The sequence below is a fragment of the Methylopila sp. 73B genome (assembly GCF_000526315.1).
GTDB lineage: Bacteria > Pseudomonadota > Alphaproteobacteria > Rhizobiales > Methylopilaceae > Methylopila.
Genome location: NZ_JAFV01000001.1, coordinates 2,304,394 through 2,359,662, shown reverse-complemented (window position 1 = coordinate 2,359,662; position 55,269 = coordinate 2,304,394). Strand labels below are relative to the sequence as shown.

General features: G+C 69.7%; 57 protein-coding genes and 1 other RNA gene (2 of these 58 cut by a window edge). 37 read left to right on the top strand and 21 right to left on the bottom strand.

Features of this window, described 5'->3' with window-relative positions; translation table 11 throughout:
* On the bottom strand, positions 1-53 hold the beginning of the coding sequence (gene tkt, locus K244_RS0111420) for a transketolase (RefSeq protein WP_020186402.1). Its footprint begins 1,936 nt before the window's first position; the window shows 53 of its 1,989 coding nt (coding positions 1-53); it begins with the start codon at positions 51-53; its stop codon lies beyond the left edge, outside the window.
* Positions 54-397: 344 nt separating this feature from the next.
* Between tkt and K244_RS0111415 the strand changes: the two genes are divergently transcribed.
* The 11 genes from K244_RS0111415 (at position 398) to ruvA (ending at position 7,563) form a co-directional block, all read left to right on the top strand.
* Positions 398-670, top strand: coding sequence for a DUF4164 family protein (locus K244_RS0111415; protein ID WP_020186401.1), 273 nt, complete (start codon positions 398-400; stop codon positions 668-670).
* 5 nt (positions 671-675) lie between these two features.
* Positions 676-1,047, top strand: a complete 372-nt coding sequence (locus tag K244_RS0111410) for a cell division protein ZapA (RefSeq protein WP_020186400.1) — start codon at positions 676-678, stop codon at positions 1,045-1,047.
* Positions 1,048-1,097: 50 nt separating this feature from the next.
* Complete coding sequence (locus K244_RS23605) at positions 1,098-1,874, top strand: hypothetical protein (protein ID WP_155931704.1); 777 nt, start codon at positions 1,098-1,100, stop codon at positions 1,872-1,874.
* 41 nt (positions 1,875-1,915) lie between these two features.
* Positions 1,916-2,074, top strand: a non-coding RNA gene (gene ssrS, locus K244_RS23130) — 6S RNA.
* Positions 2,075-2,087: 13 nt separating this feature from the next.
* Complete coding sequence (locus tag K244_RS0111405) at positions 2,088-2,681, top strand: 5-formyltetrahydrofolate cyclo-ligase (protein ID WP_020186399.1); 594 nt, start codon at positions 2,088-2,090, stop codon at positions 2,679-2,681.
* Between the two features lie 93 nt (positions 2,682-2,774).
* Positions 2,775-2,900: a hypothetical protein gene (locus tag K244_RS23915; RefSeq protein ID WP_020186398.1), complete on the top strand. Its 126-nt coding sequence runs from the start codon at positions 2,775-2,777 to the stop codon at positions 2,898-2,900.
* A 108-nt stretch (positions 2,901-3,008) separates the two neighbouring features.
* Entirely contained in the window at positions 3,009-3,830 is an 822-nt protein-coding gene (locus K244_RS0111395) for a TIGR00282 family metallophosphoesterase (protein WP_020186397.1), read from the top strand.
* Between the two features lie 134 nt (positions 3,831-3,964).
* Complete coding sequence (locus K244_RS0111390) at positions 3,965-4,711, top strand: YebC/PmpR family DNA-binding transcriptional regulator (RefSeq protein ID WP_020186396.1); 747 nt, start codon at positions 3,965-3,967, stop codon at positions 4,709-4,711.
* Between the two features lie 183 nt (positions 4,712-4,894).
* Positions 4,895-6,154, top strand: coding sequence for an Hsp70 family protein (locus tag K244_RS0111385; protein ID WP_020186395.1), 1,260 nt, complete (start codon positions 4,895-4,897; stop codon positions 6,152-6,154).
* A 273-nt stretch (positions 6,155-6,427) separates the two neighbouring features.
* Positions 6,428-6,949, top strand: a complete 522-nt coding sequence (gene ruvC / locus K244_RS0111380) for a crossover junction endodeoxyribonuclease RuvC (RefSeq protein ID WP_020186394.1) — start codon at positions 6,428-6,430, stop codon at positions 6,947-6,949.
* Positions 6,946-7,563 (top strand): Holliday junction branch migration protein RuvA, encoded by a 618-nt coding sequence (ruvA, locus tag K244_RS0111375; protein ID WP_020186393.1) that lies wholly within the window; start codon positions 6,946-6,948, stop codon positions 7,561-7,563. Before ruvC ends, ruvA begins: the two co-directional genes overlap by 4 nt.
* A 4-nt stretch (positions 7,564-7,567) precedes the next feature.
* Here ruvA and K244_RS0111370 read toward each other — a convergent pair whose 3' ends face one another.
* Positions 7,568-8,155, bottom strand: coding sequence for a Uma2 family endonuclease (locus tag K244_RS0111370; RefSeq protein WP_020186392.1), 588 nt, complete (start codon positions 8,153-8,155; stop codon positions 7,568-7,570).
* Between the two features lie 125 nt (positions 8,156-8,280).
* Between K244_RS0111370 and ruvB the strand changes: the two genes are divergently transcribed.
* Positions 8,281-9,291 (top strand): Holliday junction branch migration DNA helicase RuvB, encoded by a 1,011-nt coding sequence (gene ruvB, locus K244_RS0111365; protein WP_020186391.1) that lies wholly within the window; start codon positions 8,281-8,283, stop codon positions 9,289-9,291.
* Positions 9,291-9,731, top strand: a complete 441-nt coding sequence (gene ybgC, locus K244_RS0111360; protein ID WP_020186390.1) for a tol-pal system-associated acyl-CoA thioesterase — start codon at positions 9,291-9,293, stop codon at positions 9,729-9,731. Before ruvB ends, ybgC begins: the two co-directional genes overlap by 1 nt.
* A 13-nt stretch (positions 9,732-9,744) precedes the next feature.
* Here ybgC and K244_RS0111355 read toward each other — a convergent pair whose 3' ends face one another.
* A complete protein-coding gene (locus K244_RS0111355) occupies positions 9,745-10,527 on the bottom strand; it encodes a S1 family peptidase (RefSeq protein WP_020186389.1) in 783 nt (260 codons plus the stop codon).
* 156 nt (positions 10,528-10,683) lie between these two features.
* The gene (locus K244_RS0111350) at positions 10,684-11,424 is read right to left on the bottom strand and encodes a trypsin-like serine protease (RefSeq protein ID WP_020186388.1); all 741 of its coding nucleotides are present in this window, start codon (positions 11,422-11,424) and stop codon (positions 10,684-10,686) included.
* Positions 11,425-11,684: 260 nt separating this feature from the next.
* Here K244_RS0111350 and tolQ point away from each other — a divergent pair, with 260 nt between their 5' ends.
* From tolQ to K244_RS0111305, 9 genes are all read left to right on the top strand, one after another.
* Complete coding sequence (gene tolQ, locus K244_RS0111345) at positions 11,685-12,362, top strand: protein TolQ (RefSeq protein WP_024816461.1); 678 nt, start codon at positions 11,685-11,687, stop codon at positions 12,360-12,362.
* 27 nt (positions 12,363-12,389) lie between these two features.
* Positions 12,390-12,839, top strand: coding sequence for a protein TolR (gene tolR / locus K244_RS0111340; protein WP_020186386.1), 450 nt, complete (start codon positions 12,390-12,392; stop codon positions 12,837-12,839).
* A gap of 9 nt (positions 12,840-12,848) precedes the next feature.
* Positions 12,849-14,156 carry a cell envelope integrity protein TolA gene (gene tolA / locus K244_RS0111335; RefSeq protein ID WP_020186385.1) on the top strand — a complete coding sequence of 436 codons (1,308 nt, stop codon included), beginning with the start codon at positions 12,849-12,851 and terminating at the stop codon, positions 14,154-14,156.
* 153 nt (positions 14,157-14,309) lie between these two features.
* A complete protein-coding gene (gene tolB, locus K244_RS0111330; RefSeq protein WP_020186384.1) occupies positions 14,310-15,629 on the top strand; it encodes a Tol-Pal system beta propeller repeat protein TolB in 1,320 nt (439 codons plus the stop codon).
* Between the two features lie 637 nt (positions 15,630-16,266).
* Positions 16,267-16,782, top strand: coding sequence for a peptidoglycan-associated lipoprotein Pal (pal, locus tag K244_RS0111325; protein WP_020186383.1), 516 nt, complete (start codon positions 16,267-16,269; stop codon positions 16,780-16,782).
* Positions 16,783-16,904: 122 nt separating this feature from the next.
* On the top strand, positions 16,905-17,966 hold the full coding sequence (gene ybgF, locus K244_RS0111320; protein ID WP_020186382.1) for a tol-pal system protein YbgF: 1,062 nt from the start codon (positions 16,905-16,907) through the stop codon (positions 17,964-17,966).
* Positions 17,967-18,050: 84 nt separating this feature from the next.
* Positions 18,051-19,067 (top strand): tRNA lysidine(34) synthetase TilS, encoded by a 1,017-nt coding sequence (gene tilS, locus K244_RS0111315; protein ID WP_020186381.1) that lies wholly within the window; start codon positions 18,051-18,053, stop codon positions 19,065-19,067.
* Between the two features lie 19 nt (positions 19,068-19,086).
* Positions 19,087-19,452, top strand: coding sequence for a hypothetical protein (locus K244_RS0111310; protein WP_020186380.1), 366 nt, complete (start codon positions 19,087-19,089; stop codon positions 19,450-19,452).
* Between the two features lie 62 nt (positions 19,453-19,514).
* Positions 19,515-20,009 (top strand): copper chaperone PCu(A)C, encoded by a 495-nt coding sequence (locus K244_RS0111305; protein ID WP_020186379.1) that lies wholly within the window; start codon positions 19,515-19,517, stop codon positions 20,007-20,009.
* Positions 20,010-20,033: 24 nt separating this feature from the next.
* On the opposite strand, the gene K244_RS0111300 is transcribed toward K244_RS0111305, so the two are convergent.
* The gene (locus tag K244_RS0111300; RefSeq protein ID WP_020186378.1) at positions 20,034-21,392 is read right to left on the bottom strand and encodes a PepSY domain-containing protein; all 1,359 of its coding nucleotides are present in this window, start codon (positions 21,390-21,392) and stop codon (positions 20,034-20,036) included.
* 325 nt (positions 21,393-21,717) lie between these two features.
* Here K244_RS0111300 and recQ point away from each other — a divergent pair, with 325 nt between their 5' ends.
* Positions 21,718-23,559 (top strand): DNA helicase RecQ, encoded by a 1,842-nt coding sequence (gene recQ / locus K244_RS0111295; protein WP_020186377.1) that lies wholly within the window; start codon positions 21,718-21,720, stop codon positions 23,557-23,559.
* Positions 23,560-23,790: 231 nt separating this feature from the next.
* On the opposite strand, the gene K244_RS0111290 is transcribed toward recQ, so the two are convergent.
* The 8 genes from K244_RS0111290 to K244_RS0111255 all read right to left on the bottom strand — a co-directional run bounded on the left by K244_RS0111290 (position 23,791) and on the right by K244_RS0111255 (position 30,876).
* Entirely contained in the window at positions 23,791-24,618 is an 828-nt protein-coding gene (locus K244_RS0111290) for an RNA methyltransferase (RefSeq protein ID WP_020186376.1), read from the bottom strand.
* A 188-nt stretch (positions 24,619-24,806) separates the two neighbouring features.
* Positions 24,807-26,621 (bottom strand): ABC-F family ATP-binding cassette domain-containing protein, encoded by a 1,815-nt coding sequence (locus K244_RS0111285; RefSeq protein WP_020186375.1) that lies wholly within the window; start codon positions 26,619-26,621, stop codon positions 24,807-24,809.
* 40 nt (positions 26,622-26,661) lie between these two features.
* The gene (locus K244_RS0111280; RefSeq protein ID WP_245259762.1) at positions 26,662-28,017 is read right to left on the bottom strand and encodes a sensor histidine kinase; all 1,356 of its coding nucleotides are present in this window, start codon (positions 28,015-28,017) and stop codon (positions 26,662-26,664) included.
* A gap of 51 nt (positions 28,018-28,068) precedes the next feature.
* Positions 28,069-28,632, bottom strand: a complete 564-nt coding sequence (locus K244_RS0111275) for a sigma-70 family RNA polymerase sigma factor (RefSeq protein ID WP_020186373.1) — start codon at positions 28,630-28,632, stop codon at positions 28,069-28,071.
* Complete coding sequence (locus K244_RS0111270) at positions 28,629-28,832, bottom strand: NepR family anti-sigma factor (protein WP_020186372.1); 204 nt, start codon at positions 28,830-28,832, stop codon at positions 28,629-28,631. The genes K244_RS0111275 and K244_RS0111270 overlap by 4 nt, the downstream gene beginning before the upstream one ends.
* A gap of 164 nt (positions 28,833-28,996) precedes the next feature.
* Positions 28,997-29,344: a hypothetical protein gene (locus tag K244_RS0111265; protein ID WP_020186371.1), complete on the bottom strand. Its 348-nt coding sequence runs from the start codon at positions 29,342-29,344 to the stop codon at positions 28,997-28,999.
* Between the two features lie 40 nt (positions 29,345-29,384).
* Positions 29,385-29,894, bottom strand: a complete 510-nt coding sequence (locus tag K244_RS0111260) for a DNA starvation/stationary phase protection protein (protein WP_020186370.1) — start codon at positions 29,892-29,894, stop codon at positions 29,385-29,387.
* A 187-nt stretch (positions 29,895-30,081) separates the two neighbouring features.
* Positions 30,082-30,876, bottom strand: coding sequence for a response regulator (locus K244_RS0111255; protein WP_020186369.1), 795 nt, complete (start codon positions 30,874-30,876; stop codon positions 30,082-30,084).
* Positions 30,877-31,151: 275 nt separating this feature from the next.
* On the opposite strand from K244_RS0111255, the gene K244_RS0111250 reads away from it, so the two are divergent.
* The 7 genes from K244_RS0111250 (at position 31,152) to K244_RS0111220 (ending at position 41,452) form a co-directional block, all read left to right on the top strand.
* Complete coding sequence (locus K244_RS0111250; RefSeq protein WP_020186368.1) at positions 31,152-31,880, top strand: Crp/Fnr family transcriptional regulator; 729 nt, start codon at positions 31,152-31,154, stop codon at positions 31,878-31,880.
* A 101-nt stretch (positions 31,881-31,981) separates the two neighbouring features.
* Positions 31,982-32,977, top strand: coding sequence for a UDP-glucose 4-epimerase GalE (galE, locus tag K244_RS0111245; protein ID WP_020186367.1), 996 nt, complete (start codon positions 31,982-31,984; stop codon positions 32,975-32,977).
* Entirely contained in the window at positions 32,974-34,425 is a 1,452-nt protein-coding gene (locus K244_RS0111240; RefSeq protein ID WP_036305696.1) for an MFS transporter, read from the top strand. Before galE ends, K244_RS0111240 begins: the two co-directional genes overlap by 4 nt.
* A gap of 76 nt (positions 34,426-34,501) precedes the next feature.
* Positions 34,502-35,677 (top strand): fumarylacetoacetate hydrolase family protein, encoded by a 1,176-nt coding sequence (locus tag K244_RS0111235; RefSeq protein WP_024816459.1) that lies wholly within the window; start codon positions 34,502-34,504, stop codon positions 35,675-35,677.
* Between the two features lie 176 nt (positions 35,678-35,853).
* Positions 35,854-37,095: an OpgC domain-containing protein gene (opgC, locus tag K244_RS0111230; RefSeq protein ID WP_020186364.1), complete on the top strand. Its 1,242-nt coding sequence runs from the start codon at positions 35,854-35,856 to the stop codon at positions 37,093-37,095.
* Positions 37,096-37,264: 169 nt separating this feature from the next.
* Positions 37,265-40,741, top strand: a complete 3,477-nt coding sequence (gene pyc, locus K244_RS0111225; RefSeq protein WP_020186363.1) for a pyruvate carboxylase — start codon at positions 37,265-37,267, stop codon at positions 40,739-40,741.
* 69 nt (positions 40,742-40,810) lie between these two features.
* Positions 40,811-41,452, top strand: a complete 642-nt coding sequence (locus K244_RS0111220) for a hypothetical protein (protein WP_020186362.1) — start codon at positions 40,811-40,813, stop codon at positions 41,450-41,452.
* A 7-nt stretch (positions 41,453-41,459) separates the two neighbouring features.
* Here the strand turns inward: K244_RS0111220 and K244_RS0111215 are convergent, their stop codons facing one another.
* Together K244_RS0111215 and K244_RS24320 are read right to left on the bottom strand one after the other, a co-directional pair.
* Entirely contained in the window at positions 41,460-42,341 is an 882-nt protein-coding gene (locus K244_RS0111215) for a metallophosphoesterase (RefSeq protein ID WP_020186361.1), read from the bottom strand.
* 123 nt (positions 42,342-42,464) lie between these two features.
* Complete coding sequence (locus K244_RS24320) at positions 42,465-42,590, bottom strand: hypothetical protein (RefSeq protein WP_280949665.1); 126 nt, start codon at positions 42,588-42,590, stop codon at positions 42,465-42,467.
* Positions 42,591-42,765: 175 nt separating this feature from the next.
* Here K244_RS24320 and K244_RS0111205 point away from each other — a divergent pair, with 175 nt between their 5' ends.
* On the top strand, positions 42,766-43,227 hold the full coding sequence (locus K244_RS0111205) for an NUDIX domain-containing protein (protein WP_020186359.1): 462 nt from the start codon (positions 42,766-42,768) through the stop codon (positions 43,225-43,227).
* Positions 43,228-43,238: 11 nt separating this feature from the next.
* On the opposite strand, the gene K244_RS0111200 is transcribed toward K244_RS0111205, so the two are convergent.
* Positions 43,239-44,219, bottom strand: coding sequence for a glutathione S-transferase family protein (locus K244_RS0111200; RefSeq protein ID WP_020186358.1), 981 nt, complete (start codon positions 44,217-44,219; stop codon positions 43,239-43,241).
* Between the two features lie 246 nt (positions 44,220-44,465).
* Here K244_RS0111200 and K244_RS0111195 point away from each other — a divergent pair, with 246 nt between their 5' ends.
* Positions 44,466-44,966 (top strand): N-acetyltransferase, encoded by a 501-nt coding sequence (locus tag K244_RS0111195; RefSeq protein WP_020186357.1) that lies wholly within the window; start codon positions 44,466-44,468, stop codon positions 44,964-44,966.
* Positions 44,967-44,970: 4 nt separating this feature from the next.
* Here K244_RS0111195 and K244_RS0111190 read toward each other — a convergent pair whose 3' ends face one another.
* From K244_RS0111190 to K244_RS0111180, 3 genes are read right to left on the bottom strand one after another with little or no spacing between them, the layout of a single operon-like run.
* On the bottom strand, positions 44,971-45,276 hold the full coding sequence (locus K244_RS0111190) for a hypothetical protein (protein WP_020186356.1): 306 nt from the start codon (positions 45,274-45,276) through the stop codon (positions 44,971-44,973).
* Positions 45,273-46,568 carry an ATP-binding protein gene (locus tag K244_RS0111185; RefSeq protein WP_020186355.1) on the bottom strand — a complete coding sequence of 432 codons (1,296 nt, stop codon included), beginning with the start codon at positions 46,566-46,568 and terminating at the stop codon, positions 45,273-45,275. The genes K244_RS0111190 and K244_RS0111185 overlap by 4 nt, the downstream gene beginning before the upstream one ends.
* Complete coding sequence (locus K244_RS0111180; RefSeq protein ID WP_020186354.1) at positions 46,565-47,296, bottom strand: response regulator transcription factor; 732 nt, start codon at positions 47,294-47,296, stop codon at positions 46,565-46,567. The genes K244_RS0111185 and K244_RS0111180 overlap by 4 nt, the downstream gene beginning before the upstream one ends.
* 153 nt (positions 47,297-47,449) lie before the next feature.
* Here K244_RS0111180 and K244_RS22700 point away from each other — a divergent pair, with 153 nt between their 5' ends.
* The 3 genes from K244_RS22700 (at position 47,450) to K244_RS0111165 (ending at position 50,136) form a co-directional block, all read left to right on the top strand.
* Entirely contained in the window at positions 47,450-48,151 is a 702-nt protein-coding gene (locus K244_RS22700; RefSeq protein WP_155931702.1) for a Spy/CpxP family protein refolding chaperone, read from the top strand.
* Positions 48,152-48,457: 306 nt separating this feature from the next.
* Positions 48,458-49,504 (top strand): acetyl-CoA carboxylase, encoded by a 1,047-nt coding sequence (locus K244_RS0111170; RefSeq protein ID WP_024816458.1) that lies wholly within the window; start codon positions 48,458-48,460, stop codon positions 49,502-49,504.
* A gap of 221 nt (positions 49,505-49,725) precedes the next feature.
* Complete coding sequence (locus K244_RS0111165) at positions 49,726-50,136, top strand: response regulator (protein WP_020186351.1); 411 nt, start codon at positions 49,726-49,728, stop codon at positions 50,134-50,136.
* Between the two features lie 20 nt (positions 50,137-50,156).
* Here K244_RS0111165 and K244_RS0111160 read toward each other — a convergent pair whose 3' ends face one another.
* Positions 50,157-51,404, bottom strand: coding sequence for a histidine kinase dimerization/phosphoacceptor domain -containing protein (locus tag K244_RS0111160; protein ID WP_020186350.1), 1,248 nt, complete (start codon positions 51,402-51,404; stop codon positions 50,157-50,159).
* Between the two features lie 346 nt (positions 51,405-51,750).
* Between K244_RS0111160 and K244_RS22695 the strand changes: the two genes are divergently transcribed.
* Positions 51,751-53,748, top strand: a complete 1,998-nt coding sequence (locus K244_RS22695) for a calcium-binding protein (RefSeq protein WP_020186349.1) — start codon at positions 51,751-51,753, stop codon at positions 53,746-53,748.
* Positions 53,749-53,906: 158 nt separating this feature from the next.
* Entirely contained in the window at positions 53,907-54,734 is an 828-nt protein-coding gene (gene xth / locus K244_RS0111150) for an exodeoxyribonuclease III (protein WP_020186348.1), read from the top strand.
* 49 nt (positions 54,735-54,783) lie between these two features.
* Here the strand turns inward: xth and K244_RS0111145 are convergent, their stop codons facing one another.
* On the bottom strand, positions 54,784-55,269 hold the 3' portion of the coding sequence (locus K244_RS0111145) for a GntR family transcriptional regulator (protein ID WP_020186347.1). Its footprint extends 240 nt past the window's final position; only the last 486 of its 726 coding nucleotides appear in the window; the start codon falls outside the window, past its right edge — the gene reads right to left on this strand; the stop codon is at positions 54,784-54,786.

Below are 55,269 nucleotides of genomic sequence, written 5' to 3'. Positions count from 1 at the left end.
GAAAGGGCGCGGATGGCGTTCGCCAGCCGGCGGGTGTCGATCGCGTCGGTCATCGTGGGAGATCCGATCCTTGAGTTCTGTCTCGCGGAGAACGTTTCGCCGGACGAAGCGATCCCTACGAAAGACGGGTCGACCCGCCGCGCGGTCGTCGGGCGAGCGCCTGGGGGGAGACGCCTACGCCCTCGAAACTGCGGCGGACGCCGAGGGCGCCCGGACGTTTAAAGGGGCGCCCAAACATGTCAATACGCAGCGTCCGGCGTGGTTTCCGCGAAAGCCGTGGACGCCGGGGCTCGCGCGATTGACGCAACTTCGACGCAGCTCTTAAAATCAGGCGCGCAAGGTCTTGCCTGATCGACGCTTTCGCGTTTGGTCGCGACCGACGCCGGGGGAGCTAGGGGTGAGCGAGCTGGACGCCGCGCTGAAACGTCTCGACGCCGCGCTCGACGCGGCCGAGGCGGCGGTCGGCCGCGCGCTCGATGCGGCCGACGCCGCCCGCGCCCGCGAGGAGGAGCTCGGCGCCTTCGCCGACGATCGTCTGCGCCTTGCGGAACTGCTCGACCAGGCCGCCCAGCGCGCCGAGGCGGCGGGGGAGGGCGACCGCGAGCTCGCGACGCGCATCGACGCGGCCATGGACGCGGTGCGCGCCGCGCTCGCCGAGACGGAGGGCTGATCGCGGTGCCGCAGGTCAAGGTCACGATCGGCGGACGCGACTACCGCATGGCCTGCGGGGAGGGCGAGGAGGAGCACCTGCTCGCGCTCGGCCGGGAGGTCGACGGCAGGTTCTCCAACCTGCGCGGCACGTTCGGCGAGGTCGGCGACGTCCGCCTCTCGATCATGACCGCGATCATGGTGGCGGACGAGCTGAGCGAGGCCAAGAAGCGCCACGCGGCGCTCGAAGCCGAGATCGCCGGCCTCAAGGCCGCCCAGGCGGACGCCGGCGCCGCCGTCGACGGCCGCCACGCCAACGTCGCCAACGAGATCGCCGCCGCCGCCGAACGCTTGGAGCGGCTGGCGGAGGAACTGTCGGACGGGGTGCGGCGGGAGTAGGGCGGCTGCGACCACGTCTCGCTCAGTGCCTGCGATCGTTGATCTGTGCGATGGCCCTGATCGGATCGGCCCACGCCGAGGCGTCAGCCTGCGTCTGGAAGGGCGGCGGCTTCCGCTACGGTCAGATCCTCGCGGAGGGAGGCCAACTGCGGGAATACCGGCTTGGGTCGACCGATCCACGAGTCCAGTTCTCCCAAGGGCATCGGGGGCTCACATTCGTCTTGTGCCGAAGTTGCGCTCCTTATGGCGACGTTGTCCTGAGCGTGATGGTCACGGGCCGGAGCCAGGCGGGGGACAAGGATGTCGACGATCTTTGGCGACCGCTTGTTGCTGTGTCTGGCGGAGGGAGCGGTCTACATGATCAGATCGAGCCGACAGGCCGTTTGAAGACGTTCCGTTCGTCCCGGCTGGACGGCGCGTTGGCTGAATATCGTTTCACGGGGACCACTGCATTCCAGCGCGACACGACAGCAGCTTACTTCACGATTTCAGACGGCTGTGTCGCGGCCATCGGTTTCGTCGAGCAAGCTCTCATCCATTACGAAACGATTGATCGGCCCTATGAACCGCACGATTTCGATGGTGCGGCGCACATGCTCGAGACGCTCACCCTCAACGCCGTTCGCTTAGACTCGACCTCGTTTGACACGCGGGATCTTGTTCCTCCACCGAGGCGTCGCGTCGTGGGGGCGCTTCCGCCGCCGCCCGATCTCGTCCTTTCCATGCGGCCCCCGCGACCAAAACGTTTCGCGCCGGTCGGCGAACTCTCGTATCCGTCGATTCCGATCAACGAATTTCGGGCATCGCTCGGCCTGCCGCCGCGCTGAGGCCACTGGCGCTTCGCCCTTCGCTCGCCTACATTGGCGTTGCGGTGCTGCGGGGTGCGTCAGGAGACTTGAATCCCCGGGCCCTTACGATTCCGAACGGGAGCTGTCACTGGTCTCGACCGTGGTCTTGGTCACAACGGCGCCCACCTACTATGTAGGTGTCCCGGGATCTTACATCCAACGGCCTCTGCGGCTCCGCGCTTCTCATCTTTCATGACCCAGACGACGACCACCGACCCCGCCGCCCTCAAGGCGGCGCTACGGGCCGAGACGCTCGCGCGCCGGGCGGCGATCCCGCCCGACGAACGCGCGCAGGCGGCCGAGGCCGTCGCCGAGGTCGGAGCCGAGCTCGTGGCCAGGTTGCGGCCCCGGCGCGTGTCCGTCTTCGTCGCGATCCGCGGCGAGATCGAAACGGCGCCGCTGATGACGCGGCTCCACGCCATGGGCGTCCTGCTCTGCCTGCCCGTGATCGCGCGCAAGGACGCGCCGCTGATGTTCCGCGCCTGGGCGCCGGGCGAGCCGCTCGAGACCCGCCGCTTCGGCCTTCTGGAGCCGGGCGACGCCGCCGAGGAGGTCGAGCCCGACCTGCTGTTCGCCCCGCTCGCGGCCTTCGACGCCCACGGCTTCCGTCTCGGCTATGGCGGCGGCTTCTACGACCGGTCGCTCGAAAAGCTCAGGGCGTCGCGGCCCACCACCGCGGTCGGGCTCGCCTTCGCCGCGCAGGAGGTGGAGCGCGTGCCGACCGACGCTTACGACCAGCGGCTGGACGGCGTGCTGACGGAGTTCGGATACGCGCCTGCAGTTTAACGCGGGCGTGGCGAAACCATGGCGGCCTGTCGCGCGTTCATCTGCCGCCGGATCCCTTGAGGCCGGTTTGCTCGCTGTCCGGGAGTTCTGCACATGGCGCGTCGCCTCATCGCTTTCACCGTTCTCGTCGCCTTCTCCGTTTCGATGGCCGCCTGCGCAAACACCGTTCGCGGCGCGAAGCGCGACGTCACCGCCACCGGCCAGGCGATCGCCCGCTGATCACGGCCTGCGGCCCGCATTCCTGCGATGACGGCGCTGCAAAGCTCGGATAGTGAAGCGCGTCGGTCCTGAGGGCCGGCGCGCGTCACAGTCATCCGGGGTTCCCGCATGCGACTTCTGTTTCTCGGCGACGTGGTCGGCCGCGCCGGGCGCAATGTGGTGGCCGAACGGCTGCCGGCCTTGCGCGAGCGCTGGGGGCTCGACCTCGTCGTGATCAACGGCGAGAACGCCGCGGGCGGCTTCGGCATCACCGAAGCGATCTACAACGACCTGCTGGACGCCGGCTGCGACGCGGTCACCCTCGGCAACCACGCCTTCGATCAGCGCGAGGCGCTGGTGTTCGCCGAGCGCGCGGACCGGCTCGTGCGCCCGGTCAACTTCCCCAAGGGCACGCCCGGACGCGGCGCGCAGCTGATCGAGGCGCGCAACGGCGCCCGCGTGCTCGTGGTCAACGTCATGGGCAACGTCTTCATGGGGACATCGCTCGACGATCCCTTCCGCGCGATCGACGCCGAGCTCGAGGCCTGCCCGCTGGGCGAGGCGGCGGACGCCGTGGTGGTCGATTTCCACGCCGAAGCCACCAGCGAGAAGCAGGCCTTCGGCCACTTTCTCGACGGACGCGCCACGCTCGTGGTCGGCACCCACACCCACACGCCGACCTCCGATCACCGCATTCTTGCGGGCGGCACGGCTTACATGTCCGATGCCGGCATGTGCGGCGACTACGACAGCGTGCTCGGCATGAAGAAGGACGAGCCGATCCAGCGCTTCCTGCGCAAGCTGCCCTCCGGCCGTTTCGAGCCGGCGGAAGGCGAGGGCACGCTCTCCGGCCTCGCCGTCGAGGTCGACGGGCGCGGCCTCGCGACGCGGATCGCGCCGGTGCGCATCGGCGGGGCGCTCAGCGAAGCGCGGCCGGACTTCTGGGAGTAAGCCGGCCTTTCCTTCCCAAAAACGTGGTCTTATAACGCCGCGCACCTCAATCGCCGGACGCGATCCGCCGCGCGCGCCTGAAACATCGGCGACCGGACGCGTCCCCCAATAAGAAGACGACGTCGGAGCGGACCATGGCCGGTCATTCCCAGTTCAAGAACATCATGCACCGCAAGGGCCGCCAGGACGCGGTCCGGGCGAAGCTGTTCTCGAAGCTCGCCCGCGAGATCACGGTCGCGGCGAAGGCGGGCCTGCCCGACCCGAACATGAACGCGCGGCTGCGCCTCGCGATCAGCGCCGCCAAGTCGCAGTCCATGCCGAAGGACAACATCGAGCGCGCCATCAAGAAGGCCTCGGGCGCCGACGGCGAGAACTACGACGAGGTCCGCTACGAGGGCTACGGCCCCGGCGGCGTCGCCGTCATCGTCGAGGCGCTGACCGACAACCGCAACCGCACCGCCTCGGCCGTGCGCTCGTACTTCACCAAGGCCGGCGGCGCGCTGGGCGAGACCGGCTCGGTCGGCTTCATGTTCAACCGCGTGGGCGAGATCGTCTATCCGGCCAAGGCCGGCACCGCCGACGCCGTGCTCGAAGCGGCGATCGAGGCTGGCGCGGAGGACGTGGAGTCTGACGCCGAGAACCACGTCGTCACCTGCGCCTTCGAGGACCTGAACGAGGTGTCGAAGGCGCTCGAAGCGGCGCTCGGCGAAGCGGAAAGCACCAAGGTCGTGTGGCGACCCACCACGACCACGCCGCTCGACGAGGAGAAGGCGGCCTCGCTGCTCAAGCTGCTCGACGCCTTCGACGACGACGACGACGTCCAGAACGTCTTCGGCAACTACGAGATCTCCGACGAGATCATGGCGAAGATCAGCGGCTGAACGGTCCTCGGGCCGTCGCCCTCCGGCCAAGCCGGAGGACGACGCCTTACGATCTTCCGTCGCGGAACTTGATGCGAATGCCCGGTCGCCCTGCAGCTGCGGCCCTCCTCCGCTCCCCCGGCATGGACGCGGCCAGCCGACGCGGTTAGAAGACGCGCCCCCGTCCCAGCACCGGCGCATTCCATGACCGCCTGCGGCCTCGATTTCGGCACGTCCAACACCACGCTCGGCCTCGCGGGCGCGCAGGCCCGGCTTGCGCCGCTCGAAGGCGACGAGCTGACGATCCCGAGCGCCATCTTCTTCGCGCCCTCGGGCGAGTCCCGCGTCGGCCGGGCGGCGCTCGCCGCCTACCTCGCCGGCGAGCCTGGCCGGCTGATGCGCAGCCTCAAGTCCGTGCTCGGCACCGCGCTGATCGACGAGGCGACGGTGATCGGTCGGGAGCGGGTGAAGTTCCGCGACGTCGTCGCGCGCTACCTCGCCATCGTGAAGCGCCGCGCGGAGACGGCCTCGGGCCGCGCGCTCGACGCGGTCGTGCACGGCCGTCCCGTGCACTTCGTCGACGGCGACGCGGAGGGCGACGCCCGCGCCGAGGCGACGCTGCGCGAGATCGCGCTCTCGGTCGGCTTCAAGGACGTGTCGTTCCAGTACGAGCCGGTGGCCGCCGCGCTCGACTACGAGCGCGAGATCTCGCGCGAGGAGCTGGCGCTGATCGCCGACATCGGCGGCGGCACCTCGGACTTCTCGGTCATCCGGCTCTCGCCCGACCGGCACGGCCGCGCCGAGCGCGGCTCGGACATCCTCGCCAACGACGGCGTGCGGGTGGGCGGCGTCGACTTCGACCGCCGCTTGAGCCTCGGCGCGGTGATGCCGCTGCTCGGCCTCGGCTCGCCCATGAAGCGCAAGGAGCTCGAGGTCCCCTCGACCTATTTCCACGACCTCGCCACCTGGTCGAGCATCAACAAGCTCTACGACGGCCGCACCGCGCGGCAAATCCGCGAGGTCCGGCGCGAGGCGGCGAAGCCCGAGCTGCTGGACCGGCTGCTGACCGTGATCGAGGCCGAGGCCGGCCATGGTCTCGCGGCCGACGTCGAGGCGGGCAAGATCAGGCTCTCCGACGCCGAGCGCGCGACCTTGCCGCTGGACTTGGTGGAGAGGGACCTGACGGCGGAGCTGACGCGCGACGGCTTCATCGCCCACACCCGGCGCCAGTCGGAGAAGATCACGGCCTGCGTGGCGAGCTGCCTCGCGAAGGCCGGCGTCGGCGCCGGCGAGATCGACGCCGTGTTCCTCACCGGCGGCTCCACCCGCGTGCCGCACGTGCGCGCCGCGATCCTCGGCGGCCTGCCAGGCGTCCGTGTGGTGGAGGGCGACGTCTTCGGCGCGGTCGGCGCCGGCCTCACCCTCGAAGCCGCCCGCCGCTATGGGGCGATGGCCGCGGCGTAGACGGGCGCGAAGCTCGGCTCCATCACTTTCAAATGACCCGCAACGTCGTAGTCCCCCTCTCCCCTTGCGGGAGAGGGTAGGGGTGAGGGGTCGTCCGGGACGCCCTCCAACGTTTCAGGATGGCCCGGACGACCCCTCATCCGGCGCTTCGCGCCACCTTCTCCCGCAAGGGGAGAAGGGAAGGGAGGTTCGAGGCGGAATGGCTCCGGAATTTCCGCCGTGGCGGACGTTCTGCTTGTGTTCCGTAAACCTTCGGCCGTTACATCGGTCGTCATGAGCCTCGCACCGATTCGCATCCTCGGCGTCGACCCGGGCCTCCGCCGTACCGGCTGGGGGATCATCGTCGCCGAAGGGTCCCGCCTGTCCTTCGTCGCCGCGGGCGTGATCACGCCCGACGACACGCGCGATCTCGCCGACCGGTTGGCGGCCCTGCACGCCGGGCTCTCCGCCGTTCTCGCCGAGCACGCGCCGCACGAGGCGGCGGTCGAGGAGACCTTCGTCAACAACAACCCGTCGGCCACGCTCAAGCTCGGACAGGCCCGCGGCGTGGCGATGCTGGTGCCGGCGCTCGCGGGGCTCGCGGTCGCGGAATACGCGCCGAACCTCGTGAAGAAGACCGTGGTGGGCGCCGGCCACGCCGAGAAGCGGCAGATCCAGGCCATGATCGCCATCCTGCTGCCGAAGGCGACCTATAAGGGAGCCGACGCGGCCGACGCGCTCGCCGTCGCGATCTGCCACGCCCAGCACCGGGGCGCCCGCGCGCGCCTCGCGGCGGCGACGAGGATGAGCGCATGATCGGCAAGCTCACCGGCACGGTTGATTCCGTCGGGCCCGACTGGGTCATCCTCGACGTCGGCGGCGTCGGCTATGTCGTGCACTGCTCCGCCCGCACGTTGCAGCGGCTGCCGAAGGCCGGCGAGATCGCGCGGCTTTCGATCGAAACCCATGTGCGGGAGGACCGCATCCAGCTGTTCGGCTTCATGGCCGATCTGGAGCGCGAGTGGTTTCGGTTGCTGAACACGGTGCAGGGCGTCGGCACGAAGGTCGCCCTCGGCGTGCTGTCGGTGATGGACGCCTCGGACCTCGCGACCGCGATCGCCCTGCAGGACAAGGCGGCGATCTCCCGGGCGCCGGGCGTCGGCCCCAAGGTCGCGATGCGCATCGCCGCGGAGCTCAAGGACCGCGCGCCGCTGTTCGCCGACGTCGATCCGGCGCTCGCGCGCTTCGCCGGCGAGGTCGCTGAGGCCCGTGGGCCTCAGCCCGCGCGCGACGCGGTCTCCGCCCTCGTCAACCTCGGCTACGCCGCCCCGCAGGCGAGCGGCGCCATCGCGGCCGCGCTGAAGGCCGCGGGCGACGGCGCGACGACGGAGCAGCTGATCCGGGCCGGGCTGAAGGAGCTGGCGAAGTGAGGGGTCAGGCGGGGTTGAGAACGTCGCGGTAGATGTCGGCCAGGGGCACCTCGACGCCGATGCCGGGAAGCGGGAGGATCGCTTCGAGGCCGTCGATAACCTGAAGGCCGCGCCAGACCCCGTCGATCCGATCGAGGGTTTCGATATGAGCGCGATCCTGGACGACGAGCACGTAATGCATCAACGACGGAATGCGTTGATAGACATGCCATTTCGCCATGCGGTCGCGCGCTTCCGTGCCGTTCGACATCACCTCGACCAGTACGACCGGGGTCTGGACCGAGGTGGCGCCGGGCGGCAGCGGCCCGCAATGCACAAGCACGTCCGGAAGCAGCGAGGCGTTGAGCTCGCGCTCCTTGAGGTAAAACGTCTCAGTGAGCGTCCGGCACGGCGAGCCTGCAGCCCGCAGACGCTCCCGAATGCCGGAGGCGAGGTTTTGGATGATGTAGTTATGCTCCCAGCGCACGCTCACCGTCATCTTGACGACGCGACCGCCGATCAGCTCCCAGCGCTCGTTCTTCGGCTTGTCCGCGAGAAACTCTTCGAAGTCGTCGAACGACATGTAGTCGTAGTCGGCGGTCGCGCGGCTCATGGGGCTCTCCGGTCCGCACCAAATGTAGCGCGGTCGCGATCGACGTGCGAGACGTTCGGTGTGACCGACACAAACGCCTTCGCTGCGCCGCGATGACCGCCCAAAGCCCCGTCCGCGACCCGCATATGCGCGACGACGACCTCGACCTCGAGGCGTCGATCCGGCCGCAGACGCTTGCGGACTTCACCGGCCAGAAACAGGCGCGCGAAAACCTCTCGGTGTTCATCCAGGCCGCCAAAGCCCGCGGCGAGGCGCTGGACCATGTGCTGTTCGCCGGCCCTCCGGGGCTCGGCAAGACCACGCTCGCCCAGATCGTCGCGCGCGAGCTCGGCGTCGGCTTCCGCGCCACCTCCGGTCCGGTGATCGCCAAGGCCGGCGACCTCGCGGCGCTGTTGACCAACCTCGAGGAGCGCGACGTGCTCTTCATCGACGAGATCCATCGCCTCAACCCGGCGGTGGAGGAGATCCTCTACCCCGCGATGGAGGACTTCCAGCTCGACCTCATCATCGGCGAGGGGCCGGCGGCCCGATCGGTGCGGATCGACCTGTCGAAGTTCACGCTCGTCGGAGCGACGACCCGCGCGGGCCTGCTGACGACGCCGCTGCGCGACCGCTTTGGCATCCCGATCCGGCTGAACTTCTACGAAGTCGACGAACTGGAGCTGATCGTGCGGCGCGGCGCGCGGGTGCTGGGGCTGCCGATGCGGCCCGAAGCGGCGCGCGAGATCGCGCGGCGATCGCGCGGCACGCCGCGCATCGCGGGACGGCTGCTGCGCCGGGTGCGCGACTTCGCCGCGGTGTCGGGCGACGCGGAAGTGACGCGCGAAAGCGCCGACCGCGCGCTAAGATTGCTCGACGTGGACGACCTGGGCCTCGACGCCATGGACCGGCGCTATCTCTCGATGATCGCGACCCACTACAACGGCGGCCCCGTCGGCGTGGAGACGATCGCGGCCGCCCTGTCGGAGCCGCGCGACGCGGTGGAGGAGATCATCGAGCCCTATCTCATCCAGCAGGGCTTCATCCAGCGGACGCCGCGGGGGCGCATGCTCACCGCGCACGCCTTCCGGCACCTGGGGCTGAGCGTTCCGAGCGCCACCTCCCAGGCGCCGCTGTTCGACCTCGGCGAGGACTGATGACCGCTAATCTCGAAGACGGCGTCGGGGGGCGCCTCGACGGCGTGCGCCATGTGCTGACGCTGCGCATCTACTACGAGGACACCGACTTTTCCGGCGCGGTCTACCACGCCAATTACCTCCGCTACATGGAGCGCGGACGCACCGAGATCCTGCGGGCGATCGGCTTCGACCACCGCAAACTGTGGGAGACCGTGCGCGAGGGCTTCGTCGTTCGCCGCATGACGGTCGACTACCTGCGGCCGGCGCACATGGACGACGTCGTCGCCATCACCACCTGGGTGCATGACGTGAAGCAGGCGTCGCTGACGCTCGGCCAGTCGGTGACCCGGGACGGCGAGACGCTGGTCACCGGCCTCGCCGTCTGCGCCTACGTGCGCGAGGGGCGGCCGGTGCGGATGCCGGAGCGCATGCGCAAGGAAATGGCGCGGACGGAGTAGCGGCGGCCGCGCGTCAGCCCCGCCGCGCGCGCGCGAGCATGTTGCGGAAGCCGCGCGACTCCGGGTCGACCACCGCCATGAAGATCGTCGAGTTGCAGAGGTTCTTGCGACGGACGATCGCGATCACCACGCCCCAGAGGCCGCCGGAGCTGATCACCGGCCCGCCGGAATCGCCGCGGCACACCGCGCCGCCGGTGGTGCCGAGGGCGACGGCGGTCGGACCGTCCGTCACGACCTCGGCGTTCACGCGGGCGAACCGGAGCTGACCGGCGGAGGCTTCGTCGGCCGGCGTGCGGAGGCCCGCGCCGGCGAGGATCGATTTCAGCTTCGAGGCCTCGACCGGACGTTTCGCGAGCGCGATCGGCCGGCGGCCCTTCGGCGCGAGCGTCGCGAGCTTCAAAATCGCGAGATCGGCGCCCAGCAGGTCCGGCCGCGGGTTTTCCGCGTCGCCCCGGCCGGCGAAGTCCGGATGCATCGCGCCGGCCGCGACCTCGATCGTCTCGGCGATGCGGTTCGAGCGGTCGAAGAACTGAGCCACCACGACGCTCGGGCCGCCGAGGTCCGCAAGGCAATGGCCTGCGGTCAGCACTAGGTCGCGCTCGATCAGCACGCCGGTGCAGTTCGCGACCTGCGCGCGGTTGCGGGCGGTCGGCGTCAGGCTGGTGATGAACACCGTCGCGCGCGTGAGGCGATCGCCCGCGGGCGCAGGCGAGCCGCCGGAGAGCGCGGCCGCCGGGGTCGCCAGCAGCCCTGCGAAGGCGATGGCGGCGGAGGCGCGAAGCAGGATGGAACGCATGTACGAAAATCCGGATCGGCGCCGCCGGGGGCGAGTCTGCGGTCGGGGTCTCGGCGCACCATGGCACGCCGAATCCCAAACGTCCGTTCACGCCGGGCGCGCCGGCGTTTCGGTCCCGCGCCTGTGTCCGTCGGGCGACAACCAGGGCGGGCGGTTTCAGTCGAGCGCGGCCCGCATGCGCCGGAAGCCCTCGGAGGCGGGGTCGACCGGGGTGACGACGATCCGCGCGCCGCAGCCGCCGCGCGCCTTCAGGATCGCCGCGACCACGCCCCAGAGCGCGCCGTCGCGCGCCACCGGACCTCCGGAGTCGCCACGGCAGGCGGCGCGCGCGAGGCTCGCGAAGGCGATGCGCGGGCCCTCGCCGGTCGCGAAGCGCACCTCGGTCGCCGGGGTGAGCTTGAGTCGGCCCGAGCGCGCGTCGGCGCCGGGCCCGTCGCGGCCCGTGCCCGCGGTGAGCGACGGCGCGCCGGCGGCGGCGGGCGCGAGCGCGAGCGGGCGCGCGGGCGTCGGCGCGGCGAGCTTCAGCAGCGCGAGATCGGCGGCGATCTCCGCCCGCCGCGTGGAGGGATCGCCGGCCCGTTCGCGCCAGCCGACGACATGATCGGGATGCCGCGCGAACCGCGCGACGCGCAGCGGCGGCGCCTTCGGCCGGTCGCCGTCATAGGCGAAGGCCGCCACCTGGGAGGGCGACGCGATCCCGTCCAGGCAATGGCCGGCGGTCAGCACGAGGTCGGGCGCGATCAGCGCGCCGGTGCATTCCGACACCCGCGCGCGCCCGTCCGCGGTCGGCGCGATCGCCTGGACGGCGACCGTCGCCGCGCTGAGGCCGTCGTCGGCGGCGAGCGCCGGGGCCGCCGGGAGGGCGAGCAGGAGAGCGTGGGCGAGCGTGCGGAACATGGCGGGACGACCTCGGGTGCGGCGCGGCGCTGCGGCGCCATCGCCACAGCCCGGTTTGGTAACGCGTCATTAACCCTGACAAGTCATTAACGACGTGGGGAAGCGGGTCCGGGTCGCAGTTTCAACACATTAGCGCGCGACTAGCGCGGACGCTCCGAGCCCGACGTCCCGTGGATGCCCGGCGTGGCCGGCTTTCTTTCGAGCCGCCCGCGCGGCGAAACGCGACGCCCGCCACACCGGAGCGTGGAGACGACCGGACGATGCCTACGCCAGACATGTCGCTGTGGGGCCTATTCCTGCAGGCCCACTTCGTCGTGAAGTTCGTGATGCTCGGACTGCTCGCGTCGTCGGTCTGGTGCTGGGCGATCGTCGTCGACAAACAGCTCCTGTTCTCGCGCACCAAGCGCAACATGGACCGCTTCGAGAAGATCTTCTGGTCCGGCCAGAGCCTCGAGGAGCTCTACCGCTCGCTGTCGAACCGGCCGAACACCTCGATGGCCGCGCTGTTCGTGGCGGCGATGCGGGAGTGGAAGCGCTCCTACGAGAGCGGCGGCCGATCCGTCGCCGGCCTCCAGCAGCGCATCGACAAGGTGCTCGACGTGACGATCTCGCGCGAGGTCGAGCGGCTGGAATCCAAGCTCCTCGTGCTCGCCACCGTCGGCTCGGCCGGCCCCTTCATCGGCCTGTTCGGCACGGTCTGGGGCATCATGACCTCGTTCCAGTCGATCGCCGCCTCGAAGAACACCTCGCTCGCGGTCGTGGCCCCCGGCATCGCCGAGGCGCTGTTCGCCACCGCGATCGGCCTGGTGGCCGCCATTCCCGCGGTCATCTTCTACAACAAGTTCTCCAGCCAGGTGACGCGCCAGGCGAGCCGCATGGAAGGCTTCGCCGACGAGTTCTCCGCCATCTTGTCTCGCCAGCTCGACGAGCGAGGCTGACGCGATGAGCCTTGCGGGAGCGATCTCATGGGCATGAGCGGCGGCGGCGGCGGAGGCGGCGCGCACGGGGCGAGACGCCGTCGGCGCAGCGCCGTCATGTCCGAGATCAACGTGACCCCGATGGTCGACGTGATGCTGGTGCTGATGATCATCTTCATGGTCTCGGCGCCGCTGCTCACCGTCGGAGTGCCGATCGACCTGCCGCAGACCTCGGCCAATCCTCTGAACGAGGAGAAGGAGCCGCTGACGATCACGGTGAACACCAAGGGCGAGGTCTTTCTTCAGGAGACCCCGGTCGCGGTCGAAGACCTCGCGCCGCGCCTCATTGCCATCACGAACTCCGGCTATGAGGAACGCATCTACGTTCGGGGCGACCGCAACGTGAATTACGGGCAGGTGATGAAGGTGATGGGCACGCTGTCCGGGGCGGGCTTCCGTCGGGTCGCGCTCGTCACCGAGCTGGAGCAGGGGAGCTGATCTGACGCCATGCGTGCCGGCCTCGTCACCTCCTCGGCGGCGCACGCCCTGGTCCTCGCCTGGGGGATCTGGAATTTTGGCGTCGCGAAGCCTTTCGACGTCGGGCCGACCGAAGCGCTTCCGGTCGAGATTCTGACCCCGCAGGAATTCGACGCCATGACCAAGGGCTCGAAGACCTCGAAGAAGGTCGACGCGCCCAAGCAGAAGGCCGAGCAGGTCGCGGAGGCCGAGTCCGAACCGGTCGACGACGACACGCCGATCGCCAAGGAAGACGTAAAGGCGCCCCCGCCGCCGGCGCCGCCCACGCCTGCGCAGGCCGAGGCGCCGCCGAAGCCCGAGCCGGACCCCGCGAAGCTCGCCGCTGAAAAGGCCGCCAAGGCGGAGAAGGCGGAAAAGGCCGCGCAGGAGAAGGCCGCCGCCGAACAGGCCGCAGCCAAGGCGGAGGCCGACAAGGCCGCTCAGGCCAGGGCCGCCCAGGAAAAAGCCGCTCAGGCCGCTCAGAAGGCGGCGCAGGACAAGGCCGCCGCCGAGAAGGCCGAGAAGCTGGCGGAGGCCGCCGACGCCGAACTGCGCGCGAAGGCCGCGGCCGAAAAAGCCGCCGCCGCGGAGAAGGCGGCGCAGGAAAAGGCCGCTCAGGAAAAGGCTGCGGCCGAACAGGCGGCCGCCGAGAAGGCCGCGAAGGAAAAGGCGGACAAGCTCGCCAAGGCTAAGGCCGACGCGGAGAAGGCCGCGAAGGCCGAGGCCGAAAAGCTCGCCAAGGCGGAAGCCGAGAAGCTCGCCAAGGCCGAGAAGGCCGCGAAGGAGAAGGCGGACGCCGAGAAGGCCGCCAAGGCCGCCGAGCGCAAGTTCGACCCGGCCAAGATCGCGAGCCTGCTCGGCAACAAGGCGTCCTCCAGCGACAGCGCCATGAAGGATGTGCGCGATCCCGGCCGGAAGGCGGCCGCGGCGCGCGACGCGGCGCCGGAGACCACCGCCGGCACGGCGCGCGGCACGGCGAGCAAGCTGTCGCTGTCGGAGCGCACGGGCATCGACAACGCCGTGCGCGAACAGGTCATGCAGTGCTGGAGCCCGCCGATCGGCGCGTCCGGCTCGGAGTCGCTCGTGGTGCGCGTTCAGTTCTCATTGAACGCGGACGGTTCGATCGCCGACGGACCGACGGTGGTCAACTCGTCGTCGCACCCGGCGTTCCGCGCCGCCGCCAGCGCCGCCACCCGCGCCGTGCAGCGCTGCGCCCCCTTGAAGCTGCCGGCCTCCGGATACGACTACTGGAAGCAGGTCACGATCAATTTCGATCCGCGCGACATGGCCGGCGGATGAGCGCTTTCGTCTCGTTCGCCCAGCCGACCGCATCTCAGAACGGCGCCCTCCGGGGCGCGCCCTCCGCCCGACCGTGCGCGTAGCCCCGGCTCCGCCCATTTTCTTCGTCCTGTCTCCGCCGGCCGCACCGGCCGCCCGAAACGGATAGCCCTCATGTCGCTTTCACTTGCTCAGCTCCTCCGCGCCCTGGCCGTCATCGCCACCCTGATCGGGCTCGCGGCGATGGCCCCGGCCGCGCGCGCGCAGGTCAACATCGACATCAACCAGGGCAACGTTCAGCCCATGCCGATCGCGATCCCCGAGTTCCTGGGGCAGGGGGCGGACGCCGAGATGGCCCGCAACATCGCGAGCGTCGTCGAGGCGGACCTGAAGCGCTCTGGGCTGTTCGCGCCGATCGACCACAAGGCCTTCATCGAGAAGATCACCAACACCGACTCGGCGCCCCGCTTCGGCGACTGGCGCATCATCAACGCCCAGGCGCTGGTGACGGGCCGCGTCGTGCGGCAGGGCGACGGCCGCGTGCGGACCGAGTTTCGGCTGTGGGACGTGTTCGCGGGCAACCAGCTCGACGGCCAGCAGTTCTTCACCGACAAGAACTGGCGCCGCGTGGCGCACCTGATCGCCGACATGGTCTACGAGAAGCTGACGGGCGAGAAAGGCTACTTCGACACCCGCGTCGTCTACGTCGACGAGAGCGGCCCGAAAGACCGCCGCGTCAAGCGTCTCGCGATCATGGACCAGGACGGCTTCAACTCCCGCTACATCACCGGCGGCGACGAGCTGGTGCTGACGCCGCGCTTCAGCCCGACCAGCCAGGAAATCACCTACATGGCGTTCGGCCGCGCGGAGCCGCGCGTCTACCTGCTGAACATCGAGACCGGCCAGCGCGAGGTCGTCGGCAACTTCCCCGGCATGACCTTCTCGCCGCGCTTCTCGCCCGATGGCCAGAAGGTGATCATGAGCCTTCAGCAGGGCGGCGACTCCAACCTCTACGCCATGGACCTTCGCTCGCGCGCGACCACGCGGCTGACCGACAGCGGCGCGATCGACACCTCGCCCTCCTACTCGCCGGACGGCGCCAAGATCGTGTTCGAGAGCGACCGCGGCGGCAACCAGCAGATCTACGTCATGGGCGCCGGCGGCGGCGGCGCGCAGCGCATCTCCTTCGGCGACGGCCGCTACTCCACCCCGGTGTGGTCGCCGCGCGGCGACCTGATCGCCTTCACCAAGCAGTCCGGCGGCAAATTCGCGATCGGCGTGATGCGCCCCGACGGCTCCGGCGAGCGCATCCTCACCGAAGGCTTCCACAACGAGGGCCCGACCTGGGCCCCGAACGGACGCGTGCTGATGTTCTTCCGCGAGCAGGGCGCCGGGCCGAAGATCTACTCGATCGACGTCACCGGCCGGAACGAGCAGGTCGTCCCCACCCCGGGCTTCGCCTCCGACCCCGCCTGGTCCCCCCCGCTGAACTGAGGCGACGTTCTCTTGCCGCTTTTGCGGGGAGGGGACGCTTTCCTGAACGCGCGCGCGTCATGCCCCGGTTTATCCGGGGCATCCAGGCCTCCCGCTCTCCCTCTCGATGATCTGGTCTGGATGCCCCGGATAAACCGGGGCATGACGGCCGTAAGGATCCTCGGTCGCGCTTCGAACGGGCGAGCCGACGCGTTTGGAAATCCGAGTTGAGGCGCAGTGCGTGCTTCGAGACGCCCGCCGAGAGGCGGGCTCCTCAGCATGAGGGCGTTCTTGATTGTTTCACCTTCCGAAACTCAAACGCGCCTCATGCTGAAGAGCCGCCCATAGGGCGGCGCCCCGAAGCACGCACTGCGCCCAACGGCCGCCTTCCGTCACCGCCAAACAGGCCCGGAGAGCGCCTTCCGCTCGAAGTCCAAGATGGGTCCTCCGAAGCGGCGCATGACGGGGCGTGTGTCTTCAAAGACTCAGACGATCTGAAAACGCGGCCGACCGCGGGCGCAGCCATCGCTCCGACACGATCGGCCGCGCAGGGTCCGGTAACGAACGTTTAAGCCTAACGGAACCTTCGGTTAACTGGGAGACGGCTATGGTTGCGGCAACCGAAAGCCACAAGGAGTCATCGGGGATGTTGCGTGCCATGCGTATCGGCCAGGGCGGAAAGCTCGCGGCCGCGATCTGCGCGACGCTGCTTCTGGCAGCCTGCGCGAAAAAGGGCGCCGGCGACGGCATGGACGGCATGAACGGGGCGGGCGGCTACGGCGCCGGCGGCCGCGGCGGCCCTCCCGGCAGCCAGCAGGACTTCGTCGTGAACGTCGGCGACCGCGTCTTCTTCGAGACCGACTCGACCGAGCTCACCAGCACCGCACGTTCGACGCTCGACAAGCAGGCCCAGTGGCTGTCGCGCTACCCGCGCTACGGCATCCTGATCGAAGGCCACGCCGACGAGCGCGGCACCCGCGAGTACAACTTCGCGCTCGGCGCGCGACGCTCGCAGGTCACCCGCGACTACCTCGCGGCCCGCGGCGTCGGCGGCGGCCGCATCCGCTCCACGTCCTACGGCAAGGAGCGGCCGGTCGCGGTGTGCGACGACATCTCCTGCTGGTCGCAGAACCGCCGCGCGGTTACTGTGCTGCAGGGCGGCGCCGGAATGTGATCGACTTCGGGTCCGGCGGCTCCAGGCTTCGGCCTGCGCCGCCGGACCCGGCCCTAATTCGGCCGAACTGGACGCTTAACCGCGTGAAATCGTTGCTCTATCAGCTCGGATTCGTCGCACCCATGTTCAAAGCCGCGCGCTCATCGCTCGTCCGACGCCTGGCGCTCGGCGCCGTCCTGACGTGCGCGCCCTTCGCCGCCACGGCGATGGAGGCCGGCTCCGGGCCGGCGCCGTCCTGGCTGGAGAGCCGCGTCGAGGGCCTCGAGACCAAGCTCGCCTTTTTCGGCGCCGGCCGCGAGGAGCGCCCGGCCTACTCCTCGCCGGTGCAGCCGGCCCAGTCGTCCTCGCTCGCCGACATCGCGGTCCGGCTCGACCGGCTCGAGAACCAGATGCGGCAGCTGAACGGGCGGCTCGACGAGATCCAGTTTCAGACCAAGCGCAACGACGAGGCGCTGAAGCGCTTCCAGGGCGACGTCGACTTCCGCCTCCAGGATTTGGAAAGCGGCAAGGGCGGCGGCGCGAAGCCCGGCAAGCGGGGCGACGCCGGCCCCGGAGCCGGCGGCGGCGCGACGGTCGGCGACCTCGGGGCTCCGCCGGCGGGGCGTCCGTCCGGCTCCGGAGGCGCGCCGTCCAACCTCGGCGCGCCTCGCAGCGGCGGCGACACCATCGGCGGCCTGATCGACGACGGCGGTCCCGGCGACGATCCGAACGCGCCGATGAGCATCCGCCCGCCCGGCGCCCGTCAAAGCGCGGCCGTCGGCCCGACCGGCGCCGTGCCTCAGAGCGGCGGCGGCGGCATGTCGGTCGGCACCGGCGATCCGCGCGACCAGTTCGACATGGGCGTCGGCTTCATCCAGCGCCGCGACTACGAACTGGCGGACTCGACCTTCCGCGACTTCCTGCGCGCCTATCCCAAGGACCCGCGCGCCGCCGAAGCGCAGTACTGGCTGGGCGAGAGCCTCTACCAGCGCAAGAAGTACACCGACGCCGCCGACAGCTTCTATAAAATCTACGTGGACGCCCCGCAGTCCGCCAAGGCGCCCGAGAGCATGATGAAGCTTGGGATGTCGCTGAACGGCATGGGCAAGAAGGACGAGGCCTGCGCGACCATCGCCGAGGCCGGCAAGAAGTACGCCCGCATCAAGCCGCAGACCGACCGCGAGCTGAAGCGCATCTCCTGCTGACGTCGGGCAAGCTCGTAGTCGGGCTTACGCCGCGCCCTTCGGACGCCTAAGCTGGCGCCGACCACGCGCGAGGAGACGGTTTTCGTGCTCGACGGCCGCTGCGGCGAAGCCGCGCCGCTCAGCGCGGACGAAATCGACGCGCTGTTAACCCCGACGTTCGCCGGAGTTAACCTCGTGTTGATCGCCGTGTCCGGCGGCGCGGATTCGATGGCGTTGCTCGCGCTGGCCGCCGACTGGGCTGCGGGGCGGACCGGGACCCGGCTGTCCGTCGCCACCGTCGACCATTCTCTCCGTCCTGAATCCGCCGCCGAAGCCCGCGCCGTCGCCAGGGCCGCGACCGCGCTCGGCCTGCCGCACGCCCGGCTGGAGGCGCCCTTAGGCTCCCGCGGCGCGCGGATCGAGGAGGCGGCGCGGGACGCCCGTTACGCCGCGCTCGCCGCCCACGCCGCCGCGATCGGCGCCGAGGCCCTCGCCACCGCCCATACGCTCGACGACCAGGCCGAGACGGTGCTGATGCGGCTCGCCGCCGGCAGCGGCCCGGCCGGGCTCGCGGCCATGCGGCCCAAAAGCATGAGGGGGCCGCTGGTGCATCTGCGGCCGTTGCTCGGCGTGCCCAAGGCCCGGCTGGTCGCGACGCTGCGGGCGCGCGGCTGGGGCTGGTCCGAGGACGCCATGAACGCCGACCCCGCCTTCTGCCGCGCCCGCCTCCGCGCCGGCCGCGCGGTTCTGGAGGACGAGGGCCTGACGGCGGAGCGCCTCGGCGTCTTCGCCCGCCGCGCCGCCCGCGCGGAGGACGCGCTCCTGGCCGTCGAGGAGAAGGCGGCGGCGGCCCATCTCAGCCTCGCGCCGAACCGCGCCGTCATCGCCCCCGAGGCGGCGGCTCTGCCCGCCGAGATCCGCCTCAGATTGCTCGGCCGAGCGGTGGCTGCGCTGGGGAAGACCCGCGTCCGGCTCGACCGGCTCGAGCGCCTGTTCGAACGGACCTCCGCGACCTCCTCCGGCGCCGCGACCCTCGCCGGGGCCCGCGTGGCCTGGACCGCGGACGGCCGGATCGTCGTCACCGCGGCGCCGCCTCGCAGTGGACGTGGCGTCGGGGCCTAAGCGCGGCTAAGACTGGCGTATGATCCGGGTCAGCCGCCTTTTCCGCGCGCTCGCGCTCGTCGCCGCCTATCTGCTGGCGGTCGAGGGCGTCGTCGCGTCGGCCGCCGCCAGCGCCCATGCGGGCCGCATGGCGAGCGTCGACGGCCTGGCCGCGCTCTGCGGGGCGGGCCCGGCGTCGACCGAGGATCCGGCTGCGCTCTGCGCCTGCGACGACCTCTGCCGCCTCCCGCCCTCCGCCGTCCTCGACGCCGCGTCGCCCGCCGTCGGCGCGCTGGCGACGACGCCATCAGGCGTCTCCGGCGTCGGCGTCGCGTGCGCGATCCCCGGCGCGCCGCGGCGGATGGGCATGGCCCGCGGGCCGCCGGCGCCGGCGCGTCCCACCTGAGCCAAGCCCCTGTCCATCCCGCGGAGACGAGGCGTCAGCCCCTCCGCCCGGAGAACGAGATCATGATCCGCACCGTCATCGGCGTTGTCGCCACCCTCAGCCTCATGGCCGCCGCCGCGTCCGCCCACGAGTACAAGGCCGGCGCCCTCGAAATCGCCCACCCCTGGGTCCGCGCCACGGCGCCGGGCGCCAAGGTCGGCGGCGGTTTCCTGGTCGTCACGAACACGGGCAAGGAGGCCGACCGCCTTGTCTCAGTCGCCGCGAGTTTCGCCGACAAGACCGAGCTGCACGAGAGCCTCACCGAAGACGGCGTGGCCAAGATGCGCCCGCTCTCGAACGGCGCCGAAGCGCCGGCCGGCGGCAAGGTGGAGTTCACGCCGGGCGGCAAGCACATCATGTTCGTCGGCCTCAAGCAGCCCCTCAAACAGGGCGAGAAACTGAAGGCCACGCTGACGTTCGAGAAGGCGGGAACGGTCGACGTCGAGTTCGCCGTCGAGGCCGTGGGCTATCGGCCGGCGGGCGAGCCGAAGGGCGCCGAGATGCACATGGGGCACTGAACCGCGAGCGCGCGACCTCCGCGCCTATCGGTCCGCCCGCCTTCGCCGCCGCATGAGCAAGGCGTCGAAGGCGAGCATCGCGAGCAGCGACGCCCCCACCAGCGGGAAGACCAGCCCCGCGACCGCGACGATCGCCACCACGCCGATCGTCGCTCGGGCGTCGACCGGCGGCGGGGGAACGCCCAGCGAGCCCTTCGGCCGCCGTTTCCACCACATCACGGGGGACGAGACGCAGAGTCCGACGAGGGCGAGGCAGACCGCAAGCATGAAGAGCTGGTTCGCGCGGCCGTACTCCTGGCCCATGTGGACGCTGATGCCCCATTCGATCGCCTTGGCCGCGGCGCCGTAGTCGGCGAAGCGCGCGTCGACCAGCGTCATGCCCGAGTACTGGTCGATGTGGGCGACGCGCTGGCCGCTCACGTCGTCTGGGTAGGCCGAGGCGGAGTAGACGCCGTTCGGGCCGGCTGGCAGCGCGAGGCCATAGCCGGCGGGAAAGCCCATGTCGGCGAAGATCGTCGCGGCGGCGTTCACGCCGAGCGGCGGCGCGTCCTGCGGCGTGGACTGCGGCATGGGCGCAGCCTGCAGGGTCCAGCCCGTGCCGGGGATGGCGACGCCGGTCGGCACCGGCGACATCGGGATGTTGGCGCGGACGCCGCTGGGGTAGCCGCCGCCGGCCTGGGCCAGCACCGTCTTCAGCCCCGCGCCCCACACCAGCGACCATGGCATGCCGGTGAGCGCGAGGAAGGCGATGAAGACGCCGGCGAAAGCGCCGGTGACGGCGTGAAGGTCGCGCCAGAACACGCGTTTCGCCGGCGTCGCGCGCACCGTCACCACGCCGCCGCGTTGGCCGCGCGGCCACCACAGGTAGATCCCCGTCGCCACCAGCACGATCGCCCAGCCGGCCGCGATCTCGATCAGCGCGGTCGGGAGCCGACCGAACAGCGCGAGCGAATGCAGGCGCCGGACATAGTCCATCACCGAGCCGCCCTCGGGCAAGGCGCCGAGAACGCGGCCGTCGTAGGGGTCTACGTAGACCACCTGGCCGGGCCCGTGGCCGTCGCGCAGCGTGACCTCGGCGGAACCAGCGGGCGTCGACGCGCCGCGGAACGACGCGGCCTTGCCGGGGTGGGCCTTCAGCGCTGCGGAGATCAGCGCGTCCGCCCCAAGCGGCGCAGCGGCGCGCGCCTCGACCGACTTAAGGTCGGCGTGAACCAGCCCGTCGATCTCGTCGCGGAACAGGTAGGCGCCGCCGGTGACCGCGAGGATGAACAGGAACGGCAGGGTGAACAGCCCGGCGTAGAAGTGCCAGCGCCAGACGGCGCGGTAGACGTTCTCGCGCGTCACGGCGGTGCGAGCGGGCGCTGGCAGAGTGGCGTCGGTCATCGGCGGGCTCCCGGATCAGCCGTTCGGTAACATAAGGCGGGCGTCGACGGGATGCGACGTGTGGGAACGGCGCGTTGGCCTCAAAGACGAAGGGGTTCTTGTGAGGATCCAGCGCGTGCTTCGAGACGCGATCCTTTGGAAGGCTCCTCAGCATGAGGAGGGAGGCTTAGCTCAGGTCTTCTCATGCCGGATCCTCGCGAAGCGAGGCGTCTCGAAGCACGCCGGCGCTCTCGATCGCGGGGAACCCCTCGTCGGGCGCGCGTTATCCAGAAGCAATCCGCCTTCGACCCGCGCATGCGCCCCCCGAATCCGCTAGAGATGGCCGGTGTCCTCCGCCGCCCTGACGTTCCCCTCGTCCGTCGCCCTCGAGCCCGCGCTCGAGGCGGAGAAGCGGCGCGTGCTCAAGACGGCCTTCGGCTTCGACGAGTTCCGCCCCGGGCAGGAGCGGGTGATCGACGCGCTGCTCGCCGGCCGCGACGTGCTGGCCGTCATGCCGACCGGCGCGGGCAAGTCGCTGTGCTATCAGGTGCCGGCGCTGGTCTCCGGCGGGCTTGCGGTCGTCGTGTCGCCGCTGATCGCGCTGATGGACGACCAGGTCGCGGGGCTGCGCCTCGACGGTGTCTGCGCCGAGGCGATCCACTCCGCGAAGTCGCGCGACGAGAACGTCGCCTCCTGGCGGCGGGTGGCGTCCGGCGAGGCCAAGCTCGTCTACATGGCGCCCGAGCGGCTGATGACGGAGCGCATGCTGGGCGCGCTGGGGCGTCTGCCGGTGTCGCTGGTGGCGATCGACGAGGCGCATTGCATCTCGCAGTGGGGCCACAGCTTCCGCTCGGAGTATCTCACGCTCGGCCGCCTGAAGGACGCGCTCCCCGGCGCCCGGATCGTGGCCCTGACGGCCACCGCCGACGACGCCACCCGCGCCGACATCATCGAAAAGCTTTTCTCGGGTAAGGCGGACTCCTTCGTGTCCGGCTTCGACCGCCCGAACATCGCGATCTCCGTCGCCGACAAGCGCGACGTCGGGACCGCGATCGAGCGCTACGTCACTGCGCGGCCGGGCCTGAGCGGCGTCGTCTACCGGCTGTCGCGCAAGAAGGTCGAGGAGACCGCTGCGAACCTCAAGAAGTCCGGCGTCAACGCGCTCGCCTACCACGCCGGGCTGGAGGCGTCCGAGCGGGCGGCTGCGCAGGAGACGTTCCTGGCGGAGCCTGGCGTCGTCATGGTCGCGACCGTCGCCTTCGGCATGGGCATAGACAAGTCTGACGTGCGCTACGTCGTCCATGGCGACATCCCGGGCTCGCTGGAGGCCTACTACCAGGAGATCGGCCGCGCGGGGCGCGATGGCGCGCCCGCCGAAGCGCTGATGTTCTATGGCCTCGAAGACGTGCGCACCCGCCGCCGCTTCATCGACGAGCAGGACAGCGACGATGAGCGCAAGCGCGTCGAGGCGCGCCGGCTCGACGCGCTTGTGGGCTTCTGCGAGACCACCTCGTGCCGCCGCCAGACGCTGCTCGCCTACTTCGGCGAAACCACCGGCCCGTGCGGCAACTGCGACGTCTGCCTCGACCCGCCCGAGGTGATCGACGGCACGCGGGAGGCGCGGCTGCTGCTGGGGCTGGTCGCGGCCACCGGCGAGCGCTTCGGCGCGGCGCACATCGTGGCGCTCGCGGTCGGCCACATGTCCGAGACGGTGGAGGCCCGCGGCCACGACCGTCTGCCGGGCTTCGGCAAGGGCGCCGACCGGCCGGCGGCGGAGTGGCGCGGCATCGTCCGCCAGCTTGTGGCGCTGGGCGCGCTCAAGGTGGAAGCGGGCGCCTACGGCGGCCTGCAGCTCAGCCCTAAGGGCGGGCGTATTCTCGACGGCGCGGAGACGGTGACGATCGCCAAGCCCAAGGAGAAGAAACGCGAGCGCCGGCGGATGGTGGCCGAGAGCGCGGGCTTCGACGGGGTTGACGGCGAGCTGCTCGGTCGCCTCAAGGCGCTCCGGCGCGAGCTGGCGATCGCCCGCGCCGTGCCGGCCTATGTGATCTTCGCCGACCGCACGCTGGTCGAGATGGCCGCCACCAAGCCGCAGACGCCCGCCGCGCTCGCCAAGGTGAAGGGCGTCGGCGCGGCCAAGCTCGACGCGTTCGGCGACGTGTTCTTGAAGGTGCTGAATGGCGGGTGAGCGACGCCGCTTCGCGGACGTCGCGACGCCGACCGTCCCGCCTTCAGAACGAAGCGTGGGCGTCCCTCCCCCGGAAGGGGAGGGTGGACGGGCGGAGCCCGGCCGGGTGGGGTGGGTCAAGGACGAAGCTCGTCATCCACAGTCGCCCCACGCCCAAGACCCCACCCGACCCTTGGCTTCGCCAAGGGCCACCCTCCCCACGCCTTCGGCGCGAGGAGGGATCCCCGCGGTTTACCCTGCCGCGCGGGCGGCGGAGGTCAGCGCGTAGAGCGCGATCCCGCTTGTGGTCGCCACGTTAAGGCTGTCGAAGCCCGCCGCCATCGGCACGCGCGCTGTCGTCGTCCGCGCCATGATGTCGGCGGGGAGGCCCGGCCCCTCCGCGCCCAGCAGCAGCGCGGTGCGCGGCGCGGGCGAAACGGCGCCGATGGCGTGCGTTCCCGCGGGGCTGAGCGCCAATGTCCGAAATCCCTGCGCCGCCAGCGCGTCCAGCAGGTCGTCGCCTGATCCGCCGCGGGCGAAGGGCAGAATGAGGCTCGCGCCGACCGACACCCGGATCGCCTTCCGGTAGAGCGGGTCGCAGCTGGTGTCGTCCAGCAGCACGGCGTCGGCGCCGAAGGCGGCGGCGTTACGGAAGATGCCGCCGACGTTGTCGTGGTTCGCGACGCCGACCAGCGCGACGACCAGAGCCTTCGCCGGCAGGCGGGCGAGCAGCTCCGCTGCAGTCTCGGGCGGCGCGCGGCGGGCGATGGCGAGGACGCCGCGGTGAATGTGGAAGCCGACCACGGCGTCCATCACGGCCTGCCCCGCCGCGTAGACAGGGATCTCGGGCGGCAGCTTCGCGAGAAGGTCGCCGAGCGCGTCGAGCCGGTTTTCCGCGATCAGCAGGCTTTCTGGCGCGTGGACGGAGGGGGCGCCGCGTCCGCCCTCGATCAGCAGGCGCAGCACCACCTCGCCCTCGGCCACGAAGCGCTCGCCGCGGCCCACGACGTCGCGCTCGCGCACCGCCCGGTAGGGGGCGACGCGCGAGTCGTCGGGGTCGGCGATGGGGATCGGGGTCATATTTTTGAAGGTCCGCTGCGCCCCGCCGGTTCTGTTCCGCTCTAAACCGATGCGACTGAAGTGCGTGCTTCGAGACGCCTCGCTGACGCGCGGCTCCTCAGCATGAGGGAGGCGGGCGGAACGGCGGCGACCCACCACATCCTCATGCTGAGGAGCGGAAGCACGCACTTCATTTCAGCCGCATGGCCTCAGCCCGCCGCCAGCTCCTCGCGCATCATTTCGAGCTCCAGCCAGCGCTCCTCCGACGCGGCCTTTTCGGCCTCCGCCTTCGCGAGGTCGTCGCTCGTTTTGGCGAAGGCCTTCGGGTCCCGGGCGTAGAGCTGCGGGTCACCGAGCTTCGCCGCGAGCTTCGCGATCTCGGCCTCGAGTGCCTGGATGCGCTTCGGCAAGGTTTCGAGCGCATGCTGGTCCTTGAACGACAGCTTCTTCCGCGCGGCGGGCGGAGCGGCCGGGGAGGGCGGCGCTTTCGACCTGTCGGAGGGCTGCGAGGCCGCCGGTCCTCGCGCGTCGACGCCGCGGCCGCGCTGGGCGACCATGTCGGCGTAGCCGCCGGCGTACTCCTGCCAGCGGCCGTCGCCCTCGGAGGCGATCACGGCGTCGACCGTGCGGTCGAGGAAGTCGCGGTCGTGGCTGACGAGGATCACGGTGCCGGGATACTCGCCGATCATTTCCTGCAGCAGGTCCAGCGTCTCGAGGTCGAGGTCGTTGGTCGGCTCGTCCAGCACCAGCAGGTTCGATGGCTGCGCCAGCGCGCGGGCGAGCAACAGGCGGCCGCGTTCGCCGCCGGAGAGCGCCGAAAGCGGCGACCCCGCCTGCTCCGGGCCGAACAGGAAGTCCTTCATGTAGGACACGACGTGCTTGGTCTGGCCGCCGACCTCCACCGTGTCGCCGCGGCCATGGGTCAGCGCCTCGCGCAATGTGGTCGAGGGGTCGAGGCTCGCGCGTTTTTGGTCGAGGGTCGCGATCTCGACGTTGGCGCCCACCCGGATCAGGCCCTCGTCGGGCGCCAGCGCGCCGGTGAGCAGGCTCAGAAGGGTGGTCTTGCCAGCTCCGTTCGCGCCCACCAGGCCGATGCGGTCGCCGCGAGCGATGCGGGTGGAGAAGTCCGTCACGATCGGACGGTCGTCGTAGGCCTTGGAGACGTTCTTCGCCTCCACGACCAGCGCGCCGGAGGTCGCGCCCTCGGTCACGGTCAGCTGCACCGAGCCTTGCGCCTTGCGCTGGGTCCGCCGCTTCTCGCGCAGGTCGTCCAGCGCCCGCAGCCGTCCCATGTTGCGTTTGCGCCGGGCGGTGACGCCGTAGCGCAGCCAGTCCTTCTCGCGCTCGATCTGGCGGTCGAGCTTGTGGCGCTCCAGCTCCTCCTGCGCGAGCTGTTCGTCGCGCCAGGCTTCGAACACGCCAAACCCCTTGTCGAGCTTGCGGGTGCGGCCGCGGTCGAGCCACAACGTGGCGCGGGTCAGGTTCTCGAGGAAGCGGCGGTCGTGGCTGATGAGCACGAGCGCGGAACGAGAGTTCCGAAGCTCCGCCTCGAGCCATTCGATCGCGGGAAGATCGAGGTGGTTGGTGGGCTCGTCCAGCAGCAAGATGTCCGGCTCGGGCGCGAGCGTGCGGGCGAGCGCGGCGCGGCGCGCTTCGCCGCCCGACAGCGTGGCGGGCGCCTCGTCGCCAGTAAGACCCAGCGCCATCAGCAGGTAGGACGCGCGGTGCTCGTCATCGCCGGGGGCCAAGCCCGCCTCGACATAGGCGCGCGTGGTTGCGAAGCCCGACAGGTCGGGCTCTTGCGGCAGGTAGCGGATGGTCGCGCCGGGCTGGACGAAGCGCGAGCCGCCGTCGGCCTCGACGAGGCCGGCCGCGATCTTGAGGAGGGTGGATTTGCCCGAGCCGTTGCGGCCGACGAGGCCGAGGCGCTCGCCTGCCGAGACCGAGATCTCGGCGCCGTCGAGCAGCGGACGGCCCCCGAAGGTGAGGCGGACGTCTTTGAGCAGAAGAAGGGGAGGAGCCATGGCGGCAATTAGGCCCACGACGCCCGCGCCCGCAAGGGCGTCAACGCTTCGCAGTCGCAGAGCGCGCCATTCCGATCTTCGGCTCCTCCGAAGCCAGCGCAACCTCGAACTCCACCCGGCCCTGGCGCCAATCGCCCACCGCGCTGCCGATCTGCTCGGTGTAGGCGCGGATGAGGCGGAGCGGCAGGCCGGTCGTGGGCAGCCAGTTCTGGTTCTGGGATTCGATGATCAACGCCAAGCGGCGGCCGGGGCGCTGGACGATCGAGAGCGACGCGTCTCCGCCCGCCGCGGCCGCGGCGCTCAGCAGTTCCATCACCAGCAGCGACAGCGGCACCGCCCTGTCGAGGTCGACCTCGCCGACGGGCCCCTGCGTCAGGATGTTGACCTCGAACCGCCGTTCGCCCACCGCGTCGCGCGCCTGCAGCGCCACGTCCCGGATCAGCTCGCCGACCTCGACGTGACCGATCTCGCCGCTGGCGTAGGACGCCTTGTAAGCGGCCGCCATCGCGCGCACCCGGTCTTCCGGCGCGCGCAGCACCGCCGACAAGGACTGCGGCGCTTCCTGACGCTGCAGCGCGAGCAGACTGGCGATCATCTGGAAATTGTTCTTCACCCTGTGATGAAGCTCACGCAGAAGCCGGTCGCGCTCGTCGAGCGCCGTGGTCAGCGCCTGCGACCGCTCCTCGATCCGTCCCGACATGGCGTCGAGCGCGTCCCCAAGGCGGGCGATCTCCAGCGGCGCCTTCTCGAAGTCCACGGCGCGCACGTCCATGCGATCGCCCTGGCTTGCTTCAGCGGTCACGCGCAGCGCGCGAAGCCATTTGAGGACGAAGCGCTCGATGCCGAACAGGACGAGGCCGATGCAGAGCAGGCTCATCAGCGCCGGCATGCCGAGCGCGAGCAGAAGCCCCTGGGTCTGGCGCCGCCCCATGAAATCGAACGACGCGGCGGCGATCGCGACAGCCTCGCTTCCCGGCACCGGAGCGAGCGCATAGCGATAGGGGCGTCCGTCGGCGCCGCGCGCCTTTCGGATCCGTGGGTCGCTGGCAAGCGGATCGCGAGGCGCTCCGTCCGGAGGGAGCCACGCCCCTCCAAACGAGGCGGGCGAGTCCTCGGCGAGAACCTGGCCGCCTCGGTCGAGGATGGCGGCGGCGATCATTGCGCGGGAGTCGCCGTCCTGGAACACGGTCCGCCGCGCCGCGTCGTCGAGCCGGCTCTCAGCAGCGAGCCCCTTGGCGCGTGCAGCCACCAGGTTTGCGGCCTGAACCAGCCGATCGCGATCGACCAGATCGGCCGCGCGGAAATCGCGCACGCCGATCCATACGGCGAGAACGATCACCGGGAAATTGGCCGCGATCAGGAGGAGCGCGATACGGCTGCGCAGCGTCTTCAACACGGGGATCACCGGACCGGCGAACGAGCGTCGAACGGCCTTAACAGAGCGAGGTCAAGCGACGCCAGACCGATCCTGCGGCCCGAGAGCCGCGCGGAGGGCGGGCTCGAGTCCAATCTCGCTGACGTCGAGATTGAGCTTTCGCGCCAGCGCGTTGCGAGCGCGGTTGACGCGACTTTTGACGGTTCCCACGGCGCAGCCCGCGATCTCAGCGGCCTCCTCGTAGGAGAATTCGGCGGCGCCGATCAGCACCAGAGCTTCACGTTGCTCCTCCGGGAGACCATCGAGGGCCTTCCGGAAGTCCACGAGATCCATGTGGCCGTTCTGAGCGGGAGCGACGGCGACGCTCTCGGCGAACACGCCGTCGGTGTCTTGCACCTCGCGTTTTCGCCGCCGAATGTCCGAGATGTAGACATTGCGGAGGATTGTGAAGAGCCAGGCGCGCATGTTCGTGCCCTCGGTGTAGCTGCCGAGGTTGCGCCAAGCCTTGACCAGCGTTTCCTGAACCAGGTCGTCCGCCCGGTCGATCTGGCCAGAAAGCGACACCGCGAAGGCGCGCAGGCTAGGAATGTGAATCAGCAGTTCGTCGCGCGGGGCCCGCGGCTGCGGCTCGATCATCGCGCACCATTCTGACGCGCGTCGTCCGTATCGTCAGCTGGCGGATCGACCTGCTTGGCGTCAAGCTCGGCCAGCAACTCGAGAAAACGATCCGGCACCGGCTGGTTCAGGATGTCGACATATCCGGCTCGGAGCTGACGCCCGATGTGCGACTGCACATCCGTATCGAGCTTCGTGTCGTCCGCCTTCCGTTGAGTCATCAAATCACCTTCATGCGAACGTGAAGCCCGCTTTCACGTTCTGCGCCGTTCCAGCGCACGCCCCCGAACGCAACGACCAAGCATGACGTCGAACGCTTGACGTTCCGCTAACGCTAAAAATCCGTGAACTCCAAACCGGTCGTTCGCCTTACGCCGCGTGCTCGTCAGCGCGCGGCGTAAGGCGATCCCGCGCCCAAGCCCGCAACCTCGCCTTTGCTGACGGTGGTCACGCGCTCCGCCCGATCGTCGTGCCGAACCGCGACTGTCACGTTCGAGCCGAATGCCGCGACCTCGGATGTAGGCGCGACTCCAGCCGCGACCAGACGGTCTCCCTTCGAAACAGTGGAAATCTGTTCCGTACGGACGCCGGCCGACGACAGGGCGAAAACCGCCACCGACACACCCAGCGCTGCGATCAGGCAGCGGCCGATCTGGCGGTTGTTTTCCGCCGCCTGATCGCGGCGGGCGAAAACGGGATACGCACGATATGGACTGTGGGTCAGGTAAGCCATGATCGTGTCCTCTTATTAGGTTCGGAGGAGCGGGTTACGTTCAGTTTTCTGCGATCGCTCGCAGCATCCAGACGGCTTTCTCATGGAACGCCAGCCGCGCGGTCAGCAGGTCGTGGGTCACGAAATCCCGACGGTCCTCCGCCTCGGCTGCGCCTTCGCGCACGACGCGCGCAAGGCTTTCGTGGTCTTCCGCGAGCTCCTCGAGCATCGCCTGCGCGGTCATCCGCGAACCGAGCGACAGGGCCTTGTCCAAGCCCGACGTCGCCTTTCCGGTCGGCATGACGTGCCCGAGCGCGCGGATGCGCTCGGCCATCTCGTCGATCGCTGCGAACAGATCGCGATAATGCTGCTGGGTGAGGGTATGGATCGGCTGGAAGAGGGGTCCGGTGACGTTCCAGTGGACCACCTGGGAGCGAAGCAACAGACGGTAGGTCTGGACCGTCAGGTCGGTCAGCGTCTCCGCGATGACCTTTCGATCGGCGTCGCTCAGGCCTGTTCCGATTTTCTCGTCGCTCGAGGACGCGACCTTGAGCACCGTCGCTTTCGCCATCTTCGTCTCCCGGCCTGCCGCCGCGCCTGCCCATTTCAATCGGGCTCTATGGCGTCGTCGGAGCGATAACGCGGAGATGACAGGAAAGTTTCAGGGGCGGCGGCGGTATGAGGGGTCCAAAATGAACACGGGCCGGATCATCGATCCGGCCCGTGTTCATTCCTAACGAAAACCGCGAGATCGCCGCTCAGGCGGGAGCGCGATCAGGGTTACGCGCACGGGCGCCGAAGAACAGCGCCTGGCTGACGATCGCCTTCACCGTCGAGGCCTGGAAGGGCTTCGTGACCAGGAACACGGGCTCCGGCCGCGTGCCGCTGAGCAAGCGCTCGGGGTAGGCGGTGATGAAGATCACCGGCACCTCCAGCTTCGGCAGCATTTCCTGAACGGCCTCGAGCCCGGAGCTGCCGTCGGCGAGCTGAATGTCGGCCAGGACCAGGCCCGGATTCGTCTTCGCGGCCATGGCGACGGCCTCGGTGTGGGTGCGCGCCGTGCCCACGACCCGATGGCCAAGATCCTCGACCAGCTTGGCGAGATCCATGGAGATGATCGGCTCGTCCTCGATGATGAGCACGTCCGTCGCCACCTGCTCGGCGATCTCGCGCCCCGCTTCGTCGATCGCCGTGTTGATCTCACCGTGTGAGAGGCCCAGGATCTGACCGGCTTCGGCAGGGGAAAACCCTTCGACGGACACGAGAAGGAACACCTGACGCGACCGTGGCGTCAGCGCTTCGATGGTGCGCTCCGCCTGGGCGGCCTCTAGCCCCGTCTCAACGTTCAGCGCCACCGACGACCAGATGCGCGAGAAGATGGCGTAAAGCCCGACGCGCGGGTCGGTGTCGACGGGGAAGATCCGCGGGTCGGCGATAAGCGCCTTGAGGACAGCCGCGACATAGGCGTCGCCGCTGTCCTGCCGCCCGGTCAGGGCGCGGGCGTAGCGACGGAGAAAAGGCAGGTGAGGTGCGATCGTGTCGGCGAGAGCCATGACGAGAATAATCCGGACAAGCGGTGTCGGTGCAGGAACGCAGTGGAAGCGCTGTGGCAGCGAAATGGCGCGGCGAGTGGAATGAGCAAGTCCTGGGCGCGGATGTCAACGATGCAGCGGCAGGATGATCTTCGCATGGCTGCGTCGGCTCGGTTGGAATTTATCCCCTATCGACGGGCGCCAATGTGTGTTTTCACATAGCGCCGCTGTGTCGATTGGGGTCTCTACAGCTGCCGCAGGCCGCGGCCATCCTACGAAATCTGCCGAGCGTGACCATGTTCGTGCGCTGCTCCCGGTGCCCCCTGCGAAAGAGGAATGCCTTCCGTCAGAAGACCGACGAGGAGGTGGCTTTCCTGGAAACGCTGAAGTCGGAGCATCTCCGCCTGCCGGCCGGGGCCGACATCATCAATCCCGAGCAGAACGGCGCCGAACTCTACACCGTCTTTTCGGGTTGGGCCTTCCGGTACAAGGAGTTGCCGGACGGGCGGCGGCAGATCCTCAGCATTGCGCTTCCCGGCGATCTTCTGGGCTTGCAGGCGTCGCTGTTCGAAAAAGCGCTTTACGGCGCGATCGCCCTGACCGACGTCGAGCTTTGCCTGATCCCGCGCCGGAGGCTCTGGAGCGTTTTCGAGCGGATGCCGGCCTTCGCGTACGACCTGACCTGGCTCGCGGCGCAGTCGGAGGCGATCCTGGATGAAAACCTACTGACCGTCGGACGGCGCAGCGCGGCGGAGCGCATCGCCTCGCTTTTCGCGGGCCTGTTCAAGCGCGCCGAGGCGCTCGGGCTGGTGAATGGCCGGACGCTCGATTTCCCTCTAACGCAGCAGCACGTGGCGGACGCACTCGGCCTGTCGCTGGTGCACACCAACAAAACCATGGCCCGCCTCAAGAGCCAGGGCCTCTTCGCTCTGGCCGACGGCAAGCTCACGATCGACAACCCGCGCGCGATGGCCCGGTTTGCGCAGCACTTCGAGAAGGAGCTTTCGCCCCGCCCGATCCTGTGAGTCTCGGCTTGGATTATTAGCCTTCGACCACTTGAAGAGGCGAACTCCGCGCCGAGATGACCCACCTGAGATTGTCCAAATGAGATCGACGGAGGGATGGGATGGCTGTTCTTGTGACAGGCGGCGCCGGCTACATCGGCAGCCATATGGTGCTTGCCCTCAAGGACGCCGGACGCAGCGTCGTCGTGATCGACGATCTGTCCACGGGCTTTCGCCGGGCGGTGCCCGAGACCGTGCCTTTCGTGAAGGGGTGCGTAGGCGACGAGCGCCTCGTCGCGAAGACGATCGTGGAGCATGACGTCGACGCGATCGTCCATTTTGCGGGATCGATCGTCGTTCCGGACTCGGTGCGGGATCCTCTCGACTACTACCTCAACAACACCGTCCGCTCCCGCGCGCTGCTGGCCGCCGCGGTCGCCGGGGGCGTGAAGCGCGTGGTGTTCTCGTCGACCGCCGCCGTCTACGGCGAGGGATCGGACGAGCCGCTCACCGAAGACGAGCCGCTGGATCCGATCTCGCCCTACGGCGCCTCGAAGCTGATGACCGAGCGCATGCTGGCCGACATGTCGCGCGCCTACGGCCTCTCCTACGCCGCGTTGCGCTATTTCAACGTGGCGGGCGCCGATCCCGACGGCCGGGCCGGCCAGTCGAGCCCGCGCGCGACGCATCTGATCAAGGTAGCCGCCCAAGCGGCGCTCGGCGGGCGCAACCACCTTGAATGCTACGGCGACGACTATCCGACGCCGGACGGCACCTGCGTGCGCGACTACATCCACGTCAGCGACCTCGCGCACGCCCATCTCCTGGCGCTCGATCACCTCGAGGCCGGCGGCGACAGCTTCGTCGCGAACTGCGGCTATGGCCGGGGCGCGTCCGTGCTCGAGGTGATCGACGCCGTGAAGCGCTGCGCCGGCGTCGATTTTCCCGTGCACGTCGCCCCGCGTCGCGATGGCGACCCGGCGTCGCTGGTGGCGAATCCGACCCGCATCCGCGAGACGGTGGGATGGCGCCCTCGCCATGACGACCTCGACGCGATCGTCGGTCATGCGCTGGCCTGGGAGCGTCGGGTGGCGGAGCGCGGCGCCGGTCAGGCTTGAGCTCCAACGCCATGCTCGGCGGCCGCGAGGCCGTCGAGATCGACATTCCCGCCCGCATGGACCGGCTGCCCTGGTCGCCAATCCATCGACTTATCGTGCTCGCCCTAGGCGTCACCTGGGTCCTTGACGGGCTCGAGGTGACCATCGTCGGGGCGCTTGCGCCGCGCCTGCAGGACCCTGGAACGCTCGCGCTGAGCGATGCGGACATCGGCGCTCTCGCCTCGGCCTATCTCATCGGCGCCGTCGGAGGCGCGCTGGGTTTCGGGTGGCTGACCGACAGGCTCGGCCGCAGGCTGATCTTCTTCACGACGCTCGGCGTCTACATCGTCGGCGTGCTGTTTTCGGCCTTCGCCTGGGACTTCTGGAGCCTCGCGCTGTTCCGGCTGATCACCGGGATCGGCATCGGCGGCGAGTACGCCGCGATCAACTCCGCGATCGACGAACTGATGCCGGCGCGGCTGCGCGGCCGGATCGCGATCATCATCAACGGCAGCTTCTGGGCCGGCGCCGGCGTCGGGGCGCTGGCGAGCGTCGTGCTGCTCGACTCAGGCTGGTTCCCGGTCGATCTCGGCTGGCGGCTCGGCTTCGGCCTTGGCGCCGTGCTGGGCCTTTTCATCCTGTTCACCCGCCGGCACGTGCCGGAAAGTCCGCGCTGGCTCGCGTGCCACGACCGGATCGAAGAGGGCGAGGCGGTCGTCGCCGACATCGAGCGGCGCATCGAGGCCGAGACGGGCCAGACCCTGCCGCCGGCAACCGGATCGCTGCGAATCCATCCCGCCCGCACCTTCGGTTTCGGGCTGATCTTCCGCGCGATCTTCGGCGTCTATCGGGGTCGATCCGCGCTGGTGCTCGCGCTGATGATCGCCCAGGCGTTCCTCTACAACGCCGTGTTCTTCACCTACGGGCTGATCCTGACGAAGTTCTACGCGGTCGAGGCTACCCACATCGGGCTCTATCTCGTGCCCTTCGCCTTCGGCAACGTCATCGGGCCGCTGGTCCTCGGGCCTCTGTTCGACACGGTCGGGCGGCGGAAGATGATCTGCCTGACCTATGTCGCCTCCGGTCTTCTGCTGCTCGTCACGGGCTGGCTGTTCGCGCAGGGCGCGCTGACGGCGGTCACGCAGACGCTCGCCTGGTGCGTGATCTTCTTCTTCGCCTCCGCCGCGGCGAGTTCGGCCTATCTCACGGCGAGCGAAGCCTTTCCTCTCGAGGTCCGGGCGCTGGCCATCGCGGTGTTCTACGCCATTGGCACCGGCCTCGGCGGCGTCGTCGCCCCTTACGTCTTCGGCGTGCTGATCGGCGGCGGCCAGCCTTGGCCGATCTTCCTCGGCTACGCCGGCGCGGCGCTGCTCATGATCGGCGCGGGCGCCGCGGCCCTGGTGTGGGGGATCGACGCCGAAGGGAAATCGCTCGAGGACGTCGCCGATCCGCTCTCGAAAGCCGCATGACGCCGTTGCCGAAGGCGACGAGTTGCGGCACAAAGCCCGCGAACAATTGTATAGTCTCCGAACAATGGAGCGTCAGATGCCGGTCTCCCTCGTCGTGGAAACGTCCCTCCCGTCCGACCGTGCGACGGCTGTTCTCGCGGGTCGGGTCTGGCGGCCGGATGTGAGCGGTCCGAGCGTGGTGACGGTCCGCGACGATCGCGTGCTGGACGTGACCGCCGCCTTCGCCACCTCGCGAGACCTCTGCGAGGCGGCCGATCCCGCCGGCGAACTGGCCGCGGCGCCGGGGGAAGACATCGGCGCGCTGGCCGACATCCTCGCGAACACCCCGCCCGACGGTCGGAACGCCAGCCGGCCGTGGCTGCTGTCGCCCATCGACCTGCAGGCCGTGAAGGCCGCCGGCGTCACCTTCCCCGTCTCGACGCTCGAGCGCGTCGTCGAGGAGCAGGCCAAAGGCGCGCCCGAGAAGGCCGCGTCGTTCCGCGCGGAAATCGCGACGACCATAGGGGCGGACCTCGCCGCGCTGAAGCCCGGGTCCGAGGAGGCCGCAGCGCTGAAGCGCGTGCTCGTCGAGAAGGGCCTCTGGTCGCAGTATCTCGAGGTCGGCATCGGGCCGGACGCGGAGGTCTTCACGAAGACCCAGGCGATGGCGAGCGTCGGATCAGGCTCGGACGTGGGCATCCATCCGATTTCGACCTGGAACAACCCCGAGCCGGAGATGGTGGTCGTCGTCTCGAGCGCGGGCCGCATCGTCGGCGCGACGCTCGGCAACGACGTCAACCTGCGCGACGTCGAAGGCCGCTCCGCCCTGTTGCTGAGCAAGGCCAAGGACAACACGGCCTCCGCCTCCGTCGGGCCCTTCATCCGCCTGTTCGACGGCGGCTTCACGCTGGACCACGTGCGCAAGGCGGCGGTGACGCTCGAGGTCGTCGGCGACGACGGCTTCAAGCTCGGCGGCGTCAGCCACATGGAGCAGATCGCGCGCGATCCGGAGGATCTCGTCGGCCAGACCATCGGGCGGAACCACCAGTATCCCGACGGCTTCGTTCTCTATCTCGGAACGATGTTCGCGCCGATCGAGGATCGCGACACGCCGGGCGAGGGCTTCACCCACAAGGTCGGCGACATCGTCACCATCGCGACCCCGACGCTTGGCGCGCTTGTGAATCGGGTCGTCCGCTGTCCCGACGCCGAGCGCTGGACCTTCGGCGCCGGTCATCTCATGCGGAACCTCGCCGCGCGCGGACTGCTCTGATCCCGCAGGTTTGACCGGCGCTGCGTCCATCGGCGCACTTCCGGCGGAAACTTTCGCCACACTCGCGACGTTTGGTCCCCGATTATAGGGTTCGAAGCGCCGGCCGCGCGTGATTCGTCGCGCGGCGCAGCGTGCTTGCGGCGCGAACGTCGTCTCAAACCAGCGAGGATGGCGTCTTGGCGGATGGCGATGCGACGACGCAGGCTGCGAAGCGCCCGGCGGGAGCCCCCGTTTCCTCGCGCGACTGGCGCCTCGACTTCTGGCGCGGGCTCGCGATCGTCTTCATCTTCTGGAACCACAGCGTCAACAACGTCATGAGCTGGCTCACGACGAAGAATTACGGCGTCTCGGATTCCGCCGAGCTCTTCGTCTTCCTGTCCGGCTTCGCTATGGCGAGCATGTTCGTCGGCAAGTTCCTCGATCGCCCGATCATGGCGATCCCCTACGGCTTCCAGCGGGCCTTCACGCTGTATCTCCACCACATCTCCGCCTTCGTCGTCATCGCGACGCTGGCCGTGCTGTACCGGGAGTACGCGGGCTCCAGCATCATGGAGCGGGACCTGTTCGTGCGGCCCTTCCTCGTAGCGACGGAGACGGTGCTGCCGAAGCTCGCGACGCTCGGCTACCTGCCGCCGCTGCTGGACATCCTGCCGCTCTACATCCTCCTCACGATCATGGTCGGCGTGCTGTTCTGGCTGTTCCGGGACCGCTGGTTCTTCTACGCGGCCTTCGCCGTCGGCGTCTGGACTTGGGCGCAGTTCTCCGGCGCGACCCTGTCGTCCTACCCCGACACGCGTTTGTGGACCTTCAACCCCTTCGCCTGGCAGGCGGTGTTCCTGGCGGGGTTCGCCATCTTTCTCGCGCGTGAGGAGCCCTGGTTCCGGAACGTCATGGCGGCGCCCGCAGCCATCGCGCTGTCCATCACCATCGTCATCGTAGCCTTCATCGCCGCTGCGCCGTGGGCCACGCTCGGCCTGTACGAATGGCGGCCGCTTCGCTTCATCACGGACATCGCCGACAAGGCCAACGCCTCGCCGGTGCGGCTCGCGCACTTTCTAGCCATGGCCCATCTCGCGGCGCTGTTCATCCGCAAGGAGAGCCGCCTGGGCGACACTTTGCTTGGCCGCTCCATGGTGCTTATCGGGCGCAAGAGCCTGCCGCTGTTCGTGATCTCCACGGTGTTCGCGGCCATGAGCCACGGCGTGTTCGACTGGTTCGGCCATGGCGTCGTGACGCAGGTGACGTTCTCGCTGCTGGGAGCGCTCATCCTCGTGGCCCTCGCCTACGTCTCTGAGGAACTGCGGACGACCAAGCGCGTGACGCCCGTTCGCGCGCCGACCGGAACGCCTGCGCCGCAGCCGCGCGAGGGCGCTCCGGTCGTCCCGGCGAACGCGCCGCCGTCGCCGCGCCGCATCTGACGCGCGGCTGGCCTCTTTATCCCGCGAAGCGTTCGTATAACCTTGCCTCCGTCGACGGAGGCGAGGCGGCGACCCTCGTGCGCGCGACCGTCCGTCTCCTGCGATCCGATTTTCGCTCCGCTGGCCGCCTCGGCCGCTTTCCGTCACGATCCGGAGGTCGAACGTCTCAATGAACGCCCGTGCGCCCGTCGTGCCGCCCCGCAAGATCCGGAAGCTCCTCGTCGCGAACCGCTCCGAAATCGCGATCCGCGTGTTTCGCGCCGCGGCGGAGCTCGGCATCCGCACCGTCGCGATCTACGCGGAGGAGGACAAGCTCTCGCTCCACCGATTCAAGTCCGACGAGGCGTACCAGGTGGGCCGCGGGATGGGGCCGCTCGAAGCCTACCTCTCGATTCCCGAGGTGATCCGCGTCGCGACCGAGGCCGGCGTCGACGCGATCCATCCCGGCTACGGCTTCCTGTCCGAGAGCCCGGAGTTTGCCGAGGCCTGCGCGGAGGCGAAGATCCTCTTCATCGGGCCGTCGCCGGACACGATGCGCTCGCTCGGCAACAAGGTCGCGGCGCGCAATCTGGCCGAGAGCGTCGGCGTGCCGGTGATGCCGGCGACCGCGCCGCTGCCGGACGACCCCGACGCGATCCGCAAGGCGGCCGAGGAGCTCGGCCTGCCGGTGATGCTGAAGGCCTCCTGGGGCGGCGGCGGACGCGGCATGCGCGTCATTCGCGACATGGCCAAGCTGACGTCGGAGGTCACCAACGCCAAGCGCGAAGCCAAGGCGGCCTTCGGCAAGGATGAGGTCTATCTCGAGAAGCTGGTGGAGCGCGCCCGCCACGTCGAGGTGCAGGTGCTGGGCGACCGGCACGGCAACACGGTGCACCTCTTCGAGCGCGACTGTTCGGTCCAGCGCCGCAACCAGAAGGTCGTGGAGCGCGCGCCAGCGCCCTACCTCGACGCCGAGACCCGCGCAGCGCTCTGCGAGAGCGGGCTCAAGATCGCCCGCGCCACCGACTACCTCGGCGCCGGCACGGTCGAGTTCCTGATGAACGCCGACACCGGCGAGTTCTACTTCATCGAGGTCAACCCGCGCATCCAGGTCGAGCACACGGTGACCGAGGTCGTCACCGGCGTCGACATCGTGAAGGCGCAGATTAAGGTGATCGAGGGCGAGACGATCGGGACGCCGGAGTCCGGCGTGCCCCTGCAGGACGACATCCGCCTCAACGGCCATGCCTTGCAGTGCCGGATCACCACCGAAAACCCCGAAGACAACTTCATCCCGGATTATGGCCGCATCACCGCCTACCGCGGCGCCATGGGCTTCGGCATCCGCATCGACGGCGGCACGGCCTATTCCGGCGCGGTCATCACCCGCTTCTACGACCCGATGCTGGAGAAGGTGACGGCCTGGGCGCCGACGGCCGAGGAGGCGTGCCTGCGCATGCAGCGCGCCATCAGCGAGTACCGCATCCGCGGCGTCGCGACGAATCTCGCCTTCCTGGAGAACGTGGTCCGGCACCCGACCTTCCTCGCCGGCGAGACCATCACCCGCTTCATCGACGAGACGCCGGCGCTGTTCGCCTTCGAGAAGCGGCAGGACCGTGCGACCAAGCTGCTCACCTACGTCGCCGACGTCACCGTCAACGGCCATCCGGAGGCCAAGGGCCGCGCTAAGCCTAAGGCCGGCGCGCAGGTTCCGACGCCGCCGGTCTTCGGCGGGGGCGGTCAGCCGTCCTCCGGCTCGCGCCAACTGCTCGAGAAGCTCGGGCCGAGGAAGTTCGGCGAATGGATGCGCGCGGAAAACCGCGTGCTGTTCACCGACACCACGATGCGCGACGCGCACCAGTCGCTGCTGGCGACCCGCGTCCGCACCTTCGATATCGCGGCCTCCGCGTCGTCCTACGCGCAAGGCTTGCCGGAACTGCTCAGCCTCGAATGCTGGGGCGGGGCGACCTTCGACGTCGCCATGCGCTTCCTGACCGAGGACCCGTGGGAGCGCCTGGCCAAGATCCGTGAGGCCGCGCCGAACCTGCTGCTGCAATGCCTGGTCCGCGGCTCGAACGGCGTCGGCTACGCCAATTACCCGGACAACGCGGTGGCCTACTTCATCGGCCAGGCTGCAAACGGCGGCGTCGATCTGTTCCGGGTGTTCGACTGCCTGAACTGGATCGACAACATGCGCGTCACGATGGACGCGGTGAACGAGGCCGGGAAGATCTGCGAGGCCGCGATCTGCTACACCGGCGACGTCCTCGATCCCTCGCGCGCGAAGTACGACCTCAAGTATTACGTCGACCTCGCGAAGCAGCTCGAGGCGGCGGGCGCCCATGTGCTGTGCCTAAAGGACATGGCGGGGCTGCTGAAACCCGCGGCGGCCCGGCTGCTGGTCAAGACGCTGCGGGAGGAGACCGGGCTCCCGCTCCACCTTCACACCCACGACACCTCCGGCATCGCCGGCGCGACGCTGCTCGCCGCGATCGACGCCGGCGTCGACGCGGTGGACGCCGCCATGGACGCCTTCTCCGGCATGACCTCGCAGCCGTGCCTCGGCTCGGTGGTCGCCGCCCTGAAGGGCTCGGAGCGCGACAGCGGCCTCGACCTCGACGCGATCCGCGCGATCTCGCTCTACTGGGAGGCGGCGCGTGCGCAGTACGCCGCCTTCGAGAACGACCTGCTGGCGCCCGCGTCCGAGGTCTATCTCCACGAGATGCCGGGCGGGCAGTTCACCAACCTCAAGGAGCAGGCGCGCTCCATGGGGCTGGAGAGCCGCTGGACGGAGGTCGCCCGCACCTACCGCGACGTCAACGACATGTTCGGCGACATCATCAAGGTCACGCCGACCTCGAAAGTCGTAGGCGACATGGCGCTGACCATGGTCTCGGCCGGGCTAACCCGCGCCGAGGTCGAGGACCCGGCGGTCGACGTCTCGTTCCCGGAGAGCGTGGTCCAGCTGATGAAGGGCGAGCTCAGTCAGCCGCCCGGCGGCTTCCCCGAGGGCATCCAGCGGAAGGTGCTGAAGGGCGAAGCGCCGATCGAAGGGCGCGCCGGGGCGCTGATGCCGCCGACCGACCTCGACGTGGCGAAGGCCGAGGTCGAGGTCAAGATCGAGCGCGAGGTGTCGGGTTTCGAGCTTGCGTCCTACCTCATGTATCCCAAGGTCTTCGTGGATTACGCGCTGGCCGAGAAGAAGTACGGCCCCGTCTCAGCGCTGCCGACGCCGGTCTACTTCTACGGCCTGGCCGCCGGCGACGAGTTGGCGGTCGAGATCGAGCGCGGCAAGACGCTGATGATCCGCAACCTCGGCGTCGGCGAGACGGACGAGGAGGGCCAGGTGAAGGTCTTCTTCGAGCTGAACGGCCAGCCGCGCATCATCAAGGTGCCGAACCGCTTCGCCGCCAACGTGCGCGAGGCGCGGCGCAAGGCGGAGGACGGCAACCCCGCTCACGTCGCGGCGCCGATGCCGGGGATCATCTCAACCGTCTCGGTCAAGACCGGCCAGCAGATCGCGCAGGGCGACGTGCTGCTCTCGATCGAGGCGATGAAGATGGAGACCTCGATCCACGCGGAGCGCGGCGGGACCGTCAAAGAGGTGCTGGTGACGCCCGGGTCGCCCGTCGACGCCAAGGATCTGCTCGTGGTGATCGAAGAATGACGCGAGCGCCTGTGCGCATCCGGGTCCGCCGCGCTTCGCGGCGCGCCCGTGGCTTGCTATCGTGAAGCCATGCGTGACGAGCGTCCTCAAGATCTTCCAGCCGCGAACGGCGACCGCCGCGGCGGCGTGCCGCCGCTGCGCGAGGCGCTGAGGCGCGCCCGGGTCGAGGCGGTGGAACGAACCGACGTGGTGATCGGCCTCAAGCACGCCGAGCTCGGACGATTGGAGGCGCTGCGCGACGCGCTGGCGCCGGTCTTCGCCGATGTTCCCGACGAGGTCGACATCTTCGACATCGGCCTCGTGCCCGGCGAGCGGCCACGGCTCTTCGTCGACATGGTCGCCTTCGTCGAGATGGCGCGCGATCGCAAGACCTATCGTTTCCTGCGCGACGGGCGGCATGGCCGCGCGGCGATCGCCGAAAGCGCCGAGATCCAGCCGATCGTCGACGCGGTGACGTCTTACATCGCGCGCCGTCTCGTCGAACGCGAGCGCCTGCTCGCGGACGACGTGTTCGACGACGCCGGCCCGGCCGTCGTGGAGCAGCCGGCTCCGGCTCTCGCTCCGACGCCGGTTCCGAAACGGCCGTCGCCGGTCTGGGCGCGCGTGCTCGCGGTGCTGTTCGCCTTCGGCGTCGGGGGCGCCTTCGGGGCGGCGCTCGTGATCGCCGTCATCGTCGCGGCCGCCAAGGGTTTGATGCCCTGGTTCATCTGAACCGGCGTCAGGCCACCGTGAAGCGGTCGGTCTCGCCGATCGTCCCGTCGGGCTTCAGCCCACGGGTGATCGCCTCGCAGCGCCATGCGCCGGGCCCGCCGGAGACGACATAGAGATTGTACGCCGCGGGCGGCTCGTGGCTGAACGGACCGGCGGAGCAGGACGGCACCGCGATCACGGGGATCGCGCCGTCCGCCCCCGTTACCGAGTGCCGCGCAGGCTCATGGTTGTGCCCATGCAGGACGAGTTCGGCGCCCTCCGCCGCGAGAATGGCGCGCAGCTCCTCCTTGTCGCGCAGGCGCCGCATCCAGGGCGTGCCGTCTTCGGCGACGGGATGGTGCACGAGCACGATGCGAAACAGCCCCTCGGCCTTGAGGCTGCGCAGAAGAGGGCCCAGCGCGTCGCGCTGGCGCCGGCCGACCTCTCCGGTCGCGGCGAGCGGCATGGTCGCGACGGCGGAGGACAGGCCGATCAGCGCCACCAGCCCGTGGCGGCGCACATAGGGGAAGCCCGGCGCGCCGTCGTCGCTCGACATGTGCGCGCCCCACACGCGCGCCGGCGCGCTCGCCACGCGGCGGACATAGGCGTCGTGGTTGCCGGGGATCGCCGCTACCTTGTCCGGCGGGCCGAAGCGGCCGAGGAAGGCCGCGGCCGGCAGGAACTCGGACTCGAGGCCGAGGTTCGTCAGGTCGCCGGTCACCGCGACGGCGTCCGGCGCCTCGTCGATGACATCGGCGACGATCTGGTCGAGCACCGCCATGTCGTGCCAGCGTCGCCGGCGGCGGAACCAGTTGATCGCGCCGAGACCGCGCTTCGACATGAGCTCGAAGACGGTGAAGCGGGGGAGGGGGCCGAGATGCGGATCGGACAGGTGGGCGATGACGGTCACGGGCGCCCTTATAGCTGCTTCGCGATCACATGCGCATCAGGCGCGCCCCAAAAACGACGACGCCGGCTCATGCGTTCCGCATGGCCGGCGCTCAACGGGGACTGAGTGCGCGAGACCGGTGTCTCAGTTGCCCGAGAAGGTCATCAGCGCGGCGATCGCGCGGCCGTTGGGGGCGCGCAGCGACGGACGCCACACGAACTCCGTCGTCCGCTTTTCAGCGCCGCGCCGGAACGAAAACAGCCAGAACATCATAAGCCTCGTTTGCGGAGAGACGCGCCGCCGGTGGGGCGTCCTTCTATCTCCTGCGTCTCAAATAGGCATTGCGCCTCGATTTTCACCAGTCTTACCCGAGGTTGGCCGATATGCGGATTCGCCGTGCGAGCTCGTCGCGTGCTGATCTGACGGACAGAATTGGTCGTTCTTGATGCTGAAGTCCCGCGTTCTCAGCTACTTGGTCGCCCGCTACGGACGGATGCGGCGGGCCATGACGCTCGGCGTCCGGGTCGCCGCCTTCGATGCGGAGGGGCGGGTGTTGCTCGTGCGTCACGGCTATGCGCCGGGCTGGCACCTTCCGGGAGGCGCGGTGGACCCCGGCGAGAGCGCGCAGGAGGCGGCGATCCGCGAACTGCTCGAGGAGACCGGCGTCGTGGCCGGTGACGACGTTGCGCTCCACGGGCTGCATTTCAATCCGGGCTTCGGCGGCCGCGATCACGTCGCGACCTTCGTCACGCGGGCGGTTCGGATCGGGCCGGAACCCCCGCCGAACCGCGAGATCGCGGAGCGGCGGTGGAGCCGGATCGACGACCTGCCCGAGGGCGTCACGCCCGCGACCCGGCGACGGCTGCTCGAAATCGTCGGCGCCGGCGCGGGCGCCGGCCGCTGGTAGGGCGGAGAGCGCTAGCCGAACGCGGCCCGGTCGTGCGGCGCGTCGTAGTCGAGCGTGGGGCCGAGCGGGATCACCCGGGTCGGGTTGATGGTCGTGTGCGACCAGTAATAGTGCGTCTTGATGTGCGCGAGATTCACGGTCTCCGCGACGCCCGGCGTCTGGTAAAGATCGCGCAGATAGCTGGACAGGTTGGCGTAGTCCGCGATCCTGCGCCGGTTGCACTTGAAGTGCCCGACATAGACGGGATCGAACCGGACGAGCGTGGTGAACAGGCGCCAATCGGCCTCCGTCGCCGCGGATCCCAGCAGGTAGCGCCGGTCGGCGAGGCGCGCGTCCAGCGCGTCGAGCTCGGCGAAGAGCGCCTCGAACGCCTCCTCGTAAGCCTCCTGCGTGGTCGCAAACCCCGCCTTGTAGACCCCGTTGTTGACCCGGTCGTAGACCCGCGCGTTCAGGGCGTCGATCTCGGGGCGGAGCGGCTCGGGGTAGAAATCGGTCGTGTCGCCGGTCAGGCCGTCGAAGGCCGAGTTGAACATGCGGATGATCTCGGCGCTCTCGTTCGAGACGATCGTCGCCCGTCGGTCGTCCCAGAGGACCGGCACGGTGACGCGCGTGGTCACGCCGGGCGCGGCCTTGAGATAGATGTCTGACAGCCGCCGGGCGCCGTTGCGCTCGTCCGGCGTCGACCCGGGGAAGTCGCCGAAGACCCAGCCCTCGTCGCCCATCCGAGGATCGACCACCGCTACGGGAATCAGGCCCTCGAGCTTCTTGAGCTTGCGGAAGATCAGCGTGCGGTGCGCCCAGGGGCAGGCCAGCGAGACGTAGAGCCGGTAGCGTCCGGCCTCGGCCCTGAAGCCGCCGTCGCCGCTGGGGCCGGGCGCGCCGTCGGGCGTGATCCAGTTGCGGAAGCTCGCGGCCTGCCGCTCGAACCGCCCGCCGGAGGACGACGTGTCGTACCACTGGTCTCGCCAGACGCCGTCGACAAGCAGCCCCATGCGATCCTCCCTGAACGATCGGGTTAACATAGGGCGACACTTTGGTTAACGGGCGTGCGGCCGCGCAGGGCTTTGCGTGCGCTCGCGCGGCGTGCTACGCGCTCGGCCGTCATGACGCTCGACCTCAGGCTCATCTCCCGACGACGGATCCTTCGCCGCGCCGCTTTTGGCGCGACCCATCCGTACGCCTGACCGCCGGGGAGCGCCCGGCCGGTCGATCGCCTCCCTCATCCGTCCGAGCGTCCCATGACTTCGCTTCCGCTAGCGCTCCTCCACGAGCAGCCGTCCGACGAGGCGGCCATCGATTATCTGCAGGAGCGGGCCTTCGGCCCCGGCCGCTTCGCCCGTTCGGCTTACCGGCTGCGGGAGGGGGTGGCGCCGGCGCGCGACCTCTCGTTCGTCGCCCGCGTCGGAACTTTCCTGGTGGGGTCAAACCGGATGACGCCGATCCTGATCGGCGGCCGCGACGCGCTGCTGCTGGGGCCGCTGGTGGTGGACCCCGCCTTCCGCAGCAAGGGGATCGGCCTTGCGCTGCTGAACGCCTCGCTCGAAGCGGCGGCGAACAACGGCCACCGCCTCGTGATGCTCGTCGGCGACGAGCCCTACTACGCCCGGGTCGGCTTCACGCGCGTGCCGGCCGGCCGGGTCTCGCTCCCGGGGCCTGTCGATCCGCGGCGGGTGCTGTGGCGCGCGCTGGTCGAGGGCGCCGCGGACGGCGTCGCCGGAGAAGCGCGCCGCGCCGCCTGAGGCCTCAGCCGCAGGCCGCCGCTTCCGCGAGCGCGATCACGGCGCCGATGCAGACGAGCAGCAGGCCGATCGGGATCAGGAACAGCCCGACCACATACTTCAGCGTGTCGATCCCGTAGCTCACCAGCATCCAGCCGAAGGCCTTGGTCCGCTCGCCCTGGCGGCAGCCGTCGTCCTTCTTTTCCTCCGCCGCCATCAGCGAGACCAGGGCGGGCGCCGCGGCGACGCCGGCGTGCGCCGGCGCGCGCAGCGGCGCGGCGAGGCACAGCAGGCAGAGCAGCAGCCGGAACAGCGTGGTGCAGCGGATCATGCGATCGCCTCTTCGGATGCGCGCCACAACGGCAGCGTGACGACCTGAACGAGTCCGCCGGCCGGACGGTTCGTCACCGCGAGCTCCCCGGAGTTGCGACGAATGATCTCGCGGGCGATCGCCATGCCGAGCCCTGCGCCCGGCATCGGCGCCTTGCGCGCGGGATCCACGCGGAAAAACGGTTCAAAAACCCGTTCGAGCAGCGCGTCCGGAATGCCCGGCCCGGAGTCCTCGATCGCGACGATAACCGACTGCGCGGTGACCGTCACGGCGACCGCTGCGGCCTGACCATGGGTCGCGGCGTTGACGACGAGATTGCGAAGGGCGCGCTTCATGGCGTGGGGCCGGACGTCAGAGAAGGCCGGCGAGGCGCGCGTCATCCGCACGTCGAGCCCGATCTCGGCGAGCTCGGCGACGATGTCGTCCACCATCGCGTCGATCCGCACGGGATGTCGGGCGTCGGGGTCGACCTCCTCGCGCACGAGACGGATGGCGCTGTCGGCGATCCGGTCCAGTTCGGCCAGATCGGCCAGCCAGCGGTCGCGGTCCTCGCCCTCGGGGATGAACTCGGCGCGAAGCCGCATGCGGGTCATCGGCGTTCGGAGATCATGCCCCGCCGCCGCCACCAGCCGCATGCGGCTCTCCATCGCGTTCCTCAGTCCCGACGAGAGGCGGTTGATCGCTTGCGCCGCGGCGCGCACCTCGGGCGGTCCGCGCTCGGGCAGGGGGGCGAGCTCGCCGTCCGGGCCGACCGCGGCCGCGGCGCGCTCCAGCATGCGCAGCGGCTGGGTGACCCGCAGCACCGCGAAGGTGACGACGCCGGCGGTGCCGGTCGCGATCAGCAGAAGCCAGAACGCGAACACGATCCAGTCCCTGCGGGGCGGACCGCCGCGAGGCGATTCCGCGAAGGTCAGCCATCGGCCGTCCCGTAGCCTGACGGTCGACAGCGGCGGCCCTTCCGCCGTCTCGACAATCACGACCGGGGTTTCGACGCCGCGTCGGGCCAGCAGAGTGGAGGCGGCGTCGCTTTCCTGGCGCAGCTCCCGGCCTTCAGGCGGCGCGGCGGCGATCTGCAGGCCGTGGACGGCGGCCAGCCGGTCGGCGTCGCCTGGCGAGGCGTCGAACAGCAGGGCGCTCGCGAGCGCGAGACGGTCGAACGCGCGGTAGCCGCCGCCGCCCATCGGCCCGCCGGGAGGGCCAAGCAACTGCACGGCGAGAAGCGTCACGAGCGCGATCACGACGACGATCGCGATCGTCAGCAGCGCCGCGATGCGGATGCCGAGGCCGCTCATGCGTCGGCGCCGTCCGTCTCGACCCGGGCCGTCAGCTGGTAGCCGCCGTTGCGAAGCGTCTTGAGGATCTGGAACGTGCCTCCGTCGCCGAGCTTGCGGCGCACCCGGCTGACGAGCACGTCGATAGACCGGTCGAAGGGGCCGGCGCCGCGCCCCTGGGTGATGTCGAGCAACTGCTCGCGCGACAGCACGCGGCCCGGCCGCTCCAGGAACGCGATCAGCAGGTCGAACTCCGCGGCCGTGAGCGGGATTTCGACGTCCGCGGAGTCGCCGACGCGGCGCGCGTCCTTGTCCACGACGAATTCGGCGAAGCGGAACACCTTGCCGCGCGCCGTCATGCCGGGGGCGGAGCGCTCGACCGTGCGGCGCAGGACCGCCCGGATGCGGGCGACCAGCTCCCGCGGGTTGAACGGCTTGCCGATGTAGTCGTCGGCGCCGATCTCCAGCCCGATGATGCGGTCGACGTCCTCCTTCAGCGCGGTGAGGAGGATCACGGGCACCGTCGAGGTCTTGCGCAGGTCGCGGCACAGATCGATGCCGGACCCGTCGGGCAGGAGCACGTCCAGCACGATGAGGTCGATGCGGCCGTCCCCGAGCCGCTCCCGCAGCTCCTTGCCGTCCGAGGCTGTGGAGACGCGAAAGCCCTGCGTCAGCAGATAGCGGCTGAGGAGCTTCCGGATTTCCTCGTCGTCGTCGACGACAAGGATGTGTGTGGCGGCGTCGGCCATGGTCGTCCGTCTCGATGATCGTCCCGGAGGATCGCTAGCCCGCCGCGGACACGCGGCGCCAGATTTTGTGTAACCGAAGCTTGCGGGCCGACCGCCAGCAACGTTCGGACATACTTTATAACAAAATGGACATGTATTATTATGCTACGACCTTTGCGTGAAACCGTCGACGCCGAAGGTGACGGCGTCCGGAATCAACAGCAGAGGAGCGTTCCGTTGAAAACGCTCAGTTCCATCTTTCTCGGCGCGTCCGCCGGCGTCGCCGCGTTTGCGGCCGTCGCCGTGGCGTCGGGCGCCCCGGCCATCGAGGCTTCGAAGGATCAGACCTCGGTGCACGAGATGAAAGTCGCCCAGCTCGATACCGCCGAAGGGCGTCCGTCGCGTCGCATCCTGGGCCCCGGCGCCGACCTTCCCCCGCCGGGGCGCGACGGACCGCGGTCCCGTCCTTTCGGGGGGCCGCACCGGCCTATGGGGCCGCTTGGCCTGGCGCGCCGGCTGAGCGCCGAGGAGACCGCGATCGGCATTCGCGCCGCGCAGCTCGACGCGTGGCGGGACTACGCCGACGCACTCCAGGCCGTGCTCGCGCCGCCGCCTCCGCCCTCGAAGGATCTGGCGAAGGATCCGTTCGCGCTGCCGGAAGCTCTGGCCACGCATGCCGAAGAGCGCGGCAAGGCCGGAGCAGCGCTGAAGACAGCGGTCGCCACGCTGCGCAGCCAGCTGACGCCGGAGCAATTGGTTCGCGCGGCCAGGGTGATGGGGCCGCCGCCTCCGCCCGGGTTGGCGCCGCATGAGTTTCCCGCAGGCCCGCACGACGGCCTTGGGGGAGCGGAGCCCGGTCCATCGTCCCCCCGCTGACCGGGTTTCCCGAGCGGGCGTCGTCCAAAGCGCGCCCGCTCACTTCGAAGCCGACGCCCCCTGTCCAGGGTCGTCGGCTTCGTTGCGTCCGGGGGGCGCCGCACGCGGCCAGGATGATGTCCGAGCCGACGTTAGGCCGCGCCATCTCTGCAGCCATAGGGGACGGCGGAAGGGTCGCTCCCATCGCATAAGATCGCGGGCGCCTTCGAAAGTATGACAGGGGTGCGGGGCGCTGTCTCATTGTTCCCCCTATCCCCTTGCGATAGGGAGGACGAGATTTGCCGCATAAATGTCGGGAGTGGGAACGTGGCGCGCAACATTCTAATTCTTGGAGCGTCTTACGGCTCGTTGCTCGCGACGAAGTTGTTGATGGCCGGGCACAACGTCACCCTCGTGTGTCGGCGGAAGACCGCGGACCTCATCAACAGCGAGGGCACCGAGGTGCGCATCAAGCTGCGTGACGAGCCCACGCACCGCGCGATTTTTTCGCGCGACCTGCCGGGAAAGCTCGACGCCACGACGCCTCAGGACGTCGACGTCTCGCGCTACGATCTGGTCGGTCTCGCGATGCAGGAGCCGCAGTACGCCAACCACACGATCCGCGTGCTGATGATCAAGATCGCCGAGGCGAAGTTGCCGTGCCTGTCGATCATGAACATGCCCCCGCTGCCCTACCTCAAGCGGATTCCGGCGCTGGCCGGGATGGACCTCGAAGAGGCCTTCACCAACGCGCAGGTCTGGGAGCGCTTCGAGCCGGGCTTGGTGTCGCTCTGCTCGCCGGACCCGCAGGCCTTCCGGCCTCCGGAGGAAGGCGCGAACGTTCTGCACGTCGGCCTGCCCACCAACTTCAAGGCCGCGACCTTCGCGGACGAGGCGCACAACACTCTGCTTCGCGAATTGGAGGCCGACATCGACGCGGTGACGCTCGACGGCAAGGACGTGCCGGTGAAGCTCAAGGTGTTCGACTCGCTGTTCGTGCCGCTCGCGAAGTGGTCGATGCTGCTCACGGGCAACTACCGCTGCGTCACGCCCGAGGGGGCGCCCCAGTCGATCCGCGAGGCGGTGCACGGAGACATCGACCTGTCGCGGTCGATCTACGAGCACGTCGACGCGGTCGCCCGCCGTCTGGGCGCCGACCCCCAGGACCAGGTGCCGTTCGAGAAGTACGCCAAGGCGGCGGAGAGCCTGCTCAAGCCCTCGTCCGCGGCCCGCGCCGTGGCGAGCGGCGCGCCCTTCATCGAACGGGTGGACCTGCTGGTGAAGCTGGTGTCGCATCAGCTGGGCCTGCCCAACGCCGCCATCGACGAGACCGTCCGGACCGTCGATGGACGGCTGAACGAGAGCATCGTCTGAGCCGAACTCGCCTTTCCGGCTGATGATCGTCGCCGGAAGGCGGGCTCGACGCCCATCGCCGTAGCGGCCCGACCAGCGCGGGCCACGACGGATCGGCGCCGCGGCTCCGCGGGTTGTTCCGCCCGGGGAGCGCCGAAGGCCAAACGGCTCGTTGCGAGCGGGAGGGCAACCTTTCCCCCCGGCTTTCGTTGCCTCCTTCACTGAGGGTGGAGGCGTAGGCGATGAGCGTGACGGTGTTGGTGGTCGAGGACGAGCCTTTGATCCGGATGGCGGCCGTGGCCATGATCAAGGACGCGGGTCTCCGGACGCTTTCCGCCGCCAACGCGGCCGAGGCCATCGCGCTGATGGAGCGCACGCCCGAGGTGAGGCTGCTGTTCACCGACGTCCACATGCCGGGGGCCATGGACGGGCTCGAGCTCGCCGAAGTGGTCCATCAGCGCTGGCCGCACGTCAAACTGATCGTCGCGTCCGGCCATCTCGTGGTCCGCAACGAAGATCTGCCGGACGACGGCCGCTTCATCGAAAAGCCCTATTACCCGTCCGCGATCCGCGCCGCGATCAAGGACGTCCTCGCCTCGCCGACGTCGTCCGTGGCGGCGCGGGCGCAGTTGCCGTCGCTCGAAGAAGACTGAGCCGAGGCCGCGACGCGGCGCTACCTGTCGCGCGACGCGTGTCCCGCGGGAAAGTCGAGCGCGAAATGCGCGCCGGCGTCGGAGCTCCGCCACTCCGGCTTGCCGCCGAGCTGGCCCGCGAGACTGGCGATCAGCTTCATGCCCAGGCTCGACGACTTCTGGGCGTCGAAGGCCTTGGGCAACCCCGGCCCGCGATCCTGGACCTCGAGGCGCAGCAATCCGGCCGGGGTCGGCTTCACCGCGATGCGGACGTCACCCGTTCCGTCGGGGTAGGCGTATTTGAAGGCGTTCGTGACCAGTTCGTTGATCAGCAGCGCCAGGGGCACCGCCTGATCCGTCGGCAAGCTGACGGGCGCGAAGTCGTAGCTCAGCGTGAGGGTGGGGGCCGCGGTCGACCGGATCTGATGGCAGAGATCGCCCATGAAGTCGGGAAGGTTGATCGTCTCCACCTCGTCCTTGCGCCAGAGCCTGTCGTGCACCTGGGCGATGGTCTGGACGCGGGCCTGCGCGTCGGCGAGGGACTGCTTCAGTTCGGCGTTGGACGACATCCGCCCCTGCAGCGCCAGGAGACTGGCGACGATCGACAGGCTGTTCTTCACCCGGTGGCTGATCTCGCGCGTCAGCACCTCTTGATGCGCCAGCGCCCGCTCCAGCTTGGCCTCGCCGGCCTGCGCGCGGGCCTCGCTCGCGATCAAAGCCGCCTCGAACTGCTGGCGCTCGATCGCGACGCCCAGCAGATTCGCGAAGCCCTGCATGAACGCGAGGTCGGCTTCGGTGAAGCGCCCCTCCGTCGGACTGTCCACCTCGAGAATGCCGAACCGCTTGTCCTCGCCCTGCACCACCACGTTGATCGCCCGCTTCACGCCATGCTCGAGCAGGAGACTCGGCGTGCGAAACCGGGTTTCCCCCTCCAGATGGTTTGAGATGACGGGTTCGCCGGTCTGAAACGCGTATCCGGTCGGGCTTTCGGCGTCGGCCCCGATGCGGGCGTGGCCCACGACGCCCGGCTTCCAGCCGATTCCCGCCCGCACGATGAACTGCTGCTCCTCGGGCAAAAACTCCATCGCCTTGCAGTACTCGCTGTGCAGACCGAGGGCGCAGACCCGAGTCGCTTCCTGCAGCAACGCCACCGTGTCGAAGGTCCGCAACGCGAAATGCCCGTATTCGGCGGTCAGCTGTTGCTGCCGAAGCCGATAGGCCAGTTCTTCCGCGGCCCCGCCGCCCTCTTCCGGAGCAACGGCCGGAGCGGTCGTGCGGTCGTCATGCATTGGCGCGCTTTCGTGGGCCCGGAGCCGCGGCGCGGCTTGGAAGGACGCCCGCTCCCCTGAGAACGGCCGGATCGGCCTGCGGTCGTCGCTTCAATAACCACACTTACGCACCGCTTCGCCAGCGGAACGAGGCCGATCGATCGCGGGGGCCGACGCCATCCTCAGCGACCCAATCGATCCCGCGGGCCGCAGGTTCGCATCCGCCGGCCTCGCTCGTTTTTAGGGCACAGCTTCCATGACCGGACGCCGCGCGCCGAAGGCGCAGCGGGTCTGGCGGCGGCTTCGCACGATCTGATCGCGCTTTTCATCTCGACGCTACGGCACATCCGCCCTTTCAGGAGCTGTCATGATTACGATCAACGCCAAATCGGCGGTCTTCGACGCCACGGGCATCGACTTCGAAGCCTACGTCCGCGGTCAGTTCGTCGCCGACACGACCGGCTCCGGCTTCCCCGTGTTCGACAACAGCAGCGCCTTCACCGGCGAAGAGATGTTCATCGGCTACGGGACCGAGGCGACGTCGAAGTACGTGCTCGCGCATGGCCAGGTCGAATACGCGTTCGGAACGCACACCGTGGCCGGTACGATCAACACGATCGAATACGGCACGATCGGCGACGGCTCCTACGACGCTGACGGCTACTTCACCGGCGGAAACGTCGCCCTGACGATCACGGGCCTCGATCTGAGCAACCCGGTCCCGGCGGACAACGCCGAAGCGGTCGGGATCGAGGCGACCGGGCCGGTGCACAACTTCGCGCTTGCTCACATGTACGGCGCCTCCGGCGACCAGGCGCGCTTCGACACCTATGCGGACGCGCTGGACTCCGAGGCGCAGACCTTCCTCGGATCGCGGGGGAACGACGTCTATGTCGGCACGGCGTTCAACGACGTCATCCGGAGCAACGCGGGCGACGACCGCGTCACCGGCGGCGGCGGCGACGACAAGATCTACGGCAGCCGCGGCGTCGACACGGCGGTCTACAGCGGCAACCGGGCGGACTACGCGATCACCCGCGACCTAGCGGGCGTCGTGCACGTCGTGGACCTGCGCACCGGCGCGACCTCGGAAGGCGCCGACCAGCTCGTCGACGTCGAGCAGCTCGAATTCGCCGACGGCGCTCTCGACGCCTCGACGATCGCGGCGGGCGGGATGCTGACGCTGGACGCAAGCGGCGCGTCGACCGGCGTCGACATGACCACCTTCCTGGCCGACTTCTTCGCGGGCGTCGCCACCGGCGCGGCCTACAAGTTCTATGGCGGCACGCCGGACCAGGCCTTCGGCGGCACCTACTACATGAACGGCGACCAGCTCGCGTACCAGTACACGGTCGGCGGCGTCGCCACCGACGCGCGCCTGGTGTTCGGCGGCGAGGAGCTCGCCTACGACTTCATCCACCATGGCTCCCAGTATGGCCATGGCATCACCGGCGCGCTCGACAGCCTGACGTTCGGGGCCTGGACCGCGGACACCACCGGCACGGAAGGCGTCGGCTCCGCCGGCCTGATCCAGAACCTCTACGAAGCGCTGAAGATCACGGGCCTCGGCCTCGACGTCGCCCCTGGCGCCGGGTCGTCCAACCCCGTCCACCTGTTGCACGCCGCGGCGCGCGCGGGCGACGCTTCGACGTTCGAGGACCTCATCGCCAGCCGCGCGCAGCACTTCATCGGCGGCGACGGCGACGACGTCTACGTCGGCAGCGCCTTCGCGGACCTGGTCGAGGGCGGCGCCGGCGCGGACACGCTCGACGGCGGCCTGGGCGCGGACACCCTGAGCGGCGGCCTGGGCGACGACACCTACTATGTCGACAACGCGCGCGACACGGTGATCGAAGCGGCGGGCGAGGGCGCGGACACGATCGTCGCCTCCGCCGACTTCAAGCTTGGGACCCGCGTCGCGGTCGAAACCCTGATCGCCGCGGACGGCTCCGACGCCGATCTGACGGCGAACCGGTACGTCCGGAACCTCATCGGCTCCGACGGCGACAACCGTCTCGACGCTTTCGCCGGGGCGAAGACCGTCACCGGCGGGGCTGGCGAAGACACCTTCGTGTTCACCGTCGACGTGCGGAAGAGCGCGGCGGTGATCTCCGACTTCACCTCCGGCGAAGATTCGATCGAGCTCAGCTCGAAGGTCTTCACTGCGCTCGGGGTCGGCGCGCTCGCCGCCGGCTCGTTCGTCCTCGGCTCGATCGCGCTCGATGCGGACGACCACATCCTCTACGACTCGAGCACGGGCTCGCTGTTCTACGACGCCGACGGCGTCGGCGGCTCCGCGGCGCTGCTGTTCGCGACGCTGACCTCCTCCCCGTCGCTCTCCGCCGCCGACTTCCTGGTGGCGTAGGGCGGTAAGGCGAGCCAGCCGGAGTTTGAGGGACGCGTCCTGAAAGACCCGCTCGCGCGAGCGGGTCTTTCAGCCGTTCAGCTCTGCGCCGCGGGGCTCGCCGTCGACCGTCCGGGACCTATCTCGCGCTGGGTGCGCAGCTTAGGCCCAGGCGACGGATGAAGATCGCGACGTTCAACGTCAACGGCGTGAACGGCCGCCTGGCCGTCCTCCTGCGGTGGTTGGAGCAGGCGCAGCCCGACGTCGTGTGCCTGCAGGAGCTGAAAGCGCCGCAGGGCAAGTTCCCGGTCCGCGAGATCGCCGCGGCGGGCTACGGCGCGGTCTGGCGCGGGCAAACGAGCTGGAACGGCGTCGCCATCCTGGCCCGCGGCGCCGACCCCATCGAGACCCGCGGCGCGTTGCCGGGCGACCCCGACGACGCGCAGAGCCGCTACATCGAGGCGGCCGTGCAAGGCGTCCTGATCGGCTGCCTCTACCTGCCCAACGGCAATCCCGCGCCGGGCCCCAAGTTCGACTACAAGCGCGCATGGTTCGAGCGCCTCACGGCGCACGCTGCCGAGATGCTCGCCGCCGACGTTCCGATGGCGCTCGTGGGCGACTTCAACGTCATGCCGACGGAGCTCGACGTCTACAAGCCCGAGCGTTGGACCGACGACGCGCTGTTCCGGCCGGAGATCCGCGACGCGTTCCGGGAGCTGGTCGACCAGGGCTGGCTCGACGCGATCCGGGCGCTCTATCCGGATGAGCGCATCTACACGTTCTGGGACTATTTTCGGAACGCCTGGGGCCGCAACGCCGGCCTCAGGCTCGACCATCTGCTCCTGAGCCCCGCGGTCGCGGGCCGGCTGACGGAGGCCGGAGTCGACCGCGAGGTGCGCGGCTGGGAGCACGCCAGCGACCATGCGCCGGCCTGGGTCAGGCTGGCGCCGCCGGCCAAGGCGGCGCGAAAGCCCCGGGCGTCCAAGCGGACCCCGACGGACGCCTGACGTACCCCTGGGGGTCGTCCCGGCGGAAGATCGGGTCGGACACGGCGCTTCAGTCGCCGACGCTCGCTTCGGCCTGAGGGCGTCCGACCGCATTACCTTTGCGCCGGAGCTGTCGCCAGGTGCTGCCCACATGCGCGCGCAGGGCGGCCGACAGCCCGGCCGCGTCGCGGCGGGAGAGCAGATCGACCAGCTGCGCGTGCTCCGCGATCGCCGTCGTCCAGAGCGTCAGGTCCGCGCTGCCGCGCCAGCGGTAGGCGTAGAGCTGGCTGTTCAGCTGGGCGTGCAGCGCCGTCAGGGTCGCGTTGCGCGCCGCCGCGACCAGGGCGCGGTGGATCGCCTGGTTCAGGTGGAAGTAGGCGGCGCGGTCGCGGCGCTCGAAGGCGGCCAGCAGGTCGTGGTGCAGCGCCCGCACTTCGGCGATTTCGGCCTCCGTCGCCTCGTCCGCCGCGCGCTCGCCCGCGAAGCCCTCGAGCGCGGCCAGCACGTCGAGCTTCTCGGCGACCGCCGCCTCCGAGAAGGGCGCGACGACGGCGCC

Bases quoted from the DNA above. Each gene is read 5' to 3' on its own strand.
- K244_RS0111385 (WP_020186395.1), top strand. From the start codon at position 4,895: ATGACCGCCTGCGGCCTCGATTTCGGCACGTCCAACACCACGCTCGGC.
- K244_RS0111395 (WP_020186397.1), top strand. From the start codon at position 3,009: ATGCGACTTCTGTTTCTCGGCGACGTGGTCGGCCGCGCCGGGCGCAAT.
- ruvB (WP_020186391.1), top strand. From the start codon at position 8,281: ATGCGCGACGACGACCTCGACCTCGAGGCGTCGATCCGGCCGCAGACG.
- K244_RS0111165 (WP_020186351.1), top strand. From the start codon at position 49,726: ATGAGCGTGACGGTGTTGGTGGTCGAGGACGAGCCTTTGATCCGGATG.
- tolA (WP_020186385.1), top strand. From the start codon at position 12,849: ATGCGTGCCGGCCTCGTCACCTCCTCGGCGGCGCACGCCCTGGTCCTC.
- K244_RS0111195 (WP_020186357.1), top strand. From the start codon at position 44,466: ATGACTTCGCTTCCGCTAGCGCTCCTCCACGAGCAGCCGTCCGACGAG.
- K244_RS0111265 (WP_020186371.1), bottom strand. From the start codon at position 29,344: ATGGCTTACCTGACCCACAGTCCATATCGTGCGTATCCCGTTTTCGCC.
- tolQ (WP_024816461.1), top strand. From the start codon at position 11,685: ATGCCTACGCCAGACATGTCGCTGTGGGGCCTATTCCTGCAGGCCCAC.
- K244_RS23915 (WP_020186398.1), top strand. From the start codon at position 2,775: ATGGCGCGTCGCCTCATCGCTTTCACCGTTCTCGTCGCCTTCTCCGTT.
- K244_RS0111370 (WP_020186392.1), bottom strand. From the start codon at position 8,155: ATGAGCCGCGCGACCGCCGACTACGACTACATGTCGTTCGACGACTTC.
- xth (WP_020186348.1), top strand. From the start codon at position 53,907: ATGAAGATCGCGACGTTCAACGTCAACGGCGTGAACGGCCGCCTGGCC.
- ruvA (WP_020186393.1), top strand. From the start codon at position 6,946: ATGATCGGCAAGCTCACCGGCACGGTTGATTCCGTCGGGCCCGACTGG.
- tolB (WP_020186384.1), top strand. From the start codon at position 14,310: ATGTCGCTTTCACTTGCTCAGCTCCTCCGCGCCCTGGCCGTCATCGCC.
- K244_RS0111310 (WP_020186380.1), top strand. From the start codon at position 19,087: ATGATCCGGGTCAGCCGCCTTTTCCGCGCGCTCGCGCTCGTCGCCGCC.
- K244_RS0111270 (WP_020186372.1), bottom strand. From the start codon at position 28,832: ATGACTCAACGGAAGGCGGACGACACGAAGCTCGATACGGATGTGCAG.
- K244_RS0111285 (WP_020186375.1), bottom strand. From the start codon at position 26,621: ATGGCTCCTCCCCTTCTTCTGCTCAAAGACGTCCGCCTCACCTTCGGG.
- tolR (WP_020186386.1), top strand. From the start codon at position 12,390: ATGGGCATGAGCGGCGGCGGCGGCGGAGGCGGCGCGCACGGGGCGAGA.
- K244_RS0111220 (WP_020186362.1), top strand. From the start codon at position 40,811: ATGCGTGACGAGCGTCCTCAAGATCTTCCAGCCGCGAACGGCGACCGC.
- K244_RS0111190 (WP_020186356.1), bottom strand. From the start codon at position 45,276: ATGATCCGCTGCACCACGCTGTTCCGGCTGCTGCTCTGCCTGCTGTGC.
- K244_RS22695 (WP_020186349.1), top strand. From the start codon at position 51,751: ATGATTACGATCAACGCCAAATCGGCGGTCTTCGACGCCACGGGCATC.
- K244_RS24320 (WP_280949665.1), bottom strand. From the start codon at position 42,590: ATGTTCTGGCTGTTTTCGTTCCGGCGCGGCGCTGAAAAGCGGACGACG.
- K244_RS0111350 (WP_020186388.1), bottom strand. From the start codon at position 11,424: ATGTTCCGCACGCTCGCCCACGCTCTCCTGCTCGCCCTCCCGGCGGCC.
- K244_RS0111390 (WP_020186396.1), top strand. From the start codon at position 3,965: ATGGCCGGTCATTCCCAGTTCAAGAACATCATGCACCGCAAGGGCCGC.
- K244_RS0111290 (WP_020186376.1), bottom strand. From the start codon at position 24,618: ATGACCCCGATCCCCATCGCCGACCCCGACGACTCGCGCGTCGCCCCC.
- K244_RS0111355 (WP_020186389.1), bottom strand. From the start codon at position 10,527: ATGCGTTCCATCCTGCTTCGCGCCTCCGCCGCCATCGCCTTCGCAGGG.
- pal (WP_020186383.1), top strand. From the start codon at position 16,267: ATGCGTATCGGCCAGGGCGGAAAGCTCGCGGCCGCGATCTGCGCGACG.
- ybgC (WP_020186390.1), top strand. From the start codon at position 9,291: ATGACCGCTAATCTCGAAGACGGCGTCGGGGGGCGCCTCGACGGCGTG.
- K244_RS23605 (WP_155931704.1), top strand. From the start codon at position 1,098: ATGGCCCTGATCGGATCGGCCCACGCCGAGGCGTCAGCCTGCGTCTGG.
- pyc (WP_020186363.1), top strand. From the start codon at position 37,265: ATGAACGCCCGTGCGCCCGTCGTGCCGCCCCGCAAGATCCGGAAGCTC.
- K244_RS0111205 (WP_020186359.1), top strand. From the start codon at position 42,766: ATGCTGAAGTCCCGCGTTCTCAGCTACTTGGTCGCCCGCTACGGACGG.
- K244_RS0111305 (WP_020186379.1), top strand. From the start codon at position 19,515: ATGATCCGCACCGTCATCGGCGTTGTCGCCACCCTCAGCCTCATGGCC.
- K244_RS0111275 (WP_020186373.1), bottom strand. From the start codon at position 28,632: ATGATCGAGCCGCAGCCGCGGGCCCCGCGCGACGAACTGCTGATTCAC.
- K244_RS0111260 (WP_020186370.1), bottom strand. From the start codon at position 29,894: ATGGCGAAAGCGACGGTGCTCAAGGTCGCGTCCTCGAGCGACGAGAAA.
- K244_RS0111160 (WP_020186350.1), bottom strand. From the start codon at position 51,404: ATGCATGACGACCGCACGACCGCTCCGGCCGTTGCTCCGGAAGAGGGC.
- K244_RS0111180 (WP_020186354.1), bottom strand. From the start codon at position 47,296: ATGGCCGACGCCGCCACACACATCCTTGTCGTCGACGACGACGAGGAA.
- galE (WP_020186367.1), top strand. From the start codon at position 31,982: ATGGCTGTTCTTGTGACAGGCGGCGCCGGCTACATCGGCAGCCATATG.
- K244_RS0111255 (WP_020186369.1), bottom strand. From the start codon at position 30,876: ATGGCTCTCGCCGACACGATCGCACCTCACCTGCCTTTTCTCCGTCGC.
- K244_RS0111300 (WP_020186378.1), bottom strand. From the start codon at position 21,392: ATGACCGACGCCACTCTGCCAGCGCCCGCTCGCACCGCCGTGACGCGC.
- K244_RS0111235 (WP_024816459.1), top strand. From the start codon at position 34,502: ATGCCGGTCTCCCTCGTCGTGGAAACGTCCCTCCCGTCCGACCGTGCG.
- K244_RS0111250 (WP_020186368.1), top strand. From the start codon at position 31,152: ATGTTCGTGCGCTGCTCCCGGTGCCCCCTGCGAAAGAGGAATGCCTTC.
- K244_RS0111185 (WP_020186355.1), bottom strand. From the start codon at position 46,568: ATGAGCGGCCTCGGCATCCGCATCGCGGCGCTGCTGACGATCGCGATC.
- ybgF (WP_020186382.1), top strand. From the start codon at position 16,905: ATGTTCAAAGCCGCGCGCTCATCGCTCGTCCGACGCCTGGCGCTCGGC.
- ruvC (WP_020186394.1), top strand. From the start codon at position 6,428: ATGAGCCTCGCACCGATTCGCATCCTCGGCGTCGACCCGGGCCTCCGC.
- K244_RS0111405 (WP_020186399.1), top strand. From the start codon at position 2,088: ATGACCCAGACGACGACCACCGACCCCGCCGCCCTCAAGGCGGCGCTA.
- K244_RS0111200 (WP_020186358.1), bottom strand. From the start codon at position 44,219: ATGGGGCTGCTTGTCGACGGCGTCTGGCGAGACCAGTGGTACGACACG.